Source organism: Shewanella vesiculosa, from assembly GCF_009994065.1.
GTDB classification, from domain to species: Bacteria; Pseudomonadota; Gammaproteobacteria; order Enterobacterales; family Shewanellaceae; genus Shewanella; species Shewanella vesiculosa.
The window spans coordinates 1-57,671 of sequence record NZ_JAACSD010000018.1; the positions used below are offsets into that span (position 1 = coordinate 1).

Genomic DNA, 57,671 nt, shown 5'->3' on the forward strand with positions numbered 1-57,671 from the left:
TTTGCCTTTCTCAAACAAGTGACAGCGTTGTCATTTGTTTCATTAGCATAGTCTTAACTTTTATAAAAATGCAATGAAATAATCCGATTAAGATAAATATTTTTATATATGATGTTTTTTTGACAATGATTAAAATCAAATGCTTCTGTTTGTTTTAGTTAAGGCTATGTAATTAATGAATTATTTTTTGGTTGAAAATCAAGGTGTCAAAAAAGAAGAAAAATACTTAAGCGTTAAACATTAAGTGTTAGGGTTACCATCTAGCAACTGTTGCCACTTTTTATCATCTGCGAGTTTTATTTTATTTGAAAAGGTTGGGCTATTGAAGAGCGTTAGCCTTAGTTCAAATTCATTAAGAAATTCATCAAGGTTGAGATCAGCGATGCATCCATCATGATTGAGAACTCATTAGGCTATTGAGGATGTTGCGAGTTTTTGATTTTGGGTGGATCAGGAGTATGAGTTTTTATTTACGTTACTTTGTAAGGAATTTACTCAGGGTGCATATGAAGGTACATATAAGCAAAACGGGCTTATCATTACTGATAAGCCCGTTTCATTACAATCACTTAGACGCTAGGTCTTAGTTCATGCCGTATTTCTTTAATTTCTTACGTAAAGTACCACGGTTGATACCTAACATATTAGCAGCGCGCGTTTGGTTGCCACGAGTGTGTTGCATGATGATGTCTAGTAAAGGTGCTTCAACTTCGCACAATACCATTTCATATACTTCAGAAGCTTCCTGACCGTCTAACTGAGAGAAGAAGTTAGTCACGGCACGTTTTACTGCGTCACGTAATAACTGCGGCTTGATAGTGCCGTTTGCTGTTTCGATTTTGCCTACGGTAAGCTGGTGAACTTCTGTGTTAGTTGTCTGATCAAACATTCTATTCTGCTCTTTATTAAATTCTAAACTAATTCATCAAAATAACATTCTACGAGGGAATGTTGCTGGGCAGCGGTTTCAAGCCGATTGAAGTCAGCACGAAATTGGCGCTGTTCCTCATGGTTTAGGTACCACCCGACATGCTTTCTAGCAAATCGGACACCTTTGTATTCGCCATATAAGTCATAAAGTTTATTAAGGTGTTCAAGCATCACAGTGCGTTGCTCTTCTGCCTTAATTGGCGCTAACTTTTTACCTGTTTCCAAGTAATATAGGATTTCTTTAAAAATCCATGGCCTTCCTTGTGCACCTCTTCCAATCATCAGGGCGTCAACGCCAGTGTAGTCAAGCACAAACTTGGCCTTCTCTGGTGTGTCGATGTCCCCGTTGGCGACAACAGGAATTGAGACAGTCTGTTTAATTGCTTTAATGGTGTCGTACTCAGCAAAGCCTTTGTACATGCATTGTCTGGTTCGGCCGTGAACGGCGAGCGAGACAATGCCACAATCTTCAGCAATTTGGGCTATTTCAACACCATTACGATGTTCAGGCTCCCAACCTGTGCGGATCTTTAACGTTACTGGCACATCTACTGCAGCAACCACGGCTTGTAAAATCTCTTTTACTAAGCTTGGGCTTTGCATTAGCGCTGAACCCGCAAACTTTTTATTCACTTTCTTTGCTGGACAACCCATATTGATATCAATGATATGCGCACCTTGTTCAACGTTGAACTTGGCAGCGTTAGCCATCAAATCAGGGTCTGCACCTGCTATTTGTACGGAGCGTATACCTTCTTCACCAGAATGCATCATGCGCTGGCGGCTTTTATCGCTGTCCCAAACCTCAGGATTAGATGAAAGCATTTCTGATACGGCTAAAGCTGCGCCATAGCGTAAGCAGAGATTTCGGAAGGCCTGATCGGTGACACCTGCCATTGGTGCCACAATCAGCTGATTTGACAGTTGATACGGGCCAATTTGCATTGCGAACTTCACCTTGCTCTCCAAAGGGGCGCTATAGTAGCCCTTTTTTACGCTTGTGAAAAGGTCAATAAATGACCTAAATGCAACTTTTTTGCTTGACTTTTATTAGCCGTCACATCTTTGACTAATAAATGGCAAATTTCGGTTATTTTTGAGCACTGGTGCGAGTTGCAGAGAGACTTTTTCCTGTATACAAGTGTCAATAAACAATGTTAATAACCTGTAAACTAGGATGGATGCACTCAATTAGCTCAAAATATAGCCCGTAATTGAGTGCATTTTAGGCTTGCGAGTGGACTACTTACGCACCCCTGTTAAGCGGCTCCAGTCTTCTTTGTTGCTAACCGGATCCATGACGAACCATTGGCTGTAAAAGTCGGATACTTCTTGTGCTTGTTCTTGTAATAAACCCGATAGTGCCAGTTTACCGCCCACACGTACTTTTTCTGCTATCAATGGCGCGAGTTCTTTTAACGGGCCAGCAAGAATATTGGCGACTAATACGTCTGCTTGTAAGTTGGCAGGTTGATCTTCTGGTAAATATAACGCCAGTTGATCGACGACATCGTTCCGTTCTGCATTGGCTTTTGAGGCGTCAATAGCTTGATAGTCAATATCAACACCCGTGACTTTCTTAGCTCCGAGTTTAATTGCTGCAATGGCCAAAATGCCTGAACCACAACCAAAGTCGATAACTTCTTGGTTTGATAAATCTAGGCTGTCTAACCATTCTAAACACAAGGCCGTAGTAGGGTGGGTGCCAGTACCAAAGGCTAAACCAGGATCGAGAATAACGTTAACCGCGGTCGGATCAGGAATTTCACGCCAGCTTGGGCATATCCATAAGCGTTGACCAAATTGGATTGGGTGAAAGCTGTCCATCCACTCGCGGATCCAGTCTTTGTCTTCGACTTGTTCAATTTTATGAGTAAAACCTTTACCCAGAAATGGCATAGATTCTAAAAACTCGATGGTTGGCGCTAAGTCTGTGCCTGCATCAAATAATGCAATCATAACAGTGTCTTGCCACAGCGGTGTTTCACCAAGCTTGGGTTCAAAAATAGGTTCATCTTGGCCATCTTCGTAAGTGATGGAAAGCGAGCCTTGATCCATTAATAAGTCGCCAAGCATGTCGGCATTATCGCGATGAGTGTGAATACGTAATTGGATCCAAGCCATGGGGTTTTCCTAACTGTGGTAAAAGTAGTATCAAATTGGCGCTTATTATACCCAAGTTATTTTAAGATGCTCGTTTAGGTGAGAGTTTATTGGTTATTAGCTCGGTGAAGAGGGATCCTTCACGGCCGTGTTTAGATTAAAAAACGCGCTGGATGTAAAACATGCAGCGCGATTAAGTGATGAAGTACAGCGGATTAACGAAGCAGAGCGTTAAGCTACAAATCCTTCCAGGACTATTTTCCCGACACTCGTGTTAGTTTCTATTTGCTGGTGGGCACGGGTCAAGTTAGCGGCATTGATGTGACCATAATGTTCACCCAGAGTGCTTTTTATCGTGCCGGCATCAATGAGTTGGCTCACTTCATTGAGTAAGTGGTGTTGGGCAATCATATCGTCGGTAGCGAACATGCTACGGGTAAACATTAATTCCCAGTGCAGTGAAATGCTTTTTAGTTTTAGCTTCATAATGTCGATTGGTTGTAGGGGATCGTCAATTAAGGCTATTTTGCCCTGTGGCTGAAGCGATGTGACGATTTCGTCAAAGTGACTGTCGGTGTGATTTAAACTGATAATATGGGTCACGTTATCAAAACCGGCATTATTTAACTCAGTTGATAAGGGTTTACTGTGGTCGATCACAACATCGGCTCCTAAGCTCAGAACCCAATCGCGGCTTTGCTGACGAGAGGCTGTAGCAATCACTTTAGCGCCAGTAAGTTTAGCTGCCAATTGCACTAAAATAGACCCGACACCACCGGCTGCACCTATAATCATAATCCGCGCATCTGTTGCGCTGCCATCTTTAGGTAAGCCCAAGCGATCAAATAAAATTTCCCACGCGGTAATGGTGGTTAACGGTAATGCTGCCGCTTGTGCATCTGTTAATGATTGCGGTTTATGACCCACTATCCGTTCGTCAACCAACTGATATTCGGCGTTGCTTCCTTGGCGAGTAATGTCACCTGCATACCATACTTTATCGCCAACTTTGAATAAACTGACCTGATCACCAATGGCTTTGACGGTACCCACTGCATCATAACCAATGATGTTAGGCTGGCCTTCTGCAGGCTGTCTTGCTTGACGAACTTTTGCATCTACAGGGTTAACGGCTATGGCTTGTACCGCAATTAATAAGTCATGCCCAGTGGCCACTGGCGTTGCAATTTCAATGTCTTGAAGTGCATTTATCGCATCAATATTGCCTGCTTGATAGTATCCAATCGCTTTCATGGTGACTCCTTGGAGTGGTGAAGAGTGTCAGTTATGCTGAGTTTATACGTGCTGAATGCTAGGTTTTGGTTATTGTGGCCTAATTTATTGTTAAAATTAACAGGGTAATATTTGTATCTTTACCAAATTATTTTTGGTAAAGATGAGGCTGACACAAGCAAAATAACCGAGTATTTACGCTGGGATGACAGATGTTAATTAACGATTTAAGCTTGTTTGTTAGGGTGGCTGATTGTGGCAGCATTGCAGGCGCAGCAGTTGAGTTAGATATTTCAGCTGCCGCCGCGAGTGCCGGATTAAAGCGCTTGGAGAAACAATTAGATGCAGTGCTGTTTATTCGTACAACTAGAAGCTTACGGTTAACTGCGCAGGGTGAGCGTTACCTTATTCATTGTCGTGAAGCATTAGCTAGCTTGCTGTTAGGTGAGCAAGCATTGGCGAGTGAAAAAGGGACTATTTCGGGCGAGTTAACCGTTTCTGTATCATCGGATTTTGGCCGTAATGTGTTACTGCCATGGTTAGATGGCTTTTTAAATGATTATCCTAATTTGTCGATTAAGTTAGATATTGGCGACAATTTGAGTCATTTCTTACATGATAAAATTGATATTGCTTTGCGTTATGGTCAGCCGCCTGATTCTAACCAAGTGGCATTTACGATTTGTAATACTCGACGTATTTTATGTGCTTCGCCTGGTTATATTGCTCAACATGGCATGCCAGAAACCTTGGCACAGTTAAGCCAACATAACTGTTTAATTTTTAAATTAGACAAACGTGATCATGATTTATGGTCGTTTAATCGAGATCAGCAACAATATAAAGTTCGTGTTAGTGGCAATCGTAGCAGTAACGATGCAGAAATTACCCGTCGCTGGGCTGTTGCGGGCCAAGGAATTGTATTTAAAGTGGCTCTTGATGTTGCTGATGATTTGAAAACCGGCAAGTTAGTACCGATACTTACCGAATATATTGGTGAGTCAGTTGCGCTAAACTTGATCTGTCCTGGTCGCGAGCATGTCACTCCGGTCATGTTGCTATTACGCGATAAGTTACGCCAACATTGCCAGCAAATATTACCGTAATGCTACTTTTTTAGGTAAAGCGTTCGATAGGTTTGAACTACCGAACACTCGTGCCAATATTTAGTTAACTATCAGTATTGTTTAGATTTTACTTTCTAGTTTGTGTGACCAGCTTCTAACTCCCGCTGATTAGTAGGTGAACATTATCACGGTTTGATGATTGTTCATTGCCGCTATTGAAAAACTCTTGCTATGGTCAATACTTGTTATTGTGCCTGACAGGATATGATGCTTTATGGCTGCGAATTTTTTGCAAGGGAAAGCCGACCGTGCGGTAAATACCGATAAAGGTTTTACTCACCCTCTTTGGGCTGCTCGTGCGGATAAACTACAAAGTCTATCTGGAGTGTTGCTGGGGCTCTTTCTGGTGCTGCATTTGCATTTTGAGTCGAGTATCTTGTTTGGCAAAGAAGCTTTCTACCAAGTGGCACAGTTTCTTGAGGGCGGAGTATTTAGTGAAACTGGCCATGGCTATCCTTTGGTGACCCAAATTTTTTCCTGCTTTATGTTATTGGTTGTGCTGATCCATGCGGTATTTGCCTTACGTCGTTTTCCGACTCAATTAGGTCAATGGCGCGCCTTACGAAATCAAATGCGTTTTTTACCCCATGAAGATACCAAAATTTGGTTTTGGCAAATGATCACGGGTTTTTTATTGTTCTTCCTCGTACCAACGCATTTATTCACCATGATAACCCATCCTGAAATAGGCCCACATCTTTCGGCTGAGCGGGTGTATCACTTCAATGCTTGGGCGTTATATATCCTGCTATTACCGGTCGTTGCGGTGCATGGCGTATTTGGTTTATATCGCGTGGTGGTGAAATGGGGCTTGGTTGAGCAACGTTTTGCCATGCTCAAATTTGCTAAGGTGTTGTTAGCGTATTTAATGGTGTTAGGAGTGGCGAGTTTGCTGACTTATCTTTTGATTGGCCACTCGTTAGCGTTACCCGTGGTGCCATATATGTCGACCTTATAAGGAATTCGCATGAAAATTATCTATACCGACACCTTAGTGGTTGGCGCAGGGCTGGCAGGATTAAGAGTCGCGATAGCATCAAAAGAGCGCGGACTTGATACCTTAGTTTTATCGCTTATTCCTGCAAAACGTTCTCACTCTGTCGCTGCCCAAGGTGGAATGCAAGCCAGTTTAGCCAATACCATTAAAGGTGCTGGTGACGATGAAGATATACATTTTCAAGATACGGTAAAAGGTTCTGACTGGGGCTGCGATCAAAACGTGGCACGAATGTTTGCTCATTGCGCGCCTAAAGCGGTAAGAGAGTTGGCTCAGTGGGGCGTCCCCTGGACTCGAGTGACTAAAGGCGACAGACAAGTGATTGTTAACGCAAAAAAGGTCACTATTACTGAGGCTGAGGCTGCTCACGGATTAATTAACGCGCGTGACTTTGGAGGCACCCAAAAATGGCGCACTTGTTATACCGCAGATGGTACCGGTCATTCTTTGTTGTACGCTGTCGATAATAAGGCTATTTCGTTAGGTATTCCTGTGCACGAGCGCATGGAAGCATTAACCCTTATCCACGACGGCAAGCGCTGTCATGGGGTGATTGCTCGCTGCTTAATTAGCGGTGAACTGCGTGCTTATATCGCTAAATCGACCACCATTGCCACTGGTGGTTACGGACGGATTTATGCTGTGTCGACCAATGCCATGATTTGTGAAGGTATCGGCCAAGCGTTGGCGTTAGAGACTGGCGTCGCGACGCTGGGCAATATGGAAGCGGTACAGTTTCATCCTACGGCTATCGTACCGGTGGGGATTTTAACCACAGAAGGCTGTCGAGGTGACGGTGGTGTACTGCGCGATAAAGACGGTTACCGCTTTATGCCTGATTATGAGCCCGATAAAAAAGAGCTAGCTTCTCGCGATGTGGTCTCTCGCAGAATGACCGAGCATATCCGCAAAGGTAAGGGGGTCAATAGTCCTTATGGGCCGCATTTATGGCTAGATATAACCTTATTAGGTCAAAAGCACATCGAGACGAATCTGCGTGAAGTGAAAGAAATTTGTGAGAACTTTCTGGGCATCGATCCGGTAAAAGAGTGGATTCCGGTTAGGCCGACTCAGCATTATTCTATGGGGGGCATTCGGACTAAGGCGAACGGAGAAAGCCCGCAATTATCAGGATTGTTTAGTGTTGGAGAAGCCGCTTGCTGGGACATGCATGGCTTTAATCGGCTCGGCGGTAATTCTTTGGCGGAAACTGTGGTTGGCGGGATGATTATTGGTAAATATGTTGCTGATTTTGGTGAGCAAAATAGTTTGGTGATTGATACTGAATTAATTGCGCAGTTTGCGCAGCAGTTACAAACTGAAATAGATCAGTTAATTGACGGCGAAGGTACTGAAGACCCCTTTAAGCTTAAAGCTGTGATGCAAAAAATTATGATGGATTACGTGGGTATTTTTCGAAATGGGCCGGATCTTGAGCTGGCTGTTAATCAATTGTCTGAACTACTTGAACGTTCGAAAAATTTGGGCTTAAAGTGCAAAAAACGTCATGCCAACCCAGAATTAGTTGAGGCGTTAAGGATTAAACGGATGCTGAAAGTCGCGCTTACCGTTGCATGTGGAGCCCATGCTCGCACAGAAAGTCGTGGCGCCCATTCTCGTGAAGACTTTCCACAACGTAACGATAAAGACTGGTTAAACCGGACATTAACCAGTTGGCCAGATACCGATAGTTTTCGGCCCCAACTGCGCTATGAAGCGATTGATGTCATGCAAATGGAGTTACCGCCCGGGTATCGCGGTTATGGTATTGATAATGTTATTGCTCATCCTGATACGCAAAAACGTCAGCAACAGGTTGAAGCTATTTTGGCTGATCTAGATGAAAACACCGATAGGCATGTCAAGCAAGCGGCATTAATGCCTTTTGAGTTACCCGAAGAATATCAACCAGGAAATCAGCGATTAACTGATGTCATAGCGAATGCTTCGACGGGAGTAAAGTAACATGAGTCAAGCTCGTACGTTAACCTTCTCTATTTTTCGATATGACCCACAAGAGCCTGGTGATAAAGCGAAAATGGTCAGATACAGCCTAACTGAAACACCCGGAATGACGGTGTTTATCGCCTTAAATCAATTACGTGAAACTCAAGACCCTTCGCTGCAATTTGACTTTGTTTGCCGTGCAGGTATTTGTGGCAGTTGTGCCATGGTGATCAATGGTAAACCGACTTTAGCTTGTCGAACCTTAACCGCTAATTATCCTGATGGGCATATTAAGCTTATGCCATTACCAGGCTTTGAGCTGATTGGCGATTTATCGGTGAATACGGGCAAATTTATGCGCCAATTATCTGAGCGTTTAGCGCTGTGGTTGCATCCCAATTCAGCTGATAATGATATTCATCGAATTGAAACACCGATGTCGCCAGAGGAAGCTACCAAACTTTATGAGTTAGAGCGATGTATAGAGTGTGGTGTGTGTGTCTCAGCTTGTGCCACTAAACAAATGCGTGAAACCTTTGTTGGCGCTGTGGGGATGATGAAAATTGCCCGTTTTGAATTGGACAGTCGTGATACTCGCAGTGCAGATGATTTTTATCATGTGATTGGTAATCAAGACGGTGTTTTTGGCTGCATGACATTATTAGGTTGCCAAGATACTTGCCCGAAAGATTTACCGCATATGCAACAAATTGCCTATTTACGTCGAAAAATGGCATCTGTTTAAGGCGGGAAGAGCGTTAATAAACGCTAGAATGATAACCGGCGATAGCAAGCAAAAAGCATAGAGGCTAGGGCGCTTGGCTGCTAGATGCTATACAAGCTAAGGCTTTAAAAGCAGTAACCAGCGCTAGAATGATAACAGCGATAGAAAGCAGAAAGACGAGATGTTAGAGCGCTTGGCTGCTAGATGCTATACAAGCTAAGGCTTTAAAGCGGTAACCAGCGCTAGAATGATAACCGGCGATAGCAACCCGAAAGGCTAGAGACTAATACTTTTATCGCTGCGGATCGGGAGAGTAGGACTGAGTCTTATCAAGATCTTTAGTCATAGGTTATTGAGACATAAAAAATGCCGCTAAATTAGCGGCATTTTTGCGATTATAGTGCGTGTTGGTAATAAATTACTTAGCGCGCTTCATTGCAGTGAAGAATTCTTCGTTAGTTTTGGTCATCGCTAATTTATCGATTAAGAATTCCATTGCTGAAACTTCATCCATTGGGTGTAAGATTTTACGTAAAATCCACATCTTCTGAAGCTCTTCCGGTGTCGTTAGTTTTTCTTCACGACGAGTACCAGAGCGGTTGAAGTCAATCGCTGGGAATACGCGTTTTTCAGCGGCTTTACGAGAAAGGTGTAACTCTTGGTTACCAGTACCTTTAAACTCTTCGTAAATCACTTCATCCATTTTTGAGCCGGTATCAACAAGCGCGGTAGCGATAATGGTCAAGCTGCCACCGTGTTCGATGTTACGTGCTGCACCAAAGAAACGCTTTGGACGATGCAGGGCGTTAGCATCGACACCACCGGTAAGCACTTTACCTGATGATGGGATAACCGTGTTATATGCACGAGCTAAACGAGTGATAGAGTCTAACAAAATCACCACGTCTTTTTTATGCTCAACAAGACGTTTTGCTTTCTCGATAACCATTTCGGCTACTTGAACGTGACGGCTGGCTGGTTCATCAAAGGTAGAAGCAATCACTTCACCTTTAACCATGCGTTGCATTTCGGTCACTTCTTCAGGACGTTCGTCAATCAGTAATACCATTAACACCACATCAGGGTTGTTGTAGGTAATACTTTGAGCAATGCTTTGAAGTAATAATGTTTTACCCGCTTTAGGCGGCGCAACAATCAAACCACGCTGACCTTTACCGATCGGTGAACATAGATCAAGGATTCGCGAGGTGATGTCTTCAGTAGAACCATTACCGCGTTCCATACGAAGACGTTCTTCAGCATGAAGTGGGGTTAAGTTTTCAAATAGGATTTTATTACGAGAGTTTTCTGGTTTATCGAAGTTAACTTCACTGACTTTCAATAGTGCGAAGTATCTTTCGCCTTCTTTTGGCGGTCTGATTTTACCAAAAATGCTGTCACCGGTTCGCATATTAAAGCGGCGGATCTGGCTTGGAGAAACATAAATATCGTCAGGACCCGCAAGGTATGAGCCATCTGAACTTCTTAAAAATCCAAATCCATCTTGGAGGATTTCTAATACACCGCCACCGAAAATGTCTTCTCCGCTTTTAGCGTGAGCTTTCAAAATAGAGAAGATGATATCTTGTTTACGGGTACGAGCCATGTTTTCCAGATTCATACTTTCAGCAAGCGAAACTAGATCTGAAATTGGCGTGTCTTTTAATTCTGTTAAATTCATGTATGGGAGTCTTGTATTGCGCGACGAAGCTTACCGCAATCAATCAGTAAGGTTGAAAAGATATTTTTTGATTGATAAGCGAGAAGAGGTTAATTGAAAAAATCTGATGATTAAATTAGCACTTTATGTGTTGGCCGTCCAGAAATTTAGACTAAATAAAAACTAAAAATGGCACAAATTGTTTAAAACTTGTGCCATTTAACATTTTTAGCTACTTCTGATTAGATTTTAGCGTCAATGAATTCTTTTAGTTGCGTCTTTGATAATGCACCCACTTTGGTTGCTACCAACTCGCCAGCTTTGAATATTAACAATGTTGGAATGCCACGCACGCCGTATTTAGCTGGTGAAACGCTGTTTTGGTCAACGTTAAGTTTTGCTACGGTCAGTTTGCCTGCATATTCTTCAGCAACGTCGTTGAGAATTGGAGCAATCATTTTACAAGGACCACACCACTCAGCCCAGAAGTCTACTAATACTGGTGTTTCAGACTTTATTACATCGTTTTCAAAGCTGTCATCGCTTAGGTATACAATTTTATCGCTCATGTTGTTCTCCAGATTTGGTTCCATTGCTAGTTTATTAATGGCTTACCATGTATATTGGGTCAGTTAAATAGCTTTTCAAGAGACCGTTTTAGTAATGTAGCTATTTCAAACGATCGAATCTTTTTTTGCAACCCCTACAGGTATGCTTGTGCTATGAGCCAAACACATTTATCGACCAAGAAATTCGCCGACTTCCCTTTAAAGCCCGAAGTACTAGCGGCGTTAAACGAGAACGGCTTTGAGTTTTGCACGCCCATTCAGGCGTTATCTTTACCAATATTACTTAATGCAAAAGACATTGCCGGACAAGCCCAAACCGGTACAGGTAAAACCATGGCCTTTTTAGTGGCCACGTTTAACCATTTATTAACCGTTGCTGCACCAGAGGGTCGCAAAGTAACAGAACCTCGCGCTATTATAATGGCGCCAACCCGTGAGTTAGCAATACAAATAGCCAAAGACGCTAATTTATTAGCGGCACATACCGGACTCAAAGTCGGTATTGTTTACGGTGGCGAAAGCTATGAAACTCAACGTGCAGTATTAGACAAAGGCGTTGATATTCTGATTGGTACCACAGGGCGTATTATTGATTATGTTCGTCAAGGTGTCATCAGTTTAAGCCACATTCAAGCAGTAGTGCTTGATGAAGCTGACCGTATGTTTGACCTTGGTTTTATTAAAGACATTCGCTTTTTATTCCGCAGAATGCCTGATGCTAAGTCACGCTTAAATATGTTGTTTTCTGCCACGCTTTCAATGAAAGTGCAGGAACTAGCTTATGATCATATGAACGACCCTGAAAAAGTTGAAATTGAACCATTAGAAAAAACCTCTAAAAATATCAAAGAGGAAATTTTCTATCCGTCAATGGAAGACAAGATGCGTTTATTACTGAGCTTAATCGAAGAAGATTGGCCAGATAAAGCGATTGTGTTTTCGAACACAAAACACAGCTGTGAAAAACTGTGGTCTTATTTAGAAGGTGATGGTCATCGAGTGGGTTTGTTAACTGGTGATGTTCCACAAAAGAAGCGTATTCGTATTCTTGAGCAATTTACCTCTGGTGATTTAGATTTATTAGTTGCAACAGATGTTGCCGCTCGTGGCTTGCATATTTCTGATGTGTCACACGTGTATAACTATGATTTACCAGATGATTGTGAAGATTATGTGCACCGTATTGGCCGTACAGGCCGCGCAGGACAAAAAGGCATTTCGGTGAGTTTTGCATGTGAAGAATATGCATTAAATCTTCCCGAAATTGAAACCTATATCAATCATTCAATTCCCGTATCTAATTACGATCGAGATGCACTATTGGATGATATTCCTGCACCGGTTCGTATTCACCGCAAGCCTGCGCCATCTCGCTCACGCGATGGTGCGAGTAAAGGTGCGCATCGTAGTGGCGGCAATACTTCGCGTCCTCCACGTCATAGGACCCGTAGACCATAGTCAATGCTAACAGTATCTCAACCCTATGCGGCGATAACATTAGGTTCTAACAGTTTTAATATGTTGGTGGCTAATTCGGTGGGAAATAAACCGATTGTTATCGCTAAATATAAGCGTAAAGTTCGCCTTGCCGAAGGTATAGGTGACGATGGCATGTTGTCTGAACATGTTATGCAGCGTGGTTTAGAATGCTTGGCCATGTTTGCCCAGATGTTAAAGCAACACCATATTAATAGTGCTAACGTTGCCGTATTTGCTACCGCGACATTGCGTGTTATTGGTAATGCCGATGAATTTCATCAACGTGCGATGCCTATTTTACAGCATCCCATTGAGGTGATTTCAGGGCTACGTGAAGCTGAACTCATTTATCAAGGCATGGTGGCCACCACTAAAGGTGAGGGGCGCCGGTTAGTGATAGATATTGGCGGTGCCAGTACCGAGTTTATTATTGGTGACGGTAGTAACGTGCTGTTTAAAACCAGCCTGCCAATGGGATGTGTGCTGTTTAATCAACGATTTTTTAGTCAAACACCACTACAAATCATCGATGTTGAACAGGCAATAGACTATGTTAATCATATTTTGGCTGAATGTCGGCCTCAGTTGCTCGACTTTGGTTGGCAAAGTGTTGTCGGCGCTTCTGGAGCTGTGCAATCAGTCGTATCTGTATTACAGCACAGACAACGCCCAGAAGTGATTACCCTTAAGATTTTGTATGCTTTTCGTGATGAAATATTATCGCAAGCAGATGCCAGGCTTAGTGGCATTAAGGGCTTAAATGCCGAACAAGCTCCTACATTTGCGGCGGGAGTGGCAATATTAATCGCGCTATTTGAAAGTCTTTCTATTAGTCGTTTACATCTTGCTGGTGGTGCACTTCGTGAAGGTGTATTACAACTGTTAGCCGATCGTATCGCCGCTAAAGCATCGATGTAGTGGCTGACATAAGCGCAATAAAAAATAGGTCGCCCATGGCGACCTTTTTTGATTATTTAAGTGATGACGATATTTGAGTTAAATAAGTCATTTACATCACTACTTTAAAATCTCAACTAAATCGGCTTCTAATGTGGCTTGCGGGCGTTCAACGATACGACCTAGCTCATTGCCCTGTTGTTTAACGATAAACGTTGGAATTCGGCTGAATGCGTATTTTGCCGCTAAACCTTCAGGATCCTGCTTGTTTCGGTCGACACCAATGTATTCAACCTCAATGTTGGGATTGGCTGCCGCTTCAATAATTCGCATAAAGTGCGGTGTTTCGCGATGGCAGTCTGGACACCAAGTGCCAATAATCACCACTATTTGTATCGGTTGTTTAATGGCTTTGAGTACATCGATGGCTTGCGCATCAACTTGATAATTAGTGAACCCTTCAGCATAGCCTGGTAATTGAGTTGTTAGAGTTTGTGGTTGGATTATGCCAGTTAAAATCACTTCTTGTTTCTCCTCGCTGCATGTTGCAATAAAGCCTTGTTGATCTTTTTCAAATGCGCATCCAGGATTTGCTGATGCGGCCATAGGCAACATTTGGGTACTGAAAAAGAGTGCGGTTGTGGCCAATAATGTTCGAACGTTATTGTGCATGATAATGTCTCGCTTAAGAAGAAAATACTGTACTTGAGTGTATTCAAGCATGCTTAATCAAGTCTGTTAAGAGGCGATAGCTTATGATGCAATGCTGATCACGATAATAGGAGGATTCACTTACTCAATAGGGTTAATGCTAGTGCAGAGTCTTGAGTATAAAATAAAAAGCCAACCCTGAATGGATTGGCTTAATACCTCAATAAGCGAGTTTTATTGGTTTTGCTCTTTAAGCCACTGGGCCGCGCGTTTAGCAAAGTAGGTTAAAATACCATCGGCACCAGCACGTTTAAAGCAAAGTAACGACTCCATCACAATGGATTTTTCTGCAAGCCAACCGTTTTGAATGGCAGCCATGTGCATGGCGTATTCACCGCTGACTTGATAAGCAAAAGTCGGTACCGCTAATTCTGTTTTAACGCGGTGTACTATGTCTAGATATGGCATACCGGGCTTAACCATTACCATGTCGGCACCTTCTTGGATATCTAATGCCACTTCATGTAATGCTTCGTCGCTATTGGCAGGATCCATTTGATAACTGTGTTTATTGCCACCTTTTAGGTTGCTAGCCGATCCGACAGCATCACGAAATGGTCCATAATAGCTGGATGAATATTTAGCGGAATAAGCCATAATTTGGGTATTCACAAAGCCATTAGCTTCTAGAGCTTGGCGAATTGCGCCAATACGACCGTCCATCATGTCTGATGGCGCGACAATATCAGCACCTGCAGCAGCATGTGATAGCGCTTGTTTGACTAAAATGTCTGTAGTGATGTCATTGAGGATATAACCCGTATCATCAATGATACCGTCTTGCCCATGAGTCGTGTAAGGATCTAAGGCGACGTCAGTCATGATGCCAAGCTGTGGGAATGCTTGCTTTAATTCACGTACTGCACGTTGTACTAAACCATCAGGATTATAAGACTCTTCTGCAAGTAAGCTCTTTTTATCTGCCGGTGTTACCGGGAATAACGCGATAAGTGGAATACCAAGTTCAACCAGTTCAGCGGCCTCTTTTAATAATAGATCAACTGAAAAACGCTCGATACCCGGCATTGAAGCAATTTTCTCTGAACGTTGAAAACCTTCCAACACGAACATTGGATAAATCAGATCGTTAACGGTTAAAGTATTCTCAGACATTAAACGACGGCTAAATTCATGTTTACGCATGCGGCGCATTCTGCGCTGTGGAAAAGCACTGGTAATAATATTCAATTTCGACTCCTGGTTTAGATCGTGTCTGTTTCACGCTGGTAATAGCAGACTTGGTTTCGACCACTGCGTTTAGCTTGATACAGGGCTTTATCTGCTTGTTCTAGTAATAACATTGGATGCTCATCACTGTCGATAATGGTCTCGCTAATACCAATGCTAACAGTAACGGGTATTGTGTCTTCATTGTGTACTATGTTGAGTTCACTAACGGCTTGGCGAATTTGCTCTGCAACGAGCAGAGCACCTTCAATATCTGTGCAAGGTAAAATAATAGCAAATTCTTCACCACCAAAACGTGATACGAGATCCGTTGGACGTTTTACGTATTCAGACAGTGTGTTGGCTATTGCCCTTATGGTGTGGTCGCCACCAAGGTGTCCATATTTGTCATTAATATTTTTAAATTTATCGATATCAATCATTAGCAAAGACATTGGCGTTTGCTGACGACGGCTAATACGACCTTCAGCAATGAGACGGCGATCAAAAGCGCTGCGGTTTTTTACCCCTGTCAGGCTATCGATAGTATTTTGCTCAGTGAGCTTTTGATTAACCTCACTTAGTTCGCGCAAGGTAATTTCTAACTCAAGGGTACGCTCTTGTACCATTTTTTCCAATTTTTCACTGTTCTCTGCTTCACTTCGAAGTGCTTCTTCGCGGGTTTCTCGCAATTTTTGTGCTTGTTCTAACGTGTGTTGCTGGATCTCAAATTTGGCTTTTCGTTCATCGTTATAGCGTAACGCAAGCACTGCAGCCATCGTAATAACTTCAAAGGTCAGCCCTAGCATTATGGGTATTTGCGGCGATATATTGGTAGAGATCAGGCCAAGATAAATGAGTCCTGTAACAATACAACCCAACATAAATCCCATACGGCCAATGGCGTATAAAGGGGCATTCCGTTGGCCGCCGAAGGCTTGGATCAATGAGAATGCCATCAAGATAGTACTGATTGTTAATACCACAAATACCAATACATACAGGGCAGAGCTGTAATTAATAAATGGCATGACAATCGTTAACCCAAAACTCAGTACTGCCATGATGCGGCATATACGTAACATTTTCAGATTATGATATTTAAGTTGTAAAACTTTCTCAGTAAACATCAATGAAAATCCCAGGGTTAAGGGGATAACAATAATGAAAATATACTGCTGCATAATGGGCCATTGAGGCCACAAATAGCGAAATGATACTCCGTGTATTGACGCCGAGAGTATCGTGAGCCCTAATACATAGCCGCTGTAATAACTGTAACTAAAAGATGCAGAAGCAAGTGCAATGAATAAACTGAACAAGCAAATCGCAAGTAGTACACCTATTTGCATGCCACTGAACAAGTTCTTGGTTTCGGTCAGTTGGGTAAGATCATTCGATGACCACAATATCAATGGTAAGCTGATGGTACCTTTATTATCGATTTTGAGATAAAAAGTATGGGTATCACCAGGTTCAAAGTTAACGGGATATAAAAAAATATTACTTTGTAATGGCCGTTGCTTAAACGGTAATGTATCTCCCATGACTTCAGTGCTGACCAGTTCCCCATTAATCAGGTGGTATATTTTAATGCTGTCGAGCAAAGGATTGTCTAAGGCAATAATGCGTGCAAGATGATCATTGGGGGTAAATATACTAAAACTCACCCAATAGTTTTTAACGCCTATTTTATAGGGTTGATCTGTGTTGAGCTTTTTCCAGCTATTTTCTGGCTGTTGTAATAATTGGCTTAGGGTTTCAATGTCGTTACTTTGATTGGCATATACCCAGTCTTGCAATTCAATTTTGGTGATGGAATTAGCGGTTAGCCGCAGCGGAGTAGGGTAAAGGGTATTAGACCAACTACTTTGGCTAATGAGCAGTAAAAAAAGTCCAACAATAATCCTAACATGATATTGATTGTACAGCGTCAAACAACGATATTTTATGCTCATAATGCGTCGTTACTCGTGTGTAGAACCATAGGTAGTTGGAAAAAATCACAACTGTTTTGGTAACATTGTTGCGCTAGTAATATCGGCGACTGTTGACGTAAATTAGCCATATACTCAACAATATAAGGTAAGTATTGGGGTAGGTTCTTACTCGATTTTGGTTTAGGTCGCATGCTGCGCGGTAATAAATAGGGGCTATCTGTTTCTGCCATTATGCGATTATTGGGGATCAAAGGTACTAGTTTTGCTAAATCTTGGCCTCGGCGTTCATCACAAATCCACCCCGTAATACCAATATATAAATCTGTGTCTAGGCATTCAATCAACTCATCTCTGTTACCCGTAAAGCAGTGAAGTAAAGCATTTGGAAGTTGAGTTCGATATTCATTTACTATGGCAATAAAGTCGCTGTGGGCTTCACGGCAATGCATTAAAACCGGCATATTGAGTTCACAAGCCAGTTCTAATTGGGCGGAAAATGCTTTTCTTTGGGCTGTACGCGGGGAGAAATCACGATTGTAATCAAGGCCACACTCACCAATCGCCACCACAGTATCTTGCTGCGCAAGTTGTGTTAAACGTGTTTTGCTGTGTTGATCCCAAGAGGATGCATGATGGGGATGAACACCGGTAGTACAGTAGAGTTGTTGCGGATATTGTTGGCAGGTTGATATGGCTTCAGTGCTTTCATCGAGATCGCTGCCAATAACAATTAACGGCGAAACATGGTGTTTCGCCGCATCATTAATAACAGTGTCAATATCGTGCTTAAGCCTTTCGCTAAGCAGATTGACAGCAATGTCGATGTATTGAGTCATGTCATCATAATCAAAGTAATCAGGCTACTTTAATCGTTTAACTCGAGTCGTCGCATTACGATCATCACTGCCTAATAAAAACGAGTTTAATGCACCCGTTTCAATGAATATGTGTTGACCCTTTTTGATTTTATAATACTTGGAGCTATTTTGTTTCCACACTTGGCCATTGTTCAATGTGATTATAAATGCGCCTAAAGCATCTTTTTTAACGCTAACAACCTCGGAGTAAATCTTACTGACTTCATCTTCTATTACTTTCTTTTGCAATCCAAAATCATCAACGCTTAATGCTTTTGGGCTGGCAACAACAGATACTGCAGCGGCTGGGACTGTCGCGACTTCAGGTGCTATAGAATTGACAGGGCTTGCAGTAGCCATAATATGGGCACTGGGTTTAGCATTCGCCGCTAATGTGTCATAACAGGTCAATCGCGCCGTTTTGTCGGTTTTAGCGGCGCATATAGACAGCTGCTGACCAAGATTGGTATTGGCATATGCATTAGCTGACATCAATATGATCCCAGCAGCAATTAAACTTAAACGCATTGATTGTTCCTTATTATTATTTGCTTCTGAGCCTTAGAGACTTGTGCTATTGCCTAACTATCAGCTTGTTCGTTCTCTGGCTCATCATCTTCATTTTTACTGTAAAAACGTGCAGCGATTAGCCCACCTTCAAACAATAACAGCATTGGGATTGCTAGCATAGTCTGCGAGATAATATCTGGTGGTGTCAGTATCATACCAATAACAAAGGCGCCGACAACGATATAAGGACGTTTTTGACGTAACTCGTCAGGTGTAGTGACACCCGCCCAACAAAGTAAAACCACTGCTACTGGAATTTCAAAGGCTAAACCAAAAGCAAAAAACAGCTTTAAAATAAAACTCAAATAACTGCTGATATCAGTAGCGACTTGAACGCCTTCAGGAACTACGCTGGTAAAAAAGCCGAAAACAACCGGAAAAACGATGTAGTAAGCAAAGGCTATTCCAAGGTAAAACAGCAAGGTGCTACTAGCCAATAAGGGCACGACTAAGCGCTTTTCATGTTTGTATAACCCAGGGGCAACAAACGACCATACTTGATAAAGGACATAGGGAATGGCAATGAAAAATGCTAACACCAATGTCAGTTTAAATGGTGCAAAAAAGGGTGCAGCCACGTCGGTTGCAATCATGCTACCTGTTGCTGGCAGCGATCGCATTAATGGTAGGGCGATGTAGTGATAAATATCGTTGGCCCAATACACAATAGCAATAAATACCAGTAATACGCTGCCAATGGCTTTAAGCAATTTATTACGTAATTCAAGCAAATGGCTAATAAGCGGTTGCTGTTGCGACATGAATTATCCGTTTTATTTAGGGGTTGAGCTGCTTTCGCTAGTCACTTCGGATGACTTAGCTTCTGCGACAGGGGCCGAAGGTTCAGTTGGTTTTGTTGGAGTAACAGGTGATGTGTCTTCAACTTTGTAAGGTCGATTCACAGATGCAGCCGCTTTTTTTAACTGATCAATTGATTCTTGTAGCTCTGGCGATAAACCAGATAAGCCTTTGCTTTCCGCTTTTTTTAAATCAGCATGCAACTGATCAATTTTAAGCTCTTGTTCAAGTTCATCTTTGACAGAGTTAGCCATGCGCTTGAGTGCGCGGATCCAACCCGTTACTGAACGCACTGCAATCGGAAGTCTTTCGGGGCCGAGAACCACTAGCCCCAAAATACCGATCAGCAGCAGCTCCATAAAGCCGATACCGTCAAACATAATAAATTACGCCTGTTTATCTTTAGATTCAGGTTGCTTTTCGTCAGCCTGTTGCGAGGTCGCTGCTGTCTTGTCTTTATCTTCTAATGATTTACTTTCATCTTCTGGTGTCATGGCGTTTTTAAAGCCTTTTACTGCCCCGCCTAAATCACCGCCCAAAGAACGTAATTTTTTAGTTCCAAATAATAGAATGACAATTAACGCTACGATTAGAAGCTGCCAAATACTGATGCCGCCCATGAAGATTATCCTCTTTAAATAAAAAATGGTTTTTGTAAAAAAATTATTTCAAAATCCACAATACCACCCAATTCTTTAAGTATTATGAACGTCTCATAAATTAGTGCTAGCTAAAATTTACGATTCTTTGGTCTAGATCGCCATCCTACCGCCCAAATTAATATACCAACACTAATACAGGTATACGCTGGCCATAGTGTAGCTATCTGAGTAAATAAAATTGTGCCACAGATCAATAATACAGCAGAAGTGATAAGTAGATAATTACTTTTGTGAGATTTTTGCTGATATTTTAAATACTTATCTAGCATCTGCTGTTGGGTGCCGAGTAATTTACGGCCTAATTTTAAGTTATCATAAATCAGTTCAGGAAATTCGGGGAGTTTATCGGCCCAAAACGGTGCATTGGATTTGACTTTTTTGAACATGGCTTTAGGGCCGACTTGCTCAGACATCCAGTTTTCTAGGAAGGGTTTTGCCGTTTGCCATAAATCTAATTGTGGATATAACTGGCGGCCTAAACCTTCAATATACAGTAAGGTTTTTTCCAATAATACCAGCTGTGGTTGCACCACAATATCAAAGTGGCGAGCTGTTCTAAATAGCTCCAGCAATACATGGCCAAATGATATTTCATCAAGTGGTTTGTTAAACATGGGTTCGCATACTACTTTTACAGCTTGTTCAAAAGCAATGATATCTGTGTGTTCTGACACCCATCCAGACTCAATATACAGCTGAGCAATCCGGTGATAGTCGCGATTAAAAAAGGCTAAAAAGTTTTCTGCAAGATAGCGCTTATCTACCTCGGTTAAGGTGCCCATAATGCCGCAGTCTAGGCCTATATAGAATGGGTCGTCTGGATGTTCACGACTGATAAAAATGTTACCTGGGTGCATATCGGCATGGAAAAAATTATCGCGAAATACTTGAGTAAAAAAGAGTTCTACGCCGCGTTCGGCAAGCAGTTTAAAGTTGGTTCCTTGTGCACGTAGCGCTTCGGTATCAGAAACTGGAATGCCATAAATACGTTCCATGACCATTAACCGTTGGTAGCTGTGTTCTTCGTAAACAAATGGCACGTACAGCGAATTGGAATCAATAAAATTATTGCGCAGCTTGATGGCGTTAAGTGCTTCGAGTTTAAGGTTTAGCTCGCCCAAAATAGTGGTTTGATAATCTTCAATCACTTCTGCAGGGCGTAAACGATTACCTTCACCTAATATTGCTTCCAGGATATTGGCTGTTTGCGTCATTAACTGGAGATCAGCTAAAATTTGCTGCTCAACATTTGGGCGTAATACTTTAAGCACCACAGCTTTACCGTTAGATTTTAAGGTTGCGGTATGCACTTGTGAAATTGAGGCTGATGCTAATGGGGTATCGTTAAAATCATCAAAGTAGGTCGTGATGGGGGCACCCAGTTCAGCTTCGATTGCTTGGCGTGCTAAAGCAGAATCAAACGGCGGTACTCTGTCTTGCAGCATAGCCAATTGATAAGCCCATTCGTCGTCAAGTAAATCTCGACGAGTCGACAGCATCTGCCCTAGCTTGATGTACACAGGTCCTAAATCTTGCATCGCCAGTTTTAAGCGTTCGGCTGGTGATTTATCTTTGTGTTTATTGCGGATCCAAAACAGACTATTGCGCAGGATTGAGAAATACCAGGGCTTTTTGTGTCGAGGAATTAGGTCATCTAAGCCAAAATGTAAAATGGTTTTAATGACATGGTAACCACGCCTGATACTTGCAGTTGTCATTGAGTTATGTTTTCTCTTAATTGGGCTATTTGGGCTTCGATACTATCGGTTTGGCTAACGATCTCATCCAGATTATCACGAAAATGTAGCCATTCAATTTTATGCGGTGCCAGACGATATTCTTCAGTGGTTAACTGGCTGATGTGCGAGCGTGTTTTATGGATGACTTGCTTAATATCATGGCTAAATTGTTTGGCGCCAGAGACTATTTTATGTGTCGGAGCATCACCGATATAGCGTGATAATGGCTCGGCAAAATCAACATGAATGTGCTGTAAATAGTGGCTTAATGATTGTAATAATTGAATATCACCCTGCAAGCTGAGCTTATCTTGTTTGATGAGCTCAGTTAAGTTGGCACCTTCGGTAAGCTGATATAAAGTCGATATATCAGCGCGCACAGTTACCGCAATGTCACCTTCATAATGGCTAAGTACTTGAACTTGCTTAGCAAATACTAAGTAAATAGGCCAATTTAACTGGCTTAACTGGATACAAAATACTTTGCCGTGCAATGATTTTTGTCGCGCACAGTCACTTTTAGCTTGTGCTGGCAGTTGGTTAAAAGCGGTTTCTATCGCGGCACAAGTTAGCAAAGCAAAGTGATTAGGCATCATTAGAACTTATAACCTCTGTGCAATGCGACAACGCCGTCTGTCATATTGGTGTAGTCAACTTGCTCAAACCCAGCATCTATCATCATTTGCTTAAGGGTTTCTTGGTCTGGGTGCATACGAATAGATTCAGCTAGGTATTCGTAGCTGTCAGCATCTTTGGTGATTATAGCGCCCATTTTTGGCAATACTTTAAAGCTGTACATGTCGTACACTTTGCGCATTAACTCATGTTTTGGGGTAGAAAATTCCAATACTAAAAGTTTCCCACCCGGTTTTAAAACGCGCTTCATCGAGCGTAACGCGGCATCTTTATCGGTTACATTACGTAAACCAAACGCAATAGTAATGATATCAAAATGGTTATCTGGAAACGGCAGTGCTTCAGCGTTAGCTTGTACATAGCTGACGTTATTGACTATACCTTTGTCGCGTAATTTAGTGCGACCCACTTTGAGCATAGAATCATTAATATCGGCAAGTACCACTTGGCCACGTTCGCCAACTAAATGAGAGAACTTAGCGGTTAAGTCACCTGTTCCACCGGCTAAATCCAGCACTTTCATACCTGGGCGAGCTGCAGCGACTTCAATAGTGTGACGCTTCCAAAAGCGATGAATACCAAAAGACATTACGTCATTCATAATGTCGTATTTTGCCGCGACGGAATGAAACACATCAGCGACTAAGTCTGCTTTTTTATCGGCTTCGACAGTTTTATATCCAAAATGAGTGTTTTTTGGTTCGCCTTCAGACATCGGTATATTCCTATAATGTGCGATTATTAATAGCAAGTGTATGCCATTGCGAATGATTGCTGAAATGTTGCGGTGTGAGAGTGTGACAACAATCAATTAGTTGTCTTGCTTTACACCTAAAATACATTCCACATCAACTTGAACATAGCAATGATCTTCGCGCCAATTAGCCTCAATAAATATCCACTATTAGGGCTAAAAATTTGCACTGCATTAGAGCATAAAATTAGTGTTTAATGAATAGCTGCTACTGATTCTAATTGAGACAAGTTAGTCGTCCCTGAATATATGCATAGATTAGCTCGCTTAGACTTTGGCCTGCATCGCGATATCCCGCATCTATCCCTGCGTGATGACATGCTGGAGCGGCTTCGGCAAAATGAGCATAACGACATGAACAATGCTTAGCGATATAGTGCACATAATGACAGGCATCGAGGAGCGGAATACCGGCAAAGGTAGCCGCGCTGCTAGGCATATTGGCAATCGCATCGACATCAAGCTCTAATGCTACTGGCAGTTGAGTTTGATTTAATGATTTAGCAATCTGTTTTAATGCTGTTTCAAGTGACAGTTCACGCCGGATCCAAATTTGTTGAACACTGTTCCATGTAGCGCCAAACAAACTCAGTTGTTCTAGGGTTTGTTCGCTGTTTTTTAGCTCGTGCAATCCAAGGATATGATAATGGTCGAGGGCGCCATTAGCTGCCGCGTAACTGAACCCATTACCACTGTGGCGGCCTTCACGGGGTCTAAAGTCACTGTGAGGATCAAGGTTTACCGCTGCAACGGGTAAGCCTGTAATAGCCTTAGTCGCCATCAATAATCCATAGGCATTATTGTGGCCGCCGCCAATGACGATAGGTTCTAGCCCGGCTTGCATTACATCACTTATCGCAGTAATAACGATGTCATCTAATTGCGCAGTTGCATCACGTAATTGTTCAATACTTGCGGTTATGGGTAGCGAATGGTCAAGACTAATTTGCCCCAAAATGGCACATTCATTGCCATTAAGAAAGCGATTGGACTGTAAGTTTAACAACTGCTGCATGCTGGCGATAAAGGCATCATCCGCTCCACCCCGGCCTAAATTAGCCCTTGGTCCAACATCTTCTGCAATGGCGATAATGGCAAACTGTGCGCCAGCAGATTTAGCCTGCCGGGCATTTTGTGCTAATGACCATTGTGTCGATGCCAGATAAACTTGCTGACCGAGTTTTGTTTCATTAGGCCGCAAGGTTAATAAGCTATCGCAGTGCTGTTGGGTAAATGCACTAAACATGATGATTCTCCAAATTACCTTAAAGACAAGATTCAGAGTCTCATCATCGGTTTCAATTCGAGTTTAAAAATACAATCTAATTCGCTGTCAATGTATGCATTTCTAGACCACGAAACAGGGCCGATGATGGACTCCAAAGGGCCAGTGTTTTTGGCCGCCAGCTTGCGTTAACCATTCTAGATGGAGAATAACTAACCCATGAAAATGATTACTTTGTCTAACAACCAAGCTATTTTTGCTGAACTAAGCATATTCAGGTCGCTTAGGTATAGCCATAAAAAAACCAGCATAGCTGGTTTTTAAAGTAATCGTTTGCCAGCTTTTTTACAAAGCGAAATCGGCTATGACGTCATTAATCAATATCTAATGGTTCTGGCGATAAAATAACACCGGTGTTATCGGCATAGATATGGTCACCAGGTAAGAAGGTTACCCCACCAAAATTAACTGGAATTTCGATTTCGCCTACTCCGTTACTTTCAGCCCCCACAGGAATTGAAGCAAGTGCCTGAATACCAATATCAAGTTCTTCAAGAGCATCAACATCGCGCACTGAACCGTAAATGAGAATACCTTCCCAGTTATTGGCAACAGCTAGTTCAGCTATTCTGGCATCAAGCAGAGCGCGTCTTAATGAGCCACCGCCATCAACAAGTAATACTTTACCTTCACCGTCTTCTTCTAAGGCTTCTGCAATCAGACCATTATCTTCAAAACACTTAATTGTACTGATTGAGCCACCGAAGGAGCTGCAACCACCGTAGTTACTGAACATTGGTTCAACGACATCGACTACATCTATATACATGTCGCAAAGTTCTGAGGTGTTGTATTCCATATTTAACTCCTGTTGGACAGCAAAGGTAAAATGCTGGGTAAAGCAAAGTTAAATGAATTATATGAGCTTTTTATGAAAATAAAAGCCTTATCAATCACCGGATTGTTATAAATCAACTTATGGTGTTACATATGCCTAAATATGCCATTGACCTAAATACAGAACAGGGATCAGATTTGGAAGTAATTTTCTTTCAAATTGAATGTATTAGTTGATATATGTTGATTTAGGTCATCCTAATACGTTTTTTAATTACATTTTTACTCAGCAGTTTGTTAGCATATTGGTAGATTAATTAATGTTAGTTTACAAAATAATGCTAGCTTTAGGGGCATGGAATCCTCGTTACGCTTACGGAAGGCAGAGAGCCTGATACAGAGGTTCTTATGGAAAATATCAATATTATTGAAATCTTAGGGTATGTTGCATCAGTTATGGTTGCCATTTCTCTGATGATGAAAGACATCATTTTACTAAGATGGTTAAATTTTACCGGTTGTGCTTTTTTTGTTGCTTATGGATATGCAATTGAAGCGTGGCCAGTGGCGGGCATGAATGCCTTTGTTGCATGTATTAATATTTATCACTTAGTGAAGATTTATCGTAATAAAGGTCAGCAGGCGCAAACGGCATAACGTTTGTCAAAGTGGGTTGACTCCACTTACGCGAAGCTTCTAAAAAATACCCCCGCATACTTGTATGCGGGGGTATTTTTATGGGAATTAATCATCTGCTATTGATTGTATTAGTTAGCTGTATAGCCCAACACACTTTGACGACGCTCACCTTGACTAGCGATGAGCTAACATATATCAGCAGGCAGTTGATTCATTTCAGCTGTCACAAAACCTTAGGCTAACTGTCACCTCGCGTTCATTCCCTCACTCTATTATTCAGACTGTTAACAAATACATAACTTTAGTCAGGCTAATATTAGCGCAATAATATTGCTGACGTTTGGCATGGAGGCAAGCATGAAGATAAGTATCAGTCAGTTAGATAAATATTGTTTTTATTGGATTGTACAATTTAGCCGAGATAACGGCTTAAATGTGGCGGCTAAACGTGTGTCAGCAACAGGAGATGGACATTATTATGCGTATCTATCTGTCGCATTATTATTTCTTCATCCTAATGGGCAGCATTTTTTTAATTTAGCACTCGGCAGTTTTGTCGTTGAATTTCCGTTGTATTTATTGTTGAAAAATACTATTCGACGTCATCGTCCATGTCACGCATTAGCCGGTTTTACGTCAAGTTATGAGCCTTCAGACAAATTTAGTTTACCTTCAGGGCATACCGCAGGTGCATTTTTGTTTGCTAGTGTCATCAATGTGATTTTTCCTGCCTTGGCCCCAGTAGCCTTTGCCTGGGCGTGCTTTGTCGGCATTTCACGTATCTCTCTTGGAGTGCACTACCCTATGGATATTATTGCTGGAGCAGGGTTAGGGATCGCAAGCGTATTATTTGTTGAACAATTCATATTATAGCGACATATATGGTAATCCTTCATAGTGCCACAGCGTATGTGATAACCAGTGTAGCGTCTTGCAATCTTAATTAATAAGCCGTCAAGGAAAGTGAGCTAACATGAAAATTTTGTACGGAGTTCAAGGCACTGGGAATGGCCATATCAGTCGCGCTCGTGTGATGTCTAAAGCGCTTAAGCAACAGAATATTGATGTTGATTTTTTATTCTCTGGTCGCGCACCCCAACATTATTTCGATATGCAATGCTTTGGCGATTATCAGACTCGAAGTGGTATGACATTTGTGACTGAAAGTGGCCGTGTTAATACTGCAAAAACGGTCATGTCCAATATGAAAACCTCAATCTTATCTGAGATAAAACAGTTAGATTTATCAGGTTATGATTTAGTGTTGAATGATTTTGAACCCGTGAGTGCCTGGGCTGCAAAGCAACAAAATGTTCCATCAATTGCCATTAGTCATCAGGCGGCATTACAATATCCTGTGCCTAAACAGGGTAATAGCTGGTTTAATGAGTATTTACTAAAACATTTTGCTCCAGTTGATATTGCTTTAGGCTGTCACTGGCATCACTTTGGCTTTCCTATTTTACCTCCTTTTGTTGAGGTCTCACCCAATGGCGGCGATCATAGTCATCAAATTCTGGTGTATTTACCGTTTGAGGATGCCGATAGCGTCGCTGAATTTTTAGCACCCTTTGATCAATACCACTTTTTTGTTTATCACAGTACACAACCTTTGAAACCGTTGTCGGATCACATTCATTGGCATGGCTTTGATCGCGATGGTTTTAAGCAGCACATGGCGCAGTGCGGTGGCGTTATGGGTAATGCTGGTTTTGAGTTAGCCAGTGAAGCGATGACATTAGGTAAGAAATTATTAGTTAAACCTCTACAGGGACAGTATGAGCAATCAGCCAATGTTGCAGCGTTACAATTACTCGCCGCCGCAGATAGTATGCAAACGTTAGATCCTGTGGTGCTGAAACGCTGGTTGAAAAGTCCATCGCCTAAGCCTATCGCGTATCCGCAAATAGGAGATGCATTGGCTAAGTGGATAAAAATGGGGGATTGGCAGCAACCGCAAGAGTTATGTCAACAATTATGGTCACAAGTTGAGATACCTGAAAACTGGCGTAAGCGTCAATAATATTGGCAGTAATATAAACTTGTTGTGGTAAAATTCCCACGGCATTTAAAAGTGCGTAAACGTCGCACTTTTAAGCAACCATTTTACTTAAGGAAGGCGTTGGTATAGAAGTTCTATTAGCTCATCTTCTAATTCGAAACGTGACTCCATTGCTTGTGCCAAATGGGATAAATCGTTGTCGAGTTGATACAATACTTGCTCGTCTACCGCATCGGTATATTTATCATTAAAGTCTAATGCGATGTCAGTGCTTTCACTTATCATTGGCAATAAGCCGTTAGCGGTTTCTATACTGGCTTCACCAAACTTTTCACAGGCTTTAACAACATTGTTGTACACCTCAAAGTGGCCTTCCGAAACATAATCAACTAATTGAGCGCAAAACTGTTTTACTTGATCCATGCTAGGAAGTGATTTTTCGCTACGAGAATAGGGTGCTAAACCTGCAACGATAAAATATTGGATCAATAATTTACGGCGATGATTAATCCATTGGTCGATCAAATTATGAGAACCACCCCAGCGTTTCTCTGCTTTTTCTAATTTAGTTAGCATGTTTTCTCTCTAATTAGCCGTTTTTCTATAACAACTAATGTATTGGACAAAGTATATAACGATCAACTGTTTTATTTTATTTGCCTAGGAATAAGCCATTTTTGTGCAAAAGACATCAGATATTAAAACCACACTCATAAAAAACCCCGTGATGGGCATGCCATCACGGGGTAACTAAGTTTTCAAAGGCTCGATGTGTCGGGCTTCTTGATTGTTCTTGCTAGCGCACACTTTTTATACCAAACCCGATAACTCGACGCAACTTTTAATCCGATAAATTGCGATTTACACATCAGAGTTGTGCGTTTTGTGAGCACAAGGGCGGTTGTGCTAATAAAATCGCCAATAGATTTAGGATTAGCTCACATAAATTCGGCATCAGTGGTTACATTAATCGCGTAAGTGCTAAACTAACGCCCAGCAGAAATCATAACAGTCTAGGAACAAAGTCCACATGGCAGAATTAAAAAATGATCGTTATTTACGTGCGTTGCTAAAGCAGCCAGTCGATGTCACTCCAGTTTGGATGATGCGTCAAGCAGGCCGTTATTTACCTGAGTACAAAGAAGTTCGTGCCCAGGCTGGTGACTTTATGTCGTTATGTCGTAATGCGGAACTCGCTTGTGAAGTGACATTACAGCCATTACGTCGTTATGATTTAGATGCTGCGATTTTATTCTCAGATATCCTGACTGTGCCAGATGCAATGGGCCTAGGGTTGTACTTTGAAGCGGGTGAAGGTCCTCGTTTTGAGCGTCCAACTGACACAATTGATGCCATTAAAAAATTATCTATTCCTGATCCAGAAGACGAGCTAGGTTATGTAATGCGTGCTGTGAGCACCATTCGCCGTGAATTAAATGGTTCAGTGCCATTAATCGGTTTCTCTGGTTCACCTTGGACTTTAGCCACTTATATGGTTGAAGGTGGTTCAAGCAAAACCTTCGAAAAAATTAAGCGTATGGCCTATGCTGAACCTGCTGCATTGCACATGTTATTAGACAAGTTAGCAGACTCAGTAGTGTTATATCTTAATGCTCAGGTGGCTAACGGCGCACAATCGTTAATGATATTCGACTCGTGGGGCGGTGCATTATCGCATCACGCTTACCGTGAGTTCTCATTACGTTACATGCAAAAAATTGTTGATGGTTTAACCCGTTTTGCTGACGGCCGTAAAGTGCCTGTTACCTTGTTCACTAAGGGCGGCGGATTATGGTTAGAGTCTATGGCTGAAACCGGTTGTGATGCATTAGGTTTAGATTGGACTGTTGATATTGGTGATGCTCGTCGCCGCGTAGGTCATAAAGTGGCTTTACAAGGCAACATGGACCCATCAATGTTGTATGCTACGCCAGAGCGTATTCATCAAGAAGTTGATCAAATTCTAGCAAGTTACGGTGAAGGTACTGGCCATGTATTTAACTTAGGCCATGGCATTCATCAACATGTTGATCCTGAACATGCAGGTGCATTTATCAATTCTGTGCATGAGTTGTCTGGTAAATACCACAAGTAATTTAGTGGTACTGACTAACAAAAAAAGCGAATCTTCGGATTCGCTTTTTTGTTGCCAAAATTAAAAGTTGTTTGATGTTTTTCTAACATTGCCAGTTAAAATATACTTATCATTTTTGAGTAGGCCCTGCTTTTATCATAGTTATTTATGACTATAGAACGAAAAGGTTAAACATAATAAAATTATCCGTAATTACATTTGAGCTATAGATTGTGGTTCAAACATAACGTTTATTTAAAATGTGCACTTAATTAATCAAGGAAGATATTATGCCAATTGAAATTTGTATTTGCCCTAAAGGGCGGATAACAGGTCTTAGTTCTAATACACCACCATCAATCTTAGAAGCAACTTTTCAGGCTCCAGGTGTTCCACAAGTTAACTTCATGGATAGTTTTAAAACGGCATATACTCAAGACCATTTATTGAATAATGAATTAGGTAAATTTAAAACTAAACCATTACATCAAAGACAAACCATTGCGCAGGTTAATGCAGCTGTTGGGCCTGATATGCTATTAGCATTATCTGATTTCTATGATCAACAGCTAGATAGTTTACCAAAAGATTTTTTTGCAGAGCAGAATAAAGCAATGATGGGAGCATCCATCGGTGCTATGGGTCATCATTTATCACAATTACAAAGCGTAATAAAAGAATACCAAATGGCGCTTGAAAACGTGCGTAATGCTTACCGTTCAAAAATGCCAAAGCTAGAAGTCCTTAAGTTTGAACAAACGGCGCGGCAGTTACATAGTAGGTTAAATACACAGTTTCACAATGAAATTTCAAAACGACTAGCTAGCTCAAGAGCTCGTAAGGCGAGTATTTGGAACAATGCTGATCGTGGCCTTAATCAGGCCAAAAGTGCTAGAACGACTAAACCGATTCAAATTTCGTCTGCAAAAGAACTAAGATCATTAAGTAAATTTGCTGGCGCAGCTAAATTTGGTGGTAATGCTCTATTACTGCTGGATGTTCACTCTCGAGCGACAGGAGTAAGGGATACCTTTGAGAGCGGCGGTAATTGGGAAAAACAGGCTTTGCAAGAAACTGTCGGTTTTTCTATGGGATTTGCTGCAGGAACTGCTACAACAACTGGTGTTTATGGCGTTGCGGTAGGAATTGCATTAGCGTTTACGCCCGCAGGATGGGCTGTGGTTATTGGTGTTGGAGTGGGAGCATCTGCTGGATTTTTAGCTGGTTATTTAGCTGACCAGTTTGGGAAAGGTATAACAGGATCTGTTTATGAGTTAAGCAGTGGCTGGTGATTTTAAATGTTTGAGTATAAAGATCTATTTGTAATTATCAGTGTTTTAGTAATGATAAACTTTGGTGTATCACTACTAATATTTGCACAATTGACTGTTCATCCTTTAGAGAAAAAAATTAAGAGTTCAGGAGGAGAATTACCCAAATGGGACAGTATGGGAATTCGTATCTCGAGTTATGCCTTTTCTTTGATATATAGTATTAAAGAAACATCTGCACAAATGGTGGATGAAAATTCGGTACGAAAATTTGCAACTAAAAATGATCGTATCAGAGCTATTTATACTATAACTTCTCTTGTTATTTTTTTATTATTTGCAATATTCTATTCGCTTTTTTTTGACGAAAACTAAAAACTAAACAGGTAGAAATTTATATGCTTACTGCAATGGTTAGTGGCTCCGCTTAAGCACTTGTTCAACTCAGATTGGTTTTTTCTGGAGGTTTCGCGCTGGAACTGTCGCAGCAGTTAGTGCTTATAGCATTGGAGTTGGTATTGCGCTAGCATTTACACCAGTTGGATGGGCTATTGTGATTGGTGTTGGTGCAGCCGCTTCTGTTGGTTTCCTTGTTGGATTGGGTTTCGATACAGCAGGTAAAAAAATTACGGGTAAACTTTATGATGCAAGCAGTAATTGGTAATTGATGATGGAAAATTATGAAAGTATATTTTGGTTGTGTTGCTGTATTCCGTTAGTCAATTTCTTTATAGCTTATTTGGTTTTTGCGCAAATGACCGTCCACCCTATAGAGAAGAAAATTAAGGCTTCAGGTGGAAGCATACCGGAATGGGATAATATGGGGATGAGAATTCCGAGTTATGCTGTAGCAATGCTCTTACCGGTTAAAGTAAAGGCTGCACAAGCTATAGATGAAGATTCTGTTCAGAAGTTTACTTCTAAAAGTGATAAAAAAAGAGCTATATATTTTATGTGCTCGTTTGTCATTATATTAATACCAGTAATGGCTGGCTACTTTATATTTGGTCCCAATTAGAGCCCGAGAAATTCATTTATTATAAGTACCTTTATATTCAACTAAAAGTGTTGAGATCCTCATGTTTTCAATCTCAACAAATTCAACCTCTAACTCTGCGTTCCAAGCTCTATCTTAAATTCACTGCCTACACTCAGTTGACTGTCTATTCCAATTATATTTCAATAAGCCTAATGACTGTCTGATGATGGTATCCAGACGCCGAGTTGTGGCATGCTTTGATTAGCGTTAAACGACAATGTGATTATCGCCAATTGTTTAAGAGTATCAATGGTATACCTGCGATAGAGTCGCGCACGAACAAGTATTTTTGACCATTGTGGAGTGCATTGATTATTTGACTTTGGCATCCTGCGGGAGTGTAACGTAGGGTATAAACGGCCAATTTATGAGCCTATTTGGCCATGTTCAAGAGAGGTAAACTCTAAAACTTTGTCTGTAGATGTTTGCTGGCCAATGTTCAAGCTGTCATGGATTTGGATGATCTAGTATAGGATCATAATCAAAATTCTTTATTTAATTGCGACCCGTATGAATAAGGAGTCTCAACTAATTTTTGCCAATTTATTACAAAGGCTTAACATCGTAGCCGCTAATATAGGCGTGTGCTAAAGTGTGTTAACACTCAAAATAATAAAATGAATATGATTAGAGAGCTTACTGCCACTGACTTTGACGCGGTGATCAACTTAGGTGAAATCGTCCACGGAAGTGGCTATATGGATTTGGCTGAACTAACAGCTATTTACCATAAAGGGATAAAAAAGGGCATTAATGCCAATTTTGTCGCACTTGAAAATGAACAACTTATTGGCTTTCGGTTAACGTATGCCGCAGGACAATGGCCGCAAGATCAATGGTGCACTGTTGATCGATGGGGCGTTGATTTTAATGATGTGTGTTATTTCAAATCAAACACCATTGCTGAATCTGGCCGCGGTCAAGGGCTTGGTGGTAAGTTGTTAGCAGCATCTAAAGCGGCAGTCATGGCACAAGGCGCTAAGGCAGGAGTAAGTCATTTATGGCAGCAAAGCCCTAATAATGCTGCGGTGCGTTATTTTACCAAGGCAGGTGGTAAGCTGATCAAACAACATCCTCAGCGTTGGCATCAACGTTATATGGGCGAAGATTATATTTGCGTGTTATGTGGTGAAGATTGTCACTGTGTTGCCTGTGAAATGTTGCTGGTATTTTAATGTCTATTGTCTAAATCAATAATAAAAAAAGAAGACTAATATGTACGATCCGCTGATTAATTCTCACCCCAATAAGCAACAGTTCGCCTCCAGTTATTGGGCAAGCACCCAAGCATTACCCGAGCCGACGGCACCATTATTGGGCCGCCAAAAAACTGATGTAGCCATTATCGGGGGCGGCTATACCGGCTTATTAACGGCGTATTATTTAGCAACCGAATTCAATATTGATAGCCATGTACTTGAGGCCAACCAAGTCGGTTTTGGTGCCAGTGCCCGCAATGCCGGTTTTGTATTAAAAGGCTCGGGTCGTTTAGGTTATGCGGCAATGACTCAGCGTTGGGACTTAGCGACGACTAAGGGGATATATGATGAGTTTACTCAAGCAGTGGCTAGAGTTGATGGTCTGATAAAACAGCACAGTATTGCTTGTGAACCGCAAGAGGCGGGATACTTAAAAGTGGCGCATAATCCCAAGGCGCTAGTGTCGCTGCAAAATGCCGCCAATTATATTCAACAAAACCTAGCAAGTAGCCAAGATTCAGGCGCTGAATTTATTTCAAGCCAAGACTTTCGGACGCAGTATTTAGATCATCATCAAGCTTTTGGTGCGCTTCGCCTAAAAGACGGTTTTGGGGTCAATCCGTTAAAGTTACTGCTCGGTTATAAAGCGATGGTGCAAGCTCTAGGGGTGACGATTTCTGAACAGTCGTGCGTGTTAGATTGGGTTGAAGAGGGCGGCAAACATCGTCTGATCACCGACAGTGGGGAACTGGTTGCCAATAAAGTGATCATGGCTGGCAATGCTTATACACCTAAACGGTTTAATCACCGCGTAGACGATAAGTTTTTACCAATACTAAGCAATGTTATTGTGACCCAGCCGCTTACCGCTCAAGAGCTTACAGAAGCGGGTTTACATACTCATCAAGTGACCATGGATACCCGTATTTTAAAATACTATTACCGATTATTACCCGACAACCGTTTATTGTTTGGTGGCCGAGGCGCGGTGTGGGGTAAAGATGCTGCTAACCCTGTTTACGGCGAGCGTTTAAAAATGGCGTTAAATAAGTGCTTTCCAAGCTTAACTAATAAAGCCATTGCCTATAACTGGACCGGGTGGATTGCTGCCGCAATGGATGATATGCCTCATGTGTATAGCAAAGGTGGTGTGGGATATAGCCTAGGATATTGCGGTGCTGGAGTGTCTTTTAGTAGCCAAGCTGCGTATCGCTTAGCGCAAAGTATTGCCGGTGAAGCCTTGCCCAATCTACCCTTGTATCAGCAACCACTGCCGAGATTCCCCTTTACCCAAGCAAGGCGGCTTGGGCAATGGGGTTATTATCATTATGGCTGGTTAAAAGATCGCTTTGGTTAACCGACCACTTCACCTGTGCTGATTTTAGTTTCGTCTAATGGCTCAATTTTAAAATTAAAATAAGCATAAGAAGCGCTCACCAATGGGCAAACTAGGTTAAAAAAGGCATAGGGTAGGTAAGCGATAGTTGCAACACCTAGGGTACTTGCCATAAATGCGCCACAGGTATTCCAAGGCACTAGTGGGCTGGTAACTGTTGCAGCATCTTCTAGTGTGCGGCTTAAATTAACTGCGGCTAATTTACGGCGAGTGTACTCTACTTTTAACATTCTGCCCGGCAGTACGATGGCAATGTATTGGTCTGCAGTAATGATGTTAGCGCCAATACACACTCCCAGAGTGGTAATGATCAAACTGGTGGTACCGCTTACTACAGTAAGAATGCTTTCTAAAATGCGGCTTAATAATCCGGTCACTTCCATCACGCCACCAAAGGCCATCGCACACAGTATGAGCCATACTGTCGTTACCATACTGCTCATGCCGCCGCGACTTAATAAGCTGTCTAATACAGCATCACCAGTGTTAGCAACATAGCCGTCAAACATGGCTATCCAGATACCTTTCACAAGGGCGACAATGGGTAGCAAGGTGTCATCGTGTACAAAGGCTATCACGTTATCAAACTGAAATAGCGCTGCACATACCGCGCCCGCCAAGGTGCCTAATATGACCGTTGGAAATGCTGGCATTTTTCGGTTCGCTAAATATAACACCACTAATAATGGTATTAATAAATGCATTCCAGGATGATAAGTTTGATCCAGTAATGCCAGAGTATCGGTTAGTTGGTTTTCAATTGGTGCGGCATCTGCGGTCAGGCCTAAAAAGGTAAAACCAATAAGTGCAATGATAATGCTGGGTACAGTGGTCCACGTCATGTGGCGAATGTGGCTAAATATATCCGTACCCGCAACGGCTGGAGCAAGGTTGGTGGTGTCTGACATTGGCGACATTTTGTCACCAAAATAAGCGCCACTGATAATAGCGCCAGCAGTGATATTAACATCTAATCCCATCGCTGAAGAAATTCCCACCAAGGCAATACCAAGCGTACCGGCTACTGTCCAAGAGCTACCAATACTCAGCGCGACTACTGCACACAGTAAGCAGCAGGCGGTGTAAAAATAATCAGGGTTAAGGATTTGCATACCGTAATAAATCATCGTCGGTACTGTACCAGCGAGAATCCAGGTACCAATCAGTGACCCCACGCTGAATAAAATCAGCAATGCGCCTGTGGCTACGCCAATACTTTTTACAATACCGCGCTCCATTTGATTCCAGCTATAACCATTTTTATAACCGATAATCATCGCAATACACGCCGCCAGTACTAGGGCAATTTGGTTAGCGCCAGAGGAACTGTCTGATGAAAAAAGATACACTGCCGCCGCGAGCATAATAATTAGCGCAAAAACGGGGATAAGAGCATCGAATAAAGTAGGTTTTTTGTGCTCGGATGGAGATGGGTTTTGTGGCGCCGATTGAGACATAGTACTTCCCTTGTTGTTATTATTTTTGACCAATATCTCATTCGTGTGAGTTGGCTAAGTGTTATCGTAATAGGTTGGTAACTTATTCGTAACAGGTCCACATCCTGACATAAAAATACCTGTTAAGTCGAACATTGTTGGGCTTAACAGGGATTTTTATAATGGGGTTTTATTACGGTTAACTATGAGTGTGCTTGGTTAAGTACTTTGTGTGGTTATATATGTGATATATAAGGTTTGGTGTGAATAAATAGCCGCTGAGGATACCTGGTGTTACCAGACGTATCCTCATGGAAACGAAGAGCGTTAATAGAGCGATATGGGCAATACATCAGTATTGCTATGATACAGATTATTTATTTAAATGACTTATTATGGTCTTTTCAGCATCTGCTTTAGTCGCCTTTCCTTTGACTACATCAAGTTTTGCTGTCGCGCTGTGACCTGTCATGTCTTCTGCAATATGTAACCAATCAGGATGCCAATAAAAAGAGGTTCCTGACACGGTATTCCAGTTGTGTACCCCTGATTTTTCACCTTGATAAATCAGGTCGCCGCTAGAAAATTTCATTTAATCCTCCAAAATCTTTATGAATAGGCTATCTAAAGTACAGAAGTTGAAAGAGCTGAAAAGCTCATCACACTCCTTTGGACTTAGTAGATTGCGCCATGGGATAAGATGTTTTTGTGATCTAAATCAAAAAAATGGCTGATGATGGATAATCTAAACAGTAATTAATTTTTCGCACAACATTGTTAATAATGAAAAATCCCTGAGATGTTGCCATCACAGGGATTTTTATAATGGGCTAAATGATACTCGCTATTTAGCCTTTAGCTTGCTCACGAGCTATTGCGCGATAAGCAATATCGGTACGGAAATAGACATCATCCCAGTGGATGGTATTCACTAATGCGTAAGCCGCTTTTTGTGCTTCAGTGACGGTATTTCCTAATGCGGTAGCACATAACACGCGGCCACCATTCGTCACTGCATGGCCGTCTTTGATGCAGGTTCCTGCATGGAACACTTTCCCGTTAGTATCGCCAAGGGTTAAGCCGTCAATCACATCGCCTTTGTTATACGCGTCAGGATACCCGCCTGCAGCCATAACAACACCCACTGCCGCACGTGGGTCGAAGTCTGCAGTGACTTTGTCTAATTCGCCACGAGTCGCGGCTAAGCAAAGCTCCACAATATCGGACTGTAAACGCATCATGATCGGTTGGGTTTCAGGATCACCAAACCGGCAATTATACTCAAGCACTTTGGCGCTACCGTCTGGTGCAATCATTAGACCTGCGTATAAAAAGCCAGTATAGACATTACCTTCAGCCGCCATGCCATCAACCGTTGGGCGAATAACATTAGCGATAGTCCAGTCGTGTACAGCTTGTGTTACCACTGGAGCTGGTGAGTATGCACCCATGCCGCCAGTGTTAGGGCCGTAGTCGCCATTATCTCGGGCTTTATGGTCTTGGCTGGTGGCCATAGCAAGAATATTTTTGCCGTCTACCATGACGATAAAGCTGGCTTCTTCACCTGTTAAAAATTCTTCAACCACCACGCGTGAACCAGCATCACCAAACTTATTGCCTGCTAGCATGTCATCAATGGCGGCATCAGCTTGGGCTTGATCTGCGGCGATAATCACCCCTTTACCCGCAGCCAAACCGTCGGCTTTAATCACAACTGGAAAGCCTGTTTTGCTCGTCAGTTCAGTCACGTACGCTTTAGCTAATGGAATGTCAGTAAAGTTTGAATACTCAGCTGTAGGAATATGATGACGGGCTAAAAAGTCTTTGGTGAAGGCTTTTGAAGATTCAAGCTGCGCAGCGCCTTTAGTTGGGCCAAAAATCGCTAAACCAGCGGCATTAAAAGCGTCAACGACACCTAACGATAATGGAACTTCTGGGCCGACAATTGTGATTGCAATAGCGTTATCTTGGGCAAAGGCGACTAAGGCGTCAATTTGCTCTACATCAATGGCAACGTTTTCTAATTTTGGTTCTAAGGCAGTACCGGCATTACCGGGTGCAACAAAAACTTTTTCAACTTGAGCAGACTGAGCGGCTTTCCAAGCTAGAGCATGTTCACGACCGCCGCCACCAATTATAAGTACCTGCATCTTTAATCCTTTTATAGCTGCGCTATGTTCTCTATTTCTGCTTCAAGCATGCTCACTTATCCTTATAAGCTGCGCGTGCTTTCATTGAACTAGAAAAAAATAGCTACGCTCTAATTCGTTTAAACAAAATTTAAAAAGTATCGCTTGTTATCTACTTTTACAAAAACATTTAGCAAAGCAAGATTGATAAGCGATACCCATATTTGCATTTATTAGTGGCGGAAGTGGCGCATGCCAGTAAATACCATGGCCATACCGTGCTCGTCTGCTGCAGCGATGATTTCTTCATCGCGAATAGAACCACCCGGTTGGATAATGCAGCTAATACCAGCCGCGGCAGCCGCGTCGATACCATCGCGGAATGGGAAGAAAGCATCTGATGCCATTACTGAATTTTCAACCACTAGACCTTCATCGGCAGCTTTAATACCCGCTATTTTAGCTGAGTAAACGCGGCTCATTTGGCCTGCACCCACACCGATCGTCATGCCGTCTTTGGCATAAACAATAGCATTTGATTTAACAAACTTAGCCACTTTCCAGCAGAACATTAAGTCTTTTAATTCTGCAGCAGTGGGTTGACGCTTAGATACCACTTTAACGTCGGCTAAGTCGACCATGCCTTGGTCGCGATCTTGTATTAATAAACCGCCATTAACGCGTTTGTAATCGAGCGTTGTGGTTTTGGTATTCCACTGGCCACATTCGAGTAAACGCACATTAGCTTTAGCGGCAATAATATCGCGAGCAGCTTGGCTCACTTTCGGGGCGATAATTACTTCAACAAACTGACGGTCAACAATCGCTTGCGCAGTGTCAGCATCTAACTCTTGGTTAAAGGCGATGATGCCACCAAACGCTGAGGTTGGGTCGGTTTTAAATGCGCGGTCATAAGCTTCTAACAAGTTAGCGCCTAATGCAACGCCACAAGGGTTAGCATGCTTAACGATAACGCAGGCAGGGCCTTCAAATTCTTTAACACACTCAAGGGCAGAGTCTGTGTCGGCGATATTATTGTAAGACAGTGCCTTACCTTGTAACTGAATCGCACTGGCAACAGAAGCTTCATCAATTTGGGTATCAACATAAAACGCCGCTTTTTGATGGCTGTTTTCACCGTAGCGTAAATCTTGCTTTTTAATGAACTGAGAATTAAACGTCCGTGGGAACGTTGAGTCGTCATGGCATTCGTCGTTACTGTGCGCCGGAACCATAGTGCCAAAGTAATTAGCAATCATACCGTCATAGGCTGCGGTATGTTCAAATGCGGCAATCGCTAGGTCAAAACGCGTTGCTAGCGTGGTGTTGCCGTTGTTAGCTTGCATTTCTGTAATGACGCGACGGTAATCTTTTGCATTAACCACAATCGTAGTGTCTTTGTGGTTTTTCGCGGTTGAACGCACCATAGTTGGGCCGCCAATGTCGATGTTCTCAACAGCGTCCGCTAAGGTACAACCTGGTTTTGCAACGGTTTCTGCAAATGGATACAAGTTAACAGCAACTAAGTCGATAGGCTTAATAGCGTTTTGTTCCATGACGATTTCGTCGATACCACGACGCGCTAAAATGCCGCCGTGAATTTTTGGATGTAAGGTTTTAACACGACCATCCATAATTTCTGGGTGACCTGTGTAGTCAGAAACTTCAATTACCGGGATGTTGTTGTCTGCAAGTAGTTTTGCAGTACCGCCCGTAGACAGGAGTTCGACACCTTGTGCATGCAGCGCTTGTGCAAACTCAAGGATTCCAGTTTTATCTGATACGCTTAATAGCGCGCGACGAATTGGTCTGACATTATTCATGTAGGTACAGGGTCCACTAGTTTGATTTTAAGGATCTTTCGTAAAACAGAATCAGGCTAAGTCTGCTTTACCAAAGTCCCTCATAGTGTTTTTACGATTGCTTAATACCTTCTAGGCCGACTGTGTTGTGATCAGGCGGACGTATTTTATCGTAATCCGCTTCTTTAAGGTGTTTTTTCTACGTGATTTCACAATATTGAAATAAGAACAAAGATACGCAAACATAATCATTAAACAACCCTTGACCTTGGATTAAACTCTAAGGTTTATACTCGGGTAAAATCTACACTAGATTGATGGCTTCATTATCTCAAGCGGCGGTGACGATATGTATCGAATAGGCGAACTTTCTGCCTTGTACGACATTAAGGCTGACACATTACGGTTTTACGAAAAACATGGCTTATTATCACCATCAAGCCGTTCAGATGCCGGTTATCGACTCTATAACAGTAGTGATTCCGAGCGACTTAAATTTATTTTACGTGCTAAAGCGGTTGGTTTTTCGCTTAATGAAATTGCCGATTTACTGTCTATTGAAGTGGACAAGTCAAACCGCGCATGTGCTGATGTTAAAGGCTTAGTCGATACTAAGCTTGAGCAAGTCGAAGCCAAGTTAGCTGAGCTACAACATTTTGCCACTTCACTGAAGAGTTTATCGAATACCTGCTGTGGCGGACCTGATAGTGCTGAGCATTGCTCAATACTTGAAGCGTTAGAGTCGTCAGACAAACACATTATTGCTAAAAAAGAACATCATCATTTTTCTCAACCAGGTCATAAGGATTAGGCATGTTATTGACCAATTTTCTGCACTTATTTTTAGAGTCTGCTCCGTGGTTGTTACTGGGTCTAGTGCTTGCTGGGCTATTAAAAGTATTTGTGCCTATGGTATGGATGCAAAAGCAACTCGGTGGCCATGGAATGAAAACCGTGGTGAAGGCGGCATTATTAGGCGCGCCTTTGCCTTTATGTTCCTGTGGTGTTATTCCTGCTGCAGTCGGTTTGCGTCGAGCTGGCGCCTCAAAAGCGGCGACCACCTCTTTTTTAGTATCGACCCCAGAAACTGGCGTTGACTCTATTACCGTATCTTATGTTTTGCTCGGGCCTTTTATGGCTATTGTGCGTCCGATTGCGGCGATTACCAGTGCGATAGTGGCGGGGTTGTTAGTCGGCCGTGATGACGATGACGGTATTCCAGCATCAGCATCTGCAAAAGGGCAAACGGCAACAGATGCCTCAACAAGTGCCAAAGCGGTTTCATCGTGTTGTGGCTCTAAATCAACGCCTAGTCCTGAAACAACATCAACACATAAAACCCCTGCTAGTACAATGCAAACTGCTAGCGTAAAAATGACGGCGATTAACTCTGCATCAGTTAAGCCTGAGTCTGTGTTGAGCCAGATGGCGCCAGCACGTTCATTTTCAACCAATACTGCAGAAGTAAAGCAGAGCTGTTGTGCCTCTAAAGCCGCTGATAAACCCATTGAATCTATACCCTCAAGCTGTTGCAGCGCGACAGTAAAAGATGAAGTAAAACACGAGACAAAAGCTGAAACGGTTACATCAAGCTGTTGCAGTAGCAAAATTGAACCGCAAGCTGAAGTGACACCAGCAAGCAGTTGTTGCGCCTCTAAAGCGCAAAGCCAGGCGCCAAGTGAAAGCAGTGATCAAGCCAGTTGCTGCGCTTCGACCCAAGATATGGCAACAGAATTGAAGCACAACAGCGTATTCAGCCGAGTGTTATCGGGTTTGCATTACGCCGCAACAGATTTAGTTAAAGACACAACTTTGTGGCTATTAGTCGGATTATTTTTTGCAGCCTTAGTGCAAACTTATGTCCCAGCGGACTTTTTAGTCAAATGGGGCGACGGTATTCTGGCGATGTTAGTGATGGTACTGGTGTCGATCCCGATGTACATCTGCGCCACTGCTTCAACCCCCATTGCTGCTGGTTTGTTATTGGCTGGGGTATCACCAGGTGCAGTATTGGTATTTATGATGGCGGGGCCTGCGACCAATATTGCCACTTTAGGTGTGGTGACTAAAGAGCTAGGTAAGCGCGCATTATATGGCTATCTAGGTGGCGTGATTGGTGTAGCATTAGTCTTCGGTATATTAGTCAATTATTTAGTCGATACCTTTGGTTTTGAAGTGATGCCGCAAATTGGCCAAGAGCATGCCTTATTACCTCAAGGCATCGTGGCTGTTTCTGGCATTGTGCTTGCGGTGTTAATGGCCAAAGTATTGTGGGACATGATCCCAAAAGGCCATAAAGAGAAGGGTTGTTGCTCGTAATCTGTTACGCCAAATAGGTTAACTAAAGTGAGTTAAGTACATAACAAAGCCAGTGATAAATATCACTGGCTTTTTATTAAGCTAAAACATTGCTGGCCCACAATAAAGATAACAACTAGTAATAGCGCTAGTTAAAAATAGCATTGAGTTTTTCTGCCAATCTGATGCCTGCTTGCTGCAATCGCTGCTCGATAATTGGTTTACTGGTAAATACATAGTTAAAACGTAAATCGTCTTCACCTTGATAATTCTGTTCGAGCTGGTAAGCACCTTGCCTTAATGCTTTTGACTCATCTGCCCATTGGTAATAGCTTTGACCTATCCACTTTTGGCGTTGTTGCTCGTTAATACGCTTTAAAAAATCACTGTACTCTGTATAGCTTAACTGCTGCTGTTCTATTAGTTTGCTGTCCCACACTGTATGCAAATTTGTTTGTTCACCGAACCACTTCAGATTAACGGTATTGCCACCTTTATCATGGCTATGACCCACATGTAGCGGTTGGTGAATGTCGCCAACAAAATGTACGTAAAATGCCAATGCTTGCCATTTTTCTTGCTGGCTGGCTTTAGGGTTCGCTAATACTTTTTCAAAGCGTTGTAAACTTTCGATGATATCGCCATCAGGATTACGCTTAACGGTCTTCCATGTTTCATCGTCTTCAATTGAAATGTAATGCCATGGGGCAGCACGATCCCAGGTCTTATCGGAGCGGATTTCATCTGCCCAAGTCGACATTTGTGCTAAGCCTTCGCCATCTGTCAGTTGGTTTATTTGCTGTTGAGCCGTTGGGGACAAATTGGCTTGAGCGATTTGGCCTATAATTCTGTGACCTAATTGACCAAATGCTTTGGCTGGGAGGCTGAATGTTAAGGTGAACAAAGCACAGCTCACCAGCAATAACATGTTATTCAGTAAAACAGACGATTTCATAAAAAATTTCCAATTCATTATTGTTTCTAAAGCAAGAAGCGCGTCTTTAATGTGCCAGCATACGAGATGATTTTTATGTCGTGACACAGACTCGAGTCGCGACTATATAGCAACAATATGACATTTATGTGTTACTCCAAAGTTGTTTTTCTGTGGCTTTTTTCGTTTAAAAATGACATTAAAATGCAACATATCGACCTTAGACTTCGCCCTGAAGTTTTTGCTCTATTGATTTACCAAGCCCGATAAACGGGTAACTAAACATTAAAATATAAAAATATTCAGGGGTTTGAAATGTTGCTTAATCATAAGATGAGTCGTCTCGCGCTGGCGACATGTTTTGCTATGGGAATTGCTCTACCTGCAATGGCGGCCGATACCGCATCTGATATTCGTGGTCAGATTATAGGTCCTGCGGGTAATGCTGTGACTGATGCAAAAATTACTATTATCCACCAGCCAACCGGAACTATTACTGAAGTTCCTGTGAGTGCCAACGGGCAGTTTACTGCCCGCGGTTTGCGTGTCGGTGGTCCTTATATTATCAAAGTTGATTCTGATGTGTTTGCTGACACAGTTGAAGACAATGTCTACTTAGGATTAGGCGAAACATTCCGTTTTAACCGCACGCTAGAGGCCATTTCTGCAATGGAGCGTGTAGGTGTCGTTGGCAATGCGAGTTATTATCGAAGCGCCGGCAGTAACAGTGATTTTGGTGAGCAAGATATTGCTAATGCACCCGGTATTAGCCGTGATTTAAAAGATGTATTACGCCAAAACCCAATGGCTGTTGTGGGCACTGACGGTATTTCAATGAGCGTGGCAGGCATGAATCCACGTTTTAACACTTTCGTCGTCGATGGTATTTCTCAAAACGATGATTTTGGTCTTAATTCAAATGGCTATCCAACTCAGCGTTCACCTATCTCTATCGACGCAGTAGAGAGTGTTGCCCTAAATGTATCGCCTTATTCCGCTCGTAGTGGTGGCTTTACGGGCGCGCAAATTAACGCGGTCACTAAGTCTGGTACCAATGATTTATCTGGTACGGTTTTTTGGGAAACCACCAACGATAGTATGGCTGGTGATGGTAAAGACCAAGACTCTGGTGACACCTTAACCCAAGATTTTGAAGAAACCACATTTGGTGGCACGGTTGGCTTCCCTCTAATTAAAGATACCCTGTTTTTCTTTGGCTCATATGAAAACTTTGATGCGCCAAAATCAGCTGAGTGGGGGCCAAAGGGCGCTGGTTTTGCAAATGAGTCAGATGTGACTTCAGAAGAGCTTATTCGAATTGAGCAAATTGCCCAGTCTGTTTATGGTCTTGATAGCATTGGCGGTTACACCACCTCACCTCAAGAAAAAGATGAAAAAATCTTAGCTAAAGTGGATTGGAATATTAATGACCAACACCGTGCTAGTTTTACTTACCAATCGACCGTAGGTAATTTAACTAACAACATGTCATCGAATAGTTCGTCATTAAAATTATCAAGCACTTGGTATGATAAAGAAGAGACTTTAGAAACCTACGCGGCAAACTTATATAGCGATTGGACTGACGATTTTAGTACTGAGATCAAAATTGCTTATAAAGATACCACCACTAAATCGAAAACCATTGATGACTTAGGCATTGGTATGGTGTCGGTACAAACTTTCGAAAAGTCAGGTGATAAAGTTATTTTTGGTACTGACAGTTCTCGCCAAGCAAATGAATTAAATAACCAAAATCTTGAGCTACGTTTTGTGGGCGACTATTACTTAGGCGATCATGATATTGGCTTTGGTGCTCAATACAATAGCGTCGAAATATTTAACTTATTTGCTCAAGATGTGTTGGGAAATTGGGAGTTTGATTCTATTGATAACTTAGCGACAGGGACTGTCGATGGTTTCCGTTATCAAAATGCAACCTCGGGTAATCCAAATGATGTAAGTGCCAATTTTAACATGGACACCTTGGCATTATTTGTTGAAGACACATGGGATATTACGGCCGATTTAGAGCTCACGTTCGGCATGCGTTATGAAACCATTAGCATGTCAGATAAACCAGCCATAAATGAAAATTTTGTTAATCGATATGGTTTTGCTAACAACGAAACCTTAGATGGCCAAGATATTTGGTTACCTCGCGTAGGGCTTAAATACCTGTTAAGCGATGATGTGACCCTATACGGTGGTGTGGGTCGTTACAGTGGTGGCTCACCATCAGTATGGATTTCAAATAGTTTTTCAAATGATGGCAACAGCTTATTAAGCTATAACGACGGTTGGAACCCAGCTTGGGGCACCCCAGATTTTGGTAACGTCCCAGCTGATGCTCAAGCGGGGTTAGTCGGGGGCGACGGTAATGTTAATGCCATCGATCCTAACTTTGAGTTACCTTCTGACTGGCGTGCAAGTATTGGTTTTGACAGTACATGGGATTTAGGTGCTTTAGGTGATAATTGGTTTGTGGGTGGTGAATTTTTATACATTCAAAAAGAAAACGACTTAGCTTGGGTTGATTTAGCCCGTCGCCAAGTGAAAACCGATGCCACTGGCCGTGTTGTATACGAAACATGGGACCCATTAGCCAATAATGGTGCTGGTGGTAATACCGAGCGTTATGACCTCATGTTAACCAATGCAGAAGAAGATGGCTCAAGTAAGACGTTAAGTTTCTCGATTGCCAAAGAGTGGGATATGGGCCTTAGCATGCGTGCGGGCTATGCATATAACTCAGTTGAAGAAGGCAACCAAGGCTCGTCATCTACAGCAACGTCTAATTATCAATATACTCCAGTACAATATGATCGTAATGGCACCACTATGGGGACTGGCTATTATGAAACACCGCATCGCTTCACCTTTAGCTTGGGTTATGATGTAGAGTTTGTTGCAGGTTATAACTCTAGCTTTAACTTATTCTACGAAGCTCGTGAAGGTAACCCATTAACCTGGACATTAGGTTCATATCGTGATGGTAATTTAGGTGATCAAAGTAAGTTTGCTGGCGCATCATATTACTTACCTTACATTCCAACAGGTGCTGATGATGCCAATGTTGAGTATGCGGGTGGATTAACTTATGAGGAGTTTAAAGCGGCTATTGATGAAATTGGTTTAGGCCAATATGCCGGTGGTATAGCACCAAAAGGCACTGACAACCAGCCATGGATACATCAGTTAGACTTCCGCTTTACGCAAGAGTTGCCAGGATTTACTGACGAGCATAAAGGTATTTTATACTTTGATATCAAAAACGTACTTAACCTAGTTAATGAAGATTGGGGCGTGGTTGAATACCAAAGTTTTAATAATGCTAAGTTAGTTGATCATGACTACAATGCGACGACGGGAGTTTATACTTATTCTGTTCCATTTGGCCAAGATGGTATTGAGACTAACAATTACGATACTTATGACATCAACAAATCAGCTTGGCAGCTTAAAGTGGGCGTGAAGTACAAGTTCTAGCCATCTGTTAAGTAGAATGCTGTTAAGCAGGGCGCGAATAAATAAGCGCTAAACAAAAAATACCGAGCAATTAGCTCGGTATTTTTATGTGCTCAGCATGCCTGCATCAAGCTATTTATAGGTTAAACGACGCATAAATTATTTGATCTTGCTGGCAAAATTTTCAGGTGAATTTTTTGACTGCTTAACTGCACGTTTCTCTTTTAAAGATAATGCCGGTTTTTTCTTCGCTTCTTTTGAATTATTACGTTCTTTGCTCATTTGTATAGCTCCTAGCGCGCATAATGCGTGACTAATAAATGTAATGTGTGTGGTTAGTATTGCAGCAGACAATGGATCAGTCGCTTAATACTTACCTAGCCTTTGAACAATTTCCTGAACCAAACTTATCATTGATATTGCGAATTAATAGTGCGAAAGCTGACCTCTATGATCTCAATTAATCACTTTATTGAGTTGATACTAGCACCTAGTCAGTTAAAAATATCTATATATCCTATAGATTATTTTGTGCTTAAAAACTCATCTTTAATTATGATTGTTTTGTACTATAAAGTCGGGGATTTCCAGCACACCATCTCCCCAACGCTGAAACAGGGCATCATATAAAAATTCGATGAATACTCGGTATTTTCGTGGGAGATATATTCGCTTGGGAAAGCTGAGTGTGACCTTAGTTTGCATCATGGGGAAATCTTCTAATACTGGCAGTAGTTGCTTACTATCAATAGCTTCTTGAGCAATAAAAACCGGTACCGCGGTAATACCTAGGCCTTCAATGGCTGCCTCTCGGGCAAAGGTAACATTATTGACCTTCAGCTGTGCTGGTGGATCCAGATCTAGCCATTTGATGCCATCAAAAATACGCCAGCCACCATCAATATGGGCAGATTGAAGCTTGATTGCAGTATGATTCATTAAGTCCTGCGGTGTTGCGGGAGCTCCATGACGTTTAAGGTAACTTGGACTTGCCATTAATTGTCTGCTTGCGGTCACCAGAGAGTAACTTTGCAGCTTTGGATCGTGTTGTTCGGTAATTTGAAATAAGAAATCGACGCCTTCTTCTATTACATCCACTTTGCGGTTAGTCAGTTCTGCATCAATGGTAATGTTGGGATAAGTCGCCAAAAAACGCGCAAGAATCCGCCCCAGATATAACTGACCTAGCTCGATAGGACAAATTACTTTTAAATTGCCTTTAATGTCTTGTTGGCTTGCGCTGAGTAAGTCTTCGGCATTTTGTAAATCTTGCAAAATTTTACTGATGCGATGGTAATAACTCGAACCCGCTTCGGTCAGTTTTAATGATCGAGTGGTTCTAAATAGTAATAGCACACCGGCATCGGCTTCGAGTTCAGCAACCTTTCTGCTCACTGTGGCTTTGGTGATCCCTAAAGCTTTGGCTGCACCAGTAAAACTGCCTTGTTCAACCACCTGTGAGAAAATTTGTACACGATTTAGATCCATATTGTTACACCTGTGGAACAGTGGGTTATATTTTTACTATCTAATAAACTAAAGGAAACAGTAGTAAACTAGGCGAGAATAAATTAGGAGTCAAACATGTCTATCAATAAGCGCTTAGTATTAGTGCCAAGTATTATCCTTGTATTAGTTGTTGCCGGTGTTTATTGGTGGTCACAAGTTCGATTTATAGAATCAACGGATAATGCTTATGTCGAGGCCGATATTTCTAATATCAGTGTCAAAGTGCCAGGTTATATTGTCCAGTCTACCGTGGTAGATAATCAACATGTCAGCAAAGGTGAACTATTGGCTCAACTTGAAGATAGCCAATTTGTTGCCAAGCTAGCCCAAAGTAAAGCCTTATTATCCAGCTCGCAAGCTAACTTGCAAACCTTGGCGGCGAAGGTTGATTTGCAGCAAGCGTTAATTAATCAGGCTAAGGCTGCTGTTGTGGCCTCACAGTCTGAACAGTTAATCGCCCAGCAACAATTAAAACGTTCACAAAAATTAAAAGTCAGTAATTACAGTTCACAAAATGATGTTGACCAACTTCAGGCGGGTTTCGATTCTGCCTCGGCACATGTCGATGAAGCTCAAGCTGCATTGGTGGCTAAACAGCGTGAATTATCAGTGTTTAATGCTCAGCTATTGCAAGTGCAAGCAGATGTTAAGCAGGCTGAGGCTAGTGTCGAATTAGCCAATATTCAATTGGCTGATACACGCGTTACAGCGCCATTTTCAGGTATTATAGGTAAGCGTGGTGCCATGGTAGGCCAGTATGTTCAACCGGGACAGGCATTGTTTAGTTTAGTACCAGATACTCAAGTGTGGGTAACGGCTAACTTTAAAGAAACTCAAATTGAGCACATGCAAGCAGGACAAAGCGTTAACGTCAGTTTAGATGCCTATCCTGATGAGGTGTTTAGTGGATTTATCGACAGCTTAGCTCCAGCATCGGGCTCTAAATTTAGCTTGTTACCTGCAGAAAATGCGACCGGTAACTTTACTAAAATTGTTCAACGTATTCCGGTGCGCATTCGGCTTGAACGAAAGCCGTCTTCATCTGCTATCGGACGTATTTTGCCTGGACTGAGTGCGGTGGTTGAAGTCGATACTGAATCTGCTGCTCAATCTCAGGCGTTGGCTAAGTCGTCCGCTGATCAAACCACGTTAGCGGCAGCAGGGCATTAATATGAGTCAATCAACTGCAGAGGTAAATGCTTCTGAAGTTAGCTCTGCTAGTAAACAGGATGATAAACCGACTGGGTACCAGCGTGGTAGTGTCCGATCTTGGATAGCCGTTGCGGGCGGCCTAATTGGTGCATTTATGGCGATTTTGGATATTCAAATCACCAATGCGTCGATGAAAGAGATCCAAGGTAGTTTAGGCGCCACTTTAGAGGAGGGGAGCTGGATTGCTACCGCCTATTTAGTGGCGGAGATGATCGCGATTCCCCTTTCGGGTTGGTTAAGTACCGGATTATCGACTCGACGTTATTTACTCTGGACCACAGCGGCTTTTATCTTGGCATCGATATTATGTTCTTTGTCTTGGAACCTTGAGTCGATGATTGCTTTTCGTGCCTTGCAGGGGTTCTTCGGTGGAGCATTAATTCCGTTAGCATTTAGACTCATACTTGAGTGCTTACCTGACAATAAACGTGCTATGGGCATGGCTTTGTTTGGGGTGACGGCCACATTTGCCCCTTCTATTGGGCCGACGCTGGGAGGCTGGTTAACTGAGCAATTTAGTTGGCATTATTTATTTTATATTAATGTTCCGCCAGGCTTATTGGTAATGGCGATGTTAGCTTATGGTTTAGAGCGCAAACCCATTATTTGGGAAAAGTTAAAAGATGCTGATTATTCCGGTATTGTGACGATGGCACTGGGTATGGGGTGCCTAGAAGTGGTGCTAGAAGAGGGCAATCGTAAAGACTGGTTTGGTTCAGATCTTATTCGTAACCTCGCGATAATTGCCGCCATTAATATCAGTCTATTTATTTGGATTCAGTTACGTAAAGCACAACCCTTAGTCAATATCCGTCTGCTTGCTCAGCGTGATTTTGCCTTGTCTACCGTGGCATACTTTTTACTCGGTATGGCATTATTTGGGGCCATTTACATGATCCCCTTATATCTATCACAAATTCATGACTACACTCCGCTAGAAATAGGTGAAGTCATTATGTGGATGGGTTTTCCACAATTACTGGTGCTACCTTTAGTGCCTAAGTTAATGCAGAAGTTTGATCCGCGTTATTTGGCTGCACTTGGATTCGCTTTATTTGCCACCAGTTATTACATGAATAGCAATATGACTCTTGATTATGCGGGCGATCAGATGATTACCTCGCAAATAGTACGCGCCTTGGGGCAACCGTTTATCTTAGTTCCTATTGGTATTTTGGCGACCATGCATTTAAAACCACATGAAAATGCTTCGGCATCGACTGTGCTCAATGTGATGCGTAATTTAGGTGGGGCGTTTGGTATCGCTTTGGTGGCAACATTAACCGATAACCTCGCAAGGGGGCATTTGGCACACATAAAAGAAACGTTACCCGCCGTGAGTTCGCAAGCCTATAATTATATCGCTCATACCAGTTCGATATTACAAACTGCTGGCTCGGACGCTGTAAGCGCTAACTCGCAAGCTTATGCTTTACTTGCTAAAACCATGTCGCAACAAGCGTATATTCAAGCCTATAATGATGTGTTTTTTATCATGGCATGTTTTCTTTTTATCGCAGTATTTGCAGTATTATTTATTCGAAAACCCCCAGGAAAAAGCCCATCAGATGAGCCTAGTGAGATACATTAATCATGCTAATATGGCGTATAGAGCAGGGATAAATAAGGTTTGTGATGACATTACAATGGGTAGATGTTGGCTTTTCTGAATTGACGCTGGAACAACTTTATGGGTTATTACAACTTCGAGTTGATGTGTTTGTGGTGGAACAAAATTGTCCTTACCCTGAGTTAGATGGTAAAGACAAACATCCGCAAACAAGGCACTTACTTGGGCTGGACGAGCTTGGCCATGTCGTGGCCTATAGTCGTGTGTTAGCACCTAGTCTGAGTTATCCTCAGGCCAGTATTGGCCGTGTTGCTGTGGCGAAAGTAACACGGGGTCAGGGGATTGCTAATCAATTAATGCAAAGAGCTATTAGTATTGCCAAACGACATTGGCCCAATGACAATATCCAAATCGGTGCGCAAGATTATTTACGTCAGTTTTATCAACAGCATGGTTTCGTGGTTAATTCTGCGGTGTATCTTGAAGATGGGATTGAGCATTTAGATATGCTGTTAATTTATTAATGTAAGGAAAAATAATGTCAGATTACGCAATAAACACCCAACAAATTGTTTGTGTCGCTCAGTTTACCGCTAAAGCAGGAAAACGCGATGCCTTAGTGGCTGCATTGGCAAGTTTAGTTCCAGATACTCGACGTGAGCTAGGCTGTATTCGTTACGAACTGAATATCAGTATAGATGATGACAATAAAGTCGCCTTTGTGGAAAAATTTGTCGACCGAGCTGCGTTTGATCAACATTGCGCTAAAGATGCGATTGAGCATTATTTTCACCATGTGATGCCAGAGTTGGTTGAGTCACATCATGTTGAAGTGTTCAATCAAGTGATTGCTTAGCTGACGGTTGTTAATCGTAAAGTGCAACAGCATAATTTTAGATCACTGTTTAACATCTGATGACCACATCGTAATGATGATATTACAAATACAAAAATGCCAGTCTACATAGACTGGCATTTTTAATCATTTATGCTGTTAAGCCAAAGCGGCTAGCACTATGATTAGAAGTCGTAACGTGCACCAACAGTGAAGATATTGTCATCTTCTAAATCAACAGTAGCAGTACCGACTTTGTGATCGCCTTCATACATAGCATAGTGACCATAAACTAAGGTTGACTTAGAGATACGATAGTCAGCACCCACAGTAATTTGAGTGATGTTTACGTCAGTACCTGTCGCTTCTTTAATATTTTTGTAGTAACTACCAAAACCAGCTTCATCTTGACCGTATTCAGCTTTTAAGTTTACGCCGTTTAGGTTGTAAGATACGTTAAGGAAGAAAGAATCACCTTCTTGATCAGTGGTTTGGCTTTCAGTGTTTTGGTATAAACCACCAAGCTTGAACTCACCTAGCTTAACTTGCGCCACACCACGATAAGCATCAATACCACCAATAGTGTTATAAGCTGCAGCAATATAATAAGGTTGTGCTTTAAGACCTTTGTCACCAAGTGTTGCACTTAATGCATATTGGTCTTCATCTGAACCTTCGTAGTTGTCATCCATTAAATAAGTTGCGTTTAATGTGACTAAACCAGCAATCACTGGTGAGTAGTACCAAATACCATCAGCTCTACGTAATTGGCCACCAATCATACGATCGATATCGGCGTTAAAGTTACCGAATAAATCTATGCCACCTTCAGATTGTTTAAATACGGTATCGTTACGGCCGACTAACACAGTACCAGCATCACTTTTTAAACCTAAGAATGTGTTACGCGCTTTAAATACAACTTCATCACCGCTTTTATCTGCAGTTTGAGTGGTATTTTCAACTTGGAATTCCATTTGGTATAACAGTTCAATACCGTTAGCAAACTTTTCACTACCTTTTACGCCTAAGTTAGAAAAGTTGTTTTCTAATACTGTGCCTTCTTTACCATTTTGAGTTGTAGCGCCTTTATCAGAATTAGTCACAGCTAAATCTAAACGACCATAGAAACTTGGGCCTTCAGCAAGTGTAGCGAAAGAAACTAATGTGAGTACTGATGCTACCGATGCAGAGATTAAGGTTTTTTTCATCTTTCATGCTCCCTAGAACGTTATGTTCTATATTCCATTTTTCATGGTTTTAGTTAGTGAAGTTTGTCGCAGATTTAATTCTGTAACAATCTGGTGCAGATTTTCACAGATTTAGTTCCTTCATAGTGTGGGCTAGATCAAATAAACAAGCCCAACTTGAAATTTTGTCGATAAATCTGTGATATCAGCGACCATCTGTGTAATTAAATCAATATATGTCTTAAATCTGCCTCTTAGGGGCGTACCTATTTATGTAAAATCGGCTAGCGCTCAACCACAAAAGTTGCAGAATTGTATTTTAGCCCATGTTAATTTAATCATCGCGAATATTGAATGATAAATTGATCTCTTTAGTCTAATAAGGTCATAAATTAAGCATTTTTTAAGCGTTTTGTGATAATCGATTAGTTTGAGCGACCCATTTATATTTGATTACCTCCAGAGTGAGGCCTTTATTGACCACTACAAAATGCTGTTCCTGGCTTATTGCGAAGATTAATTACTTGTATTAATTCGTAATAGACGTGCTCTTGAGGTATCAATCCACTTTTTAGTAACTAAAGTGTCAGTTTTATTTGGATAGTTTAACCACAGGCTATTTTTGATTGCTTTATCGCAACACTTATCCAAGTTGATGTGGATCATTATCAGTAAATGCTTACATCAGATGCTTATGAATAACTTGAACCGCCACCTTAATCAGATTCATGTCGAGCAAATCGTGACAAACGTTTAGCTTTGGCGATAAATCGTTTAAAATTAGCCGCGAAAAAAATAGTCGTTAATTAGGGCGTAACCAATGTTGTCAGAATCTTATACTCATCGTTTTGCTGGTGTCGGCCGTTTATATGGTCAAGCAGCACTCGCGACTTTTTCAAAAGCACATGTGGTGGTTGTGGGTATCGGTGGCGTCGGAACTTGGGTCGCTGAAGCTCTAGCGAGAAGTGGTATAGGACAGATCACCCTTATCGATTTAGACGATATTTGTGTTACCAATACCAATCGCCAAATACATGCATTAACCTCTACTATTGGCCAATCAAAAGTCGAGGTTATGGCAAAACGCATTGGTGAAATCAATCCCGAGTGTATGGTTAATGAAGTAGAAGATTTTATTACTTTAGACAATCTGGCGGAGTATTTTAAGCCAGCCTCACAGGGTGGTGATATTGATTATGTGATTGACTGTATTGATGCGGTAAAACCTAAAGCAGGTTTAATTGCTTGGTGTAAGCGCAATAAAATTGCCCTAGTGACTATTGGTGGTGCTGGCGGCCAAACCGATCCGACCTTAATTCAAGTGACTGACTTGGCTAAAACAGTACAAGATCCATTGTTGGCAAAAGTGCGCAACATATTACGCAAAGATTATAATTTTACTAAAAATATTCAGCGCCGCTTTGCTGTAGATGCGGTGTTTTCGACCCAACATCTAGTCTATCCTCAAGCTGATGGCAGCGTATGCAACACTAAGGAAACAGCACAAGGCAGTATGCGGATGGATTGCGCTTCTGGCTTTGGCGCCATTACCATGGTGACGGGAACATTTGCTTTTGTTGCTGTGAGTCGTGTACTGAGTAAATTATCCGCGAGAACAGTTTAGCATCGTTAAGTGCTGCTTTGCTGATGTTATCGCGGCACGCTTATCACGAACATAGGTCCTCCAAGGGGTGACATAGCAACATAGCGAATGCTGCCTTTTATCTGTGTAATTGCATTAAATGCAGCTGCGAGCCCTAAGCCGACGCCACCTTTGTGGCGAGCGGTGGTAAAGAAGGGTTCAAATATATGCTCTGCAATATCACTTGGAATAAGCGCACCATTATTTTGAATTTCGATATCAATAGTGTCAGGTTTAGCTATTACATTAATGCAGATCTTCGCTTGTGAGGTATCTTTAAATGCATGTAAAAATGCATTTGATATCACGTTATTAATAGCTTGGGAGAGTAGGCTGGCATTAGTGTAAACCTGCAATTGTTCATCAATATTGACGGTTATCTCAACCTTTTGCGGCGAAAATATCATTAAGGTTGAGTCGGTAATATCGCGTAATTGGTGATTAAGATTAAATAGAGTGTATTTTTCTTGGCTTTGTTCTGCCGCAATAGATTTAAACTGCTGGATTAAATAACTGGCACGAGTGATATTACTCACAATTAACTGACTGCTTTTTTGGTATTGCTCTAAAATCCCATTGATTTGTTCTAATGTGGCATGATCGCTATGGATAAGCTCGATCAGATCTTCTACATAAGCCAATTGTGAACTTGCAGCCGTTAGACAAATACCTATCGGGGTATTAATTTCATGGGCGACGCCGGAAACTAATCCTCCTAATGCGGCCATTTTCTCTTTTTCTATCAGCACTTGTTGTGTTCGTTTTAACATTTGCAGTGATTGTTCAAGTTCTCTGGTTTGCTCTTTTACTTGGCGAGCAAGTTCATCTTTATAACTACGCTCTAATAATAGTAAGCGATCTCGATCTTCAACGGCATGCATTAAATCGACTTTTGATTGCTGCAGATCTTGATAAGACCCTCGAATTTGTTGCTGCATTGTATTGACGGCTTCGGCGACTAAACTGAACTCATCTCGTTGTGGCTTACGGTTAAAATTTAAGGGCGTAAAGGGATTGTCTAAGCTAATTTCATCACAATATTGGCTTAATTGGCGCAGATGTTTGGTGACATTGAACCAGACCAAAAACAAAATAAAACCAGCAACGAAGAAGGTTTTGATCGCGTTGGACAGTAAAATCAGTATTGTTTTATTATACAGACGATCATAAATGGCATTGAGATCGGCTTGTACTGTAAGGGTCCCAACAGGAATATTTTCATTGTTGGTATAAATCAACGGAAATTGCTTTTCGATAACGGCCGTTTTCTGATACTCACCAAAATGCCATTCTTGATTACTGTCATCACGGATAGAAATATATTTAATGTCAGGTAATTGGCTTAAACCATAGAGTTGAGTGTTAATTAAGTCTTCGTCTATTACCCAAACACTGGATGCTAATACTTCTAAATTTACCGCTTCTATACTTGAAAATACGCGATCAATTCTATTCACATCCTCCTGATAATCACTTATAAGCTGATAAGCTGTCGTCACAATCGTAATCAAAGAGCTAAACACCACGATAGACAGTGTTAACTTTCGGGCAATCGGGCTCTGGAGCAATTGACGTATGAATATCAGCATATTTTCTTCAATGTGATTAATGATCAATGATGAGTGACATATAAAATACGAGCTTACAGCTTGTTGCGCTAGTGTTAATTCCAACTTTCTGAATTTTATTCAAGCATAGCTTGAATGTCCTAATATGGAATTGAAATGGTGTAAATAAAGATAATGTTAGTGATGTTTTTTATGGCATATATTTTGCTTTAAGTCAGTATGATCAAAAATCTGACACTGCGGGTAAGCTATGATGAAAATAAAAGTAGGTTCAATAAAGTTGTTTAATAGCAAACGTTTATTCGTAAGTGCTATGACATGGGTTGTTGTAACATGTACTAGTTTACTGTTTGCGCCTAAAGATTTACTGGCGTTTTTATCGTTAGATCACCTAGTCAATCAATATGGTCAGTTTATTGGCTTAGGATTAATAATGGGAGTCGCGTATTTTTTAAGTCAAATTTTTGCCTTTGTGGTTGATGAGTCTATTGTTTTTTTTCGCCAAAAACGCACAGTAGAGACCATCGAAGCAAAAGTGAAGCTACTCGACCCGGCAGAAAGAGCCTTGTTACGCGAATTCTTTTTACAGGGACAGACTATTTTAACCTTACCGCAAAATGAGTTAGCAGTTAAAAATCTAGTTCATAGCAGTATACTTGAGATGCTTGGAAATGAGCGTCACTATGCGATTCAAGGACCAACGGCAGAATACAAGATATCGATGCCGGCGCGAAATTATTTAAATCGCGATGTATTACGTTTACCAGCAGGTGAGCCGAGTGCTGAGGAAATGACCTATCTAATCAAAACACGTCCACATTTTATTAATGGCTTGGTTCAATCACGCAAGCATGCCGCTTAATTTAATATTTTGTGCAGTATTTGATTGGTATAAA

General features: G+C 41.8%; 53 protein-coding genes. 24 read left to right on the top strand and 29 right to left on the bottom strand.

Translation table 11 applies throughout. The features are described from left to right. Positions 1 to 583 precede the first annotated feature (583 nt). From fis to GW828_RS16695, 4 genes are all read right to left on the bottom strand, one after another. The gene (gene fis / locus GW828_RS16680; RefSeq protein WP_011635942.1) at positions 584 to 889 is read right to left on the bottom strand and encodes a DNA-binding transcriptional regulator Fis; all 306 of its coding nucleotides are present in this window, start codon (positions 887 to 889) and stop codon (positions 584 to 586) included. Positions 890 to 912: 23 nt separating this feature from the next. Continuing rightward, positions 913 to 1,875, bottom strand: a complete 963-nt coding sequence (dusB, locus tag GW828_RS16685) for a tRNA dihydrouridine synthase DusB (protein WP_124017241.1) — start codon at positions 1,873 to 1,875, stop codon at positions 913 to 915. A 297-nt stretch (positions 1,876 to 2,172) separates the two neighbouring features. Then, the gene (prmA, locus tag GW828_RS16690) at positions 2,173 to 3,054 is read right to left on the bottom strand and encodes a 50S ribosomal protein L11 methyltransferase (protein ID WP_124017242.1); all 882 of its coding nucleotides are present in this window, start codon (positions 3,052 to 3,054) and stop codon (positions 2,173 to 2,175) included. Positions 3,055 to 3,264: 210 nt separating this feature from the next. Further along, positions 3,265 to 4,287 carry a zinc-binding alcohol dehydrogenase family protein gene (locus GW828_RS16695; protein WP_273060018.1) on the bottom strand — a complete coding sequence of 341 codons (1,023 nt, stop codon included), beginning with the start codon at positions 4,285 to 4,287 and terminating at the stop codon, positions 3,265 to 3,267. Positions 4,288 to 4,478: 191 nt separating this feature from the next. On the opposite strand from GW828_RS16695, the gene GW828_RS16700 reads away from it, so the two are divergent. The 4 genes from GW828_RS16700 (at position 4,479) to GW828_RS16715 (ending at position 9,082) form a co-directional block, all read left to right on the top strand. Continuing rightward, positions 4,479 to 5,372, top strand: a complete 894-nt coding sequence (locus GW828_RS16700; RefSeq protein ID WP_273060020.1) for a LysR family transcriptional regulator — start codon at positions 4,479 to 4,481, stop codon at positions 5,370 to 5,372. 235 nt (positions 5,373 to 5,607) lie between these two features. Next, positions 5,608 to 6,351, top strand: coding sequence for a fumarate reductase cytochrome b subunit (locus tag GW828_RS16705; protein WP_273060022.1), 744 nt, complete (start codon positions 5,608 to 5,610; stop codon positions 6,349 to 6,351). A 9-nt stretch (positions 6,352 to 6,360) separates the two neighbouring features. Continuing rightward, positions 6,361 to 8,355, top strand: coding sequence for a fumarate reductase flavoprotein subunit (locus GW828_RS16710; protein WP_273060024.1), 1,995 nt, complete (start codon positions 6,361 to 6,363; stop codon positions 8,353 to 8,355). Position 8,356: 1 nt separating this feature from the next. After that, on the top strand, positions 8,357 to 9,082 hold the full coding sequence (locus tag GW828_RS16715; RefSeq protein ID WP_273060026.1) for a fumarate reductase iron-sulfur subunit: 726 nt from the start codon (positions 8,357 to 8,359) through the stop codon (positions 9,080 to 9,082). Positions 9,083 to 9,479: 397 nt separating this feature from the next. On the opposite strand, the gene rho is transcribed toward GW828_RS16715, so the two are convergent. Beyond that, the gene (rho, locus tag GW828_RS16720; RefSeq protein WP_273060028.1) at positions 9,480 to 10,742 is read right to left on the bottom strand and encodes a transcription termination factor Rho; all 1,263 of its coding nucleotides are present in this window, start codon (positions 10,740 to 10,742) and stop codon (positions 9,480 to 9,482) included. 221 nt (positions 10,743 to 10,963) lie between these two features. Next, the gene (gene trxA, locus GW828_RS16725; RefSeq protein ID WP_124017249.1) at positions 10,964 to 11,290 is read right to left on the bottom strand and encodes a thioredoxin TrxA; all 327 of its coding nucleotides are present in this window, start codon (positions 11,288 to 11,290) and stop codon (positions 10,964 to 10,966) included. Between the two features lie 153 nt (positions 11,291 to 11,443). Between trxA and rhlB the strand changes: the two genes are divergently transcribed. Next, a complete protein-coding gene (gene rhlB, locus GW828_RS16730) occupies positions 11,444 to 12,748 on the top strand; it encodes an ATP-dependent RNA helicase RhlB (protein ID WP_124017250.1) in 1,305 nt (434 codons plus the stop codon). 3 nt (positions 12,749 to 12,751) lie between these two features. Then, the gene (locus GW828_RS16735) at positions 12,752 to 13,687 is read left to right on the top strand and encodes a Ppx/GppA phosphatase family protein (protein WP_124017251.1); all 936 of its coding nucleotides are present in this window, start codon (positions 12,752 to 12,754) and stop codon (positions 13,685 to 13,687) included. 99 nt (positions 13,688 to 13,786) lie between these two features. Here the strand turns inward: GW828_RS16735 and GW828_RS16740 are convergent, their stop codons facing one another. The 13 genes from GW828_RS16740 to rraA all read right to left on the bottom strand — a co-directional run bounded on the left by GW828_RS16740 (position 13,787) and on the right by rraA (position 25,584). Then, a complete protein-coding gene (locus tag GW828_RS16740) occupies positions 13,787 to 14,338 on the bottom strand; it encodes a thioredoxin family protein (RefSeq protein WP_124017382.1) in 552 nt (183 codons plus the stop codon). 213 nt (positions 14,339 to 14,551) lie between these two features. Further along, positions 14,552 to 15,565, bottom strand: a complete 1,014-nt coding sequence (gene hemB, locus GW828_RS16745) for a porphobilinogen synthase (RefSeq protein WP_124017252.1) — start codon at positions 15,563 to 15,565, stop codon at positions 14,552 to 14,554. A 14-nt stretch (positions 15,566 to 15,579) separates the two neighbouring features. Beyond that, complete coding sequence (locus tag GW828_RS16750) at positions 15,580 to 17,502, bottom strand: sensor domain-containing diguanylate cyclase (protein WP_273060031.1); 1,923 nt, start codon at positions 17,500 to 17,502, stop codon at positions 15,580 to 15,582. Then, positions 17,499 to 18,320, bottom strand: coding sequence for a TatD family hydrolase (locus tag GW828_RS16755; protein ID WP_182755749.1), 822 nt, complete (start codon positions 18,318 to 18,320; stop codon positions 17,499 to 17,501). The genes GW828_RS16750 and GW828_RS16755 overlap by 4 nt, the downstream gene beginning before the upstream one ends. A gap of 24 nt (positions 18,321 to 18,344) precedes the next feature. Further along, positions 18,345 to 18,869: a hypothetical protein gene (locus tag GW828_RS16760; RefSeq protein WP_124017255.1), complete on the bottom strand. Its 525-nt coding sequence runs from the start codon at positions 18,867 to 18,869 to the stop codon at positions 18,345 to 18,347. Between the two features lie 53 nt (positions 18,870 to 18,922). Next, the gene (tatC, locus tag GW828_RS16765; protein ID WP_124017256.1) at positions 18,923 to 19,672 is read right to left on the bottom strand and encodes a twin-arginine translocase subunit TatC; all 750 of its coding nucleotides are present in this window, start codon (positions 19,670 to 19,672) and stop codon (positions 18,923 to 18,925) included. Between the two features lie 12 nt (positions 19,673 to 19,684). After that, positions 19,685 to 20,089, bottom strand: coding sequence for a Sec-independent protein translocase protein TatB (tatB, locus tag GW828_RS16770; protein ID WP_273060035.1), 405 nt, complete (start codon positions 20,087 to 20,089; stop codon positions 19,685 to 19,687). Between the two features lie 6 nt (positions 20,090 to 20,095). Beyond that, positions 20,096 to 20,329 (bottom strand): Sec-independent protein translocase subunit TatA, encoded by a 234-nt coding sequence (tatA, locus tag GW828_RS16775; protein ID WP_124017258.1) that lies wholly within the window; start codon positions 20,327 to 20,329, stop codon positions 20,096 to 20,098. A gap of 110 nt (positions 20,330 to 20,439) precedes the next feature. Further along, positions 20,440 to 22,089: a ubiquinone biosynthesis regulatory protein kinase UbiB gene (gene ubiB / locus GW828_RS16780; protein ID WP_182755747.1), complete on the bottom strand. Its 1,650-nt coding sequence runs from the start codon at positions 22,087 to 22,089 to the stop codon at positions 20,440 to 20,442. After that, entirely contained in the window at positions 22,086 to 22,706 is a 621-nt protein-coding gene (locus GW828_RS16785; RefSeq protein WP_273060038.1) for a ubiquinone biosynthesis accessory factor UbiJ, read from the bottom strand. The genes ubiB and GW828_RS16785 overlap by 4 nt, the downstream gene beginning before the upstream one ends. Further along, positions 22,706 to 23,461: a bifunctional demethylmenaquinone methyltransferase/2-methoxy-6-polyprenyl-1,4-benzoquinol methylase UbiE gene (gene ubiE, locus GW828_RS16790; protein WP_124017261.1), complete on the bottom strand. Its 756-nt coding sequence runs from the start codon at positions 23,459 to 23,461 to the stop codon at positions 22,706 to 22,708. Before ubiE ends, GW828_RS16785 begins: the two co-directional genes overlap by 1 nt. A 256-nt stretch (positions 23,462 to 23,717) precedes the next feature. Next, positions 23,718 to 24,752 (bottom strand): formimidoylglutamase, encoded by a 1,035-nt coding sequence (locus GW828_RS16795; protein ID WP_420542441.1) that lies wholly within the window; start codon positions 24,750 to 24,752, stop codon positions 23,718 to 23,720. Positions 24,753 to 25,098: 346 nt separating this feature from the next. Next, a complete protein-coding gene (gene rraA, locus GW828_RS16800; protein WP_124017263.1) occupies positions 25,099 to 25,584 on the bottom strand; it encodes a ribonuclease E activity regulator RraA in 486 nt (161 codons plus the stop codon). A gap of 386 nt (positions 25,585 to 25,970) precedes the next feature. Here rraA and GW828_RS16805 point away from each other — a divergent pair, with 386 nt between their 5' ends. The 3 genes from GW828_RS16805 (at position 25,971) to GW828_RS16815 (ending at position 28,224) form a co-directional block, all read left to right on the top strand. After that, on the top strand, positions 25,971 to 26,219 hold the full coding sequence (locus tag GW828_RS16805) for a YgjV family protein (RefSeq protein WP_124017264.1): 249 nt from the start codon (positions 25,971 to 25,973) through the stop codon (positions 26,217 to 26,219). Between the two features lie 339 nt (positions 26,220 to 26,558). Then, on the top strand, positions 26,559 to 27,074 hold the full coding sequence (locus GW828_RS16810; RefSeq protein WP_273060043.1) for a phosphatase PAP2 family protein: 516 nt from the start codon (positions 26,559 to 26,561) through the stop codon (positions 27,072 to 27,074). Between the two features lie 100 nt (positions 27,075 to 27,174). After that, the gene (locus tag GW828_RS16815) at positions 27,175 to 28,224 is read left to right on the top strand and encodes an MJ1255/VC2487 family glycosyltransferase (protein WP_182723353.1); all 1,050 of its coding nucleotides are present in this window, start codon (positions 27,175 to 27,177) and stop codon (positions 28,222 to 28,224) included. Between the two features lie 87 nt (positions 28,225 to 28,311). Here GW828_RS16815 and rsd read toward each other — a convergent pair whose 3' ends face one another. After that, a complete protein-coding gene (rsd, locus tag GW828_RS16820; RefSeq protein WP_124017266.1) occupies positions 28,312 to 28,779 on the bottom strand; it encodes a sigma D regulator in 468 nt (155 codons plus the stop codon). A 454-nt stretch (positions 28,780 to 29,233) separates the two neighbouring features. Here rsd and hemE point away from each other — a divergent pair, with 454 nt between their 5' ends. The 6 genes from hemE (at position 29,234) to GW828_RS16850 (ending at position 35,143) form a co-directional block, all read left to right on the top strand. Further along, the gene (gene hemE, locus GW828_RS16825; RefSeq protein WP_182698426.1) at positions 29,234 to 30,298 is read left to right on the top strand and encodes a uroporphyrinogen decarboxylase; all 1,065 of its coding nucleotides are present in this window, start codon (positions 29,234 to 29,236) and stop codon (positions 30,296 to 30,298) included. 269 nt (positions 30,299 to 30,567) lie between these two features. Further along, a complete protein-coding gene (locus GW828_RS16830) occupies positions 30,568 to 31,569 on the top strand; it encodes a hypothetical protein (RefSeq protein ID WP_182741796.1) in 1,002 nt (333 codons plus the stop codon). Between the two features lie 6 nt (positions 31,570 to 31,575). Continuing rightward, positions 31,576 to 31,923: a hypothetical protein gene (locus GW828_RS16835; protein ID WP_182741795.1), complete on the top strand. Its 348-nt coding sequence runs from the start codon at positions 31,576 to 31,578 to the stop codon at positions 31,921 to 31,923. Between the two features lie 295 nt (positions 31,924 to 32,218). Beyond that, positions 32,219 to 32,566, top strand: a complete 348-nt coding sequence (locus GW828_RS16840; RefSeq protein WP_182698425.1) for a hypothetical protein — start codon at positions 32,219 to 32,221, stop codon at positions 32,564 to 32,566. Between the two features lie 638 nt (positions 32,567 to 33,204). Continuing rightward, positions 33,205 to 33,762 carry a GNAT family N-acetyltransferase gene (locus GW828_RS16845; RefSeq protein WP_124017268.1) on the top strand — a complete coding sequence of 186 codons (558 nt, stop codon included), beginning with the start codon at positions 33,205 to 33,207 and terminating at the stop codon, positions 33,760 to 33,762. Between the two features lie 40 nt (positions 33,763 to 33,802). Next, positions 33,803 to 35,143: an NAD(P)/FAD-dependent oxidoreductase gene (locus tag GW828_RS16850; protein WP_182741794.1), complete on the top strand. Its 1,341-nt coding sequence runs from the start codon at positions 33,803 to 33,805 to the stop codon at positions 35,141 to 35,143. Here the strand turns inward: GW828_RS16850 and nhaC are convergent. From nhaC to purH, 4 genes are all read right to left on the bottom strand, one after another. Continuing rightward, a complete protein-coding gene (gene nhaC / locus GW828_RS16855) occupies positions 35,140 to 36,639 on the bottom strand; it encodes a Na+/H+ antiporter NhaC (RefSeq protein ID WP_124017270.1) in 1,500 nt (499 codons plus the stop codon). The two genes, GW828_RS16850 and nhaC, sit on opposite strands and share 4 nt — an antisense overlap. Positions 36,640 to 36,991: 352 nt before the next feature. After that, entirely contained in the window at positions 36,992 to 37,210 is a 219-nt protein-coding gene (locus GW828_RS16860; protein WP_182698421.1) for a hypothetical protein, read from the bottom strand. 256 nt (positions 37,211 to 37,466) lie between these two features. Further along, the gene (gene purD / locus GW828_RS16865) at positions 37,467 to 38,768 is read right to left on the bottom strand and encodes a phosphoribosylamine--glycine ligase (protein ID WP_182698420.1); all 1,302 of its coding nucleotides are present in this window, start codon (positions 38,766 to 38,768) and stop codon (positions 37,467 to 37,469) included. Positions 38,769 to 38,980: 212 nt separating this feature from the next. Continuing rightward, a complete protein-coding gene (purH, locus tag GW828_RS16870; protein ID WP_273060050.1) occupies positions 38,981 to 40,570 on the bottom strand; it encodes a bifunctional phosphoribosylaminoimidazolecarboxamide formyltransferase/IMP cyclohydrolase in 1,590 nt (529 codons plus the stop codon). A 328-nt stretch (positions 40,571 to 40,898) separates the two neighbouring features. On the opposite strand from purH, the gene zntR reads away from it, so the two are divergent. Together zntR and GW828_RS16880 are read left to right on the top strand one after the other, a co-directional pair. After that, positions 40,899 to 41,360 carry a Zn(2+)-responsive transcriptional regulator gene (gene zntR / locus GW828_RS16875; RefSeq protein WP_124017274.1) on the top strand — a complete coding sequence of 154 codons (462 nt, stop codon included), beginning with the start codon at positions 40,899 to 40,901 and terminating at the stop codon, positions 41,358 to 41,360. A 2-nt stretch (positions 41,361 to 41,362) separates the two neighbouring features. Next, a complete protein-coding gene (locus GW828_RS16880; protein ID WP_182741793.1) occupies positions 41,363 to 42,868 on the top strand; it encodes an SO_0444 family Cu/Zn efflux transporter in 1,506 nt (501 codons plus the stop codon). Positions 42,869 to 42,995: 127 nt separating this feature from the next. On the opposite strand, the gene GW828_RS16885 is transcribed toward GW828_RS16880, so the two are convergent. Next, positions 42,996 to 43,802: a S1/P1 nuclease gene (locus tag GW828_RS16885; RefSeq protein ID WP_182741792.1), complete on the bottom strand. Its 807-nt coding sequence runs from the start codon at positions 43,800 to 43,802 to the stop codon at positions 42,996 to 42,998. A 294-nt stretch (positions 43,803 to 44,096) separates the two neighbouring features. On the opposite strand from GW828_RS16885, the gene GW828_RS16890 reads away from it, so the two are divergent. Next, positions 44,097 to 47,270, top strand: coding sequence for a TonB-dependent receptor (locus GW828_RS16890; protein ID WP_273060054.1), 3,174 nt, complete (start codon positions 44,097 to 44,099; stop codon positions 47,268 to 47,270). Positions 47,271 to 47,408: 138 nt separating this feature from the next. Here the strand turns inward: GW828_RS16890 and GW828_RS16895 are convergent, their stop codons facing one another. Together GW828_RS16895 and GW828_RS16900 are read right to left on the bottom strand one after the other, a co-directional pair. Continuing rightward, the gene (locus tag GW828_RS16895) at positions 47,409 to 47,531 is read right to left on the bottom strand and encodes a hypothetical protein (protein ID WP_011635985.1); all 123 of its coding nucleotides are present in this window, start codon (positions 47,529 to 47,531) and stop codon (positions 47,409 to 47,411) included. Between the two features lie 267 nt (positions 47,532 to 47,798). Next, on the bottom strand, positions 47,799 to 48,737 hold the full coding sequence (locus GW828_RS16900; protein ID WP_124017278.1) for a LysR family transcriptional regulator: 939 nt from the start codon (positions 48,735 to 48,737) through the stop codon (positions 47,799 to 47,801). 96 nt (positions 48,738 to 48,833) lie between these two features. Here GW828_RS16900 and GW828_RS16905 point away from each other — a divergent pair, with 96 nt between their 5' ends. Genes GW828_RS16905 through GW828_RS16920 form a run of 4 tightly spaced genes read left to right on the top strand, consistent with a single transcriptional unit; the run spans position 48,834 to position 52,396 of the window. After that, complete coding sequence (locus GW828_RS16905; RefSeq protein ID WP_273060057.1) at positions 48,834 to 49,928, top strand: HlyD family secretion protein; 1,095 nt, start codon at positions 48,834 to 48,836, stop codon at positions 49,926 to 49,928. 1 nt (position 49,929) lies between these two features. After that, positions 49,930 to 51,561 (top strand): DHA2 family efflux MFS transporter permease subunit, encoded by a 1,632-nt coding sequence (locus tag GW828_RS16910; RefSeq protein WP_273060059.1) that lies wholly within the window; start codon positions 49,930 to 49,932, stop codon positions 51,559 to 51,561. A gap of 44 nt (positions 51,562 to 51,605) precedes the next feature. After that, positions 51,606 to 52,064: a GNAT family N-acetyltransferase gene (locus tag GW828_RS16915; protein WP_273060060.1), complete on the top strand. Its 459-nt coding sequence runs from the start codon at positions 51,606 to 51,608 to the stop codon at positions 52,062 to 52,064. Between the two features lie 14 nt (positions 52,065 to 52,078). Next, positions 52,079 to 52,396, top strand: coding sequence for a putative quinol monooxygenase (locus tag GW828_RS16920; protein WP_124017282.1), 318 nt, complete (start codon positions 52,079 to 52,081; stop codon positions 52,394 to 52,396). A gap of 164 nt (positions 52,397 to 52,560) precedes the next feature. On the opposite strand, the gene GW828_RS16925 is transcribed toward GW828_RS16920, so the two are convergent. After that, positions 52,561 to 53,586, bottom strand: a complete 1,026-nt coding sequence (locus GW828_RS16925; RefSeq protein WP_273060063.1) for a porin — start codon at positions 53,584 to 53,586, stop codon at positions 52,561 to 52,563. Positions 53,587 to 54,385: 799 nt separating this feature from the next. Between GW828_RS16925 and tcdA the strand changes: the two genes are divergently transcribed. Next, positions 54,386 to 55,189 carry a tRNA cyclic N6-threonylcarbamoyladenosine(37) synthase TcdA gene (gene tcdA / locus GW828_RS16930; RefSeq protein ID WP_420542440.1) on the top strand — a complete coding sequence of 268 codons (804 nt, stop codon included), beginning with the start codon at positions 54,386 to 54,388 and terminating at the stop codon, positions 55,187 to 55,189. 26 nt (positions 55,190 to 55,215) lie between these two features. Here the strand turns inward: tcdA and GW828_RS16935 are convergent, their stop codons facing one another. Then, positions 55,216 to 56,796 (bottom strand): ATP-binding protein, encoded by a 1,581-nt coding sequence (locus GW828_RS16935; protein WP_273060065.1) that lies wholly within the window; start codon positions 56,794 to 56,796, stop codon positions 55,216 to 55,218. A gap of 229 nt (positions 56,797 to 57,025) precedes the next feature. Between GW828_RS16935 and GW828_RS16940 the strand changes: the two genes are divergently transcribed. After that, the gene (locus GW828_RS16940; RefSeq protein WP_124017285.1) at positions 57,026 to 57,637 is read left to right on the top strand and encodes a superinfection exclusion B family protein; all 612 of its coding nucleotides are present in this window, start codon (positions 57,026 to 57,028) and stop codon (positions 57,635 to 57,637) included. Positions 57,638 to 57,671 lie beyond the last annotated feature (34 nt).

What these genes read in the sequence shown, in the direction of transcription:
- fis (WP_011635942.1), bottom strand. Translation starts at nt 889, where the DNA reads ATGTTTGATCAGACAACTAACACAGAAGTTCACCAGCTTACCGTAGGC.
- dusB (WP_124017241.1), bottom strand. Translation starts at nt 1,875, where the DNA reads ATGCAAATTGGCCCGTATCAACTGTCAAATCAGCTGATTGTGGCACCA.
- prmA (WP_124017242.1), bottom strand. Translation starts at nt 3,054, where the DNA reads ATGGCTTGGATCCAATTACGTATTCACACTCATCGCGATAATGCCGAC.
- GW828_RS16695 (WP_273060018.1), bottom strand. Translation starts at nt 4,287, where the DNA reads ATGAAAGCGATTGGATACTATCAAGCAGGCAATATTGATGCGATAAAT.
- GW828_RS16700 (WP_273060020.1), top strand. Translation starts at nt 4,479, where the DNA reads ATGTTAATTAACGATTTAAGCTTGTTTGTTAGGGTGGCTGATTGTGGC.
- GW828_RS16705 (WP_273060022.1), top strand. Translation starts at nt 5,608, where the DNA reads ATGGCTGCGAATTTTTTGCAAGGGAAAGCCGACCGTGCGGTAAATACC.
- GW828_RS16710 (WP_273060024.1), top strand. Translation starts at nt 6,361, where the DNA reads ATGAAAATTATCTATACCGACACCTTAGTGGTTGGCGCAGGGCTGGCA.
- GW828_RS16715 (WP_273060026.1), top strand. Translation starts at nt 8,357, where the DNA reads ATGAGTCAAGCTCGTACGTTAACCTTCTCTATTTTTCGATATGACCCA.
- rho (WP_273060028.1), bottom strand. Translation starts at nt 10,742, where the DNA reads ATGAATTTAACAGAATTAAAAGACACGCCAATTTCAGATCTAGTTTCG.
- trxA (WP_124017249.1), bottom strand. Translation starts at nt 11,290, where the DNA reads ATGAGCGATAAAATTGTATACCTAAGCGATGACAGCTTTGAAAACGAT.
- rhlB (WP_124017250.1), top strand. Translation starts at nt 11,444, where the DNA reads ATGAGCCAAACACATTTATCGACCAAGAAATTCGCCGACTTCCCTTTA.
- GW828_RS16735 (WP_124017251.1), top strand. Translation starts at nt 12,752, where the DNA reads ATGCTAACAGTATCTCAACCCTATGCGGCGATAACATTAGGTTCTAAC.
- GW828_RS16740 (WP_124017382.1), bottom strand. Translation starts at nt 14,338, where the DNA reads ATGCACAATAACGTTCGAACATTATTGGCCACAACCGCACTCTTTTTC.
- GW828_RS16750 (WP_273060031.1), bottom strand. Translation starts at nt 17,502, where the DNA reads ATGAGCATAAAATATCGTTGTTTGACGCTGTACAATCAATATCATGTT.
- GW828_RS16755 (WP_182755749.1), bottom strand. Translation starts at nt 18,320, where the DNA reads ATGACTCAATACATCGACATTGCTGTCAATCTGCTTAGCGAAAGGCTT.
- GW828_RS16760 (WP_124017255.1), bottom strand. Translation starts at nt 18,869, where the DNA reads ATGCGTTTAAGTTTAATTGCTGCTGGGATCATATTGATGTCAGCTAAT.
- tatC (WP_124017256.1), bottom strand. Translation starts at nt 19,672, where the DNA reads ATGTCGCAACAGCAACCGCTTATTAGCCATTTGCTTGAATTACGTAAT.
- tatB (WP_273060035.1), bottom strand. Translation starts at nt 20,089, where the DNA reads ATGTTTGACGGTATCGGCTTTATGGAGCTGCTGCTGATCGGTATTTTG.
- tatA (WP_124017258.1), bottom strand. Translation starts at nt 20,329, where the DNA reads ATGGGCGGCATCAGTATTTGGCAGCTTCTAATCGTAGCGTTAATTGTC.
- ubiB (WP_182755747.1), bottom strand. Translation starts at nt 22,089, where the DNA reads ATGACAACTGCAAGTATCAGGCGTGGTTACCATGTCATTAAAACCATT.
- GW828_RS16785 (WP_273060038.1), bottom strand. Translation starts at nt 22,706, where the DNA reads ATGATGCCTAATCACTTTGCTTTGCTAACTTGTGCCGCGATAGAAACC.
- ubiE (WP_124017261.1), bottom strand. Translation starts at nt 23,461, where the DNA reads ATGTCTGAAGGCGAACCAAAAAACACTCATTTTGGATATAAAACTGTC.
- rraA (WP_124017263.1), bottom strand. Translation starts at nt 25,584, where the DNA reads ATGGAATACAACACCTCAGAACTTTGCGACATGTATATAGATGTAGTC.
- GW828_RS16805 (WP_124017264.1), top strand. Translation starts at nt 25,971, where the DNA reads ATGGAAAATATCAATATTATTGAAATCTTAGGGTATGTTGCATCAGTT.
- GW828_RS16810 (WP_273060043.1), top strand. Translation starts at nt 26,559, where the DNA reads ATGAAGATAAGTATCAGTCAGTTAGATAAATATTGTTTTTATTGGATT.
- GW828_RS16815 (WP_182723353.1), top strand. Translation starts at nt 27,175, where the DNA reads ATGAAAATTTTGTACGGAGTTCAAGGCACTGGGAATGGCCATATCAGT.
- rsd (WP_124017266.1), bottom strand. Translation starts at nt 28,779, where the DNA reads ATGCTAACTAAATTAGAAAAAGCAGAGAAACGCTGGGGTGGTTCTCAT.
- hemE (WP_182698426.1), top strand. Translation starts at nt 29,234, where the DNA reads ATGGCAGAATTAAAAAATGATCGTTATTTACGTGCGTTGCTAAAGCAG.
- GW828_RS16830 (WP_182741796.1), top strand. Translation starts at nt 30,568, where the DNA reads ATGCCAATTGAAATTTGTATTTGCCCTAAAGGGCGGATAACAGGTCTT.
- GW828_RS16835 (WP_182741795.1), top strand. Translation starts at nt 31,576, where the DNA reads ATGTTTGAGTATAAAGATCTATTTGTAATTATCAGTGTTTTAGTAATG.
- GW828_RS16840 (WP_182698425.1), top strand. Translation starts at nt 32,219, where the DNA reads ATGGAAAATTATGAAAGTATATTTTGGTTGTGTTGCTGTATTCCGTTA.
- GW828_RS16845 (WP_124017268.1), top strand. Translation starts at nt 33,205, where the DNA reads ATGAATATGATTAGAGAGCTTACTGCCACTGACTTTGACGCGGTGATC.
- GW828_RS16850 (WP_182741794.1), top strand. Translation starts at nt 33,803, where the DNA reads ATGTACGATCCGCTGATTAATTCTCACCCCAATAAGCAACAGTTCGCC.
- nhaC (WP_124017270.1), bottom strand. Translation starts at nt 36,639, where the DNA reads ATGTCTCAATCGGCGCCACAAAACCCATCTCCATCCGAGCACAAAAAA.
- GW828_RS16860 (WP_182698421.1), bottom strand. Translation starts at nt 37,210, where the DNA reads ATGAAATTTTCTAGCGGCGACCTGATTTATCAAGGTGAAAAATCAGGG.
- purD (WP_182698420.1), bottom strand. Translation starts at nt 38,768, where the DNA reads ATGCAGGTACTTATAATTGGTGGCGGCGGTCGTGAACATGCTCTAGCT.
- purH (WP_273060050.1), bottom strand. Translation starts at nt 40,570, where the DNA reads ATGAATAATGTCAGACCAATTCGTCGCGCGCTATTAAGCGTATCAGAT.
- zntR (WP_124017274.1), top strand. Translation starts at nt 40,899, where the DNA reads ATGTATCGAATAGGCGAACTTTCTGCCTTGTACGACATTAAGGCTGAC.
- GW828_RS16880 (WP_182741793.1), top strand. Translation starts at nt 41,363, where the DNA reads ATGTTATTGACCAATTTTCTGCACTTATTTTTAGAGTCTGCTCCGTGG.
- GW828_RS16885 (WP_182741792.1), bottom strand. Translation starts at nt 43,802, where the DNA reads ATGAAATCGTCTGTTTTACTGAATAACATGTTATTGCTGGTGAGCTGT.
- GW828_RS16890 (WP_273060054.1), top strand. Translation starts at nt 44,097, where the DNA reads ATGTTGCTTAATCATAAGATGAGTCGTCTCGCGCTGGCGACATGTTTT.
- GW828_RS16895 (WP_011635985.1), bottom strand. Translation starts at nt 47,531, where the DNA reads ATGAGCAAAGAACGTAATAATTCAAAAGAAGCGAAGAAAAAACCGGCA.
- GW828_RS16900 (WP_124017278.1), bottom strand. Translation starts at nt 48,737, where the DNA reads ATGGATCTAAATCGTGTACAAATTTTCTCACAGGTGGTTGAACAAGGC.
- GW828_RS16905 (WP_273060057.1), top strand. Translation starts at nt 48,834, where the DNA reads ATGTCTATCAATAAGCGCTTAGTATTAGTGCCAAGTATTATCCTTGTA.
- GW828_RS16910 (WP_273060059.1), top strand. Translation starts at nt 49,930, where the DNA reads ATGAGTCAATCAACTGCAGAGGTAAATGCTTCTGAAGTTAGCTCTGCT.
- GW828_RS16915 (WP_273060060.1), top strand. Translation starts at nt 51,606, where the DNA reads ATGACATTACAATGGGTAGATGTTGGCTTTTCTGAATTGACGCTGGAA.
- GW828_RS16920 (WP_124017282.1), top strand. Translation starts at nt 52,079, where the DNA reads ATGTCAGATTACGCAATAAACACCCAACAAATTGTTTGTGTCGCTCAG.
- GW828_RS16925 (WP_273060063.1), bottom strand. Translation starts at nt 53,586, where the DNA reads ATGAAAAAAACCTTAATCTCTGCATCGGTAGCATCAGTACTCACATTA.
- tcdA (WP_420542440.1), top strand. Translation starts at nt 54,386, where the DNA reads ATGTTGTCAGAATCTTATACTCATCGTTTTGCTGGTGTCGGCCGTTTA.
- GW828_RS16935 (WP_273060065.1), bottom strand. Translation starts at nt 56,796, where the DNA reads ATGCTGATATTCATACGTCAATTGCTCCAGAGCCCGATTGCCCGAAAG.
- GW828_RS16940 (WP_124017285.1), top strand. Translation starts at nt 57,026, where the DNA reads ATGATGAAAATAAAAGTAGGTTCAATAAAGTTGTTTAATAGCAAACGT.